Raw genomic sequence first — 57,671 nt, 5'->3', positions numbered from 1 at the left:
TCAATGCCCACATCACGAAAAAAGTAGCGGACAAACTGGACGAGATGTTCCGTAACGACCGCAAAGGTTTTGAAGAGAAATGGGAATCCATCGGCCTGTTCGTGAAATACGGCATGATGACCGATGATAAATTCATGGACAAAGCCAATAAATTCCTTGTGCTTGAAAACGTGGATGGTGGCACGTTCTATACCCGTGAAGAGTACAAAGCCGCTGCTGAAGCACTGCAAACCAATAAGGAAGGCAAACTGGTGATCCTCTATGCTACCAATCCGGTACAACAGGACAGCTACGTGCAGGCCGCCAAAAACAAAGGCTTTATAGTGGTGAAAATGGAAACATTGGTGGATGCCGCTTTCATCAGCAACATCGAAGCTAAATGGGAAAACGTACAGTTCACCCGCGTAGATGCTGATATCGCTGACAACCTGATCGACAAGGACGAAAACAATAATACTGTTCTGACTGCCGACCAGGAAGGCAAACTGAAAGAAATCTTCACCGCACAGATAACACAGCCTAATATCAAGGTTGAACTGAAAGGCCTGACCGCAGATGCCCAGCCGGTAATCGTTACCCGCCCTGAATTCATGCGCCGTATGAAAGACATGGCCAGCATGGGCGGCGGCGGTATGAGCTGGTACGCTGCCATGCCGGACGAAATCAACATGACTGTCAACGCCAATCACCCGGTTTACCTGAACATCCTGGATGAAAAAGACAATGCATTACAGGAGAAACAAGTGAAGAACCTGGCCGACCTGGCACTGCTGTCCCAAAACCTGCTGACAGGCGCCGATCTTACTGCTTTTGTTAACAGAAGCGTGGAATTGATGGCTAACGCAAAGAAATAATATATTATACTTATAAAGCGGTCCCCTGGCATGATTGCCAGGGGACTTTTAGTAAACTAAAATCCCCGGAGCAAACTGCCCCGGGGATTTTTACTATAAGCTCTTCAGACTTTAATTCGAAGCTCTGATATCAATGACTTTCAATTGCAGACTGGTTTGGCCGTTCCATTCGTTTTCATCGATATTGAACACCATATCGAACGGTTTTTTGCTGCTGACGATCGGAAATTTGTCGGCCATATAAAATCCGATGCCTGAGAGGGTAGGACCGGTGCGGCCCTGCCTCACGGAGAATTTGATATGTTCTTCCTTTACCAGTTTGGAATAGCCGGTATCAGTAATATTCCGGGCCAGAAAAACGGGGCGCAGGTTATCCGGTCCCAGTGGCTCAAATTGTTTGAGGATATTATAAAAGGCGTTGGTAATATCGTTGAAGTAAATTTCTGTGTCGATCACTATTTCCGGGACAAGCTGGTCGGGCCGGATACTGCCGGCCACCACTTCCTCAAAGCGTTGCTGGAAAGCAGGGACGTTTTCCGGTTTGAGGGTCATGCCGGCTGCATAAAAGTGGCCGCCATAGTTCACGAGCAGGTCTTTACACTGGTGGATGGCTTCATACACATTGAAGCCGGTAACGGAGCGGGCGGACCCTGCCACCACGTCATTGGACTGTGTCAGGATGATGGTGGGGCGATAGTAGTATTTATCGATCAGCCGCGAAGCCACGATGCCTACCACGCCTTTATGCCAGTGTGCCTGGTATAGCACAGTTGATTTCCTGAGACCGACAGATTCGTCGTTTTGCAGCAGGGAGACAGCTTCCTGGGTGATGGTATTGTCTATTTCCTTTCTGTCAAAGTTGTCTGCATGCAGTACAGCAGCTATAGCGGCGGCTTTTTCCTCGTCGTTTTCTATAAAAAGGTTGACGGCTTTGCGGGCGTCGTCCATCCTGCCGGCCGCATTTACGCGGGGCGCAATGACAAATACGAGATTGGAGATCGTGAGTTGTTCTTTCAGTTCGCTGAGGGTGATCAGGGCCTTAATGCCGGGCAACGGGCTGCTGTTTACCTTTTTCAGCCCGTGAAAGGCCAGTATCCTGTTTTCTCCGGTCATCGGGACAATATCCGCCGCGATGCTGGTGGCTACCAGGTCGAGGTATTGATTGGCTTCTTCGATGGGAATGCCTCTTTTCTGGGCGAAGGCGCAGATCAGCTTGTAGCCGATACCGCAGCCGCTCAGCTCCTTATAGGGATAAGGGCAATCGTATTGTTTCGGGTTCAGGATGGCCACCGCCGGAGGTACAACCGCGTCTGGCAGGTGATGGTCGCAGATGATGAAATCTATTCCCATTTCTTTGGCCGCTGCAATCAGTTCTACCGATTTGATGCCGCAGTCCAGCGCTATCACGAGGCTAAAATCGTTGTCGCGCGCGTAAGCGATGCCTTCCGTAGAGATGCCGTATCCCTCCCGGTACCGGTGTGGGATATAAAATTCTATATTATTGTAGAGTTTGTGTAGAAAAGCGTACACAGTGGCTACGGCCGTACAGCCGTCCACATCGTAATCGCCATATATTAATATTTTCTCATGGCGGAAAAATGCCAGTTCAATACGCGAAATGGCTTTGTCCATATCCTTCATCAGCCAGGGATCATGGAGATCATCGAGGGTGGGACGAAAAAACTGGCGGGCAGCCTCATAGGTATGCACATGCCGTTGTACTAACAGCCGGCACAGCAAAGGATGTATGCGAAGCGAGGATTGAAGCGCTTTTTCCTGGTTTGGTTGATATGCTTTGACTGTCCAGCGTTTTTGCATTATGTTGTCAGGTAAAAGGAACCGTTTTAAAAGTGAAAAATGTAAAATAATAATGTAAGTGGCAATGGCTGGCGGTTTCCGCAGGAGCCATTACAGCTACAGTTTACATTTATTATTTTACATTTTTGATTTTTTCTTCTAAAATGTTCTGTCGGTAGTGAACCTTACCAGCGATTCCAGGCCGTTTCGGATATCGTTCTGCGGGAACTTATGCAGGATAGCGAGGGCTTCATCGCGGTATTCCAGCATTTTCTGTTTGGTGTAATCAATTCCGCCGGAAGCTTTTACGAGCTGGATGACTTCTTCCACCCGGTCTTTTTCCGTATTGTGATTTTTAACGATGTTGATGATCCTCCGCCTCGTTTCAGGCGTGGCGTGTTCGAGGGTGTATATCAGCGGCAGGGTCATTTTCTTTTCGCGGATGTCGATACCGGTCGGTTTGCCGATTTTGGCAGAACCATAATCAAAGAGGTCGTCCTTGATCTGGAAGGCGATACCTACTTTTTCGCCGAACAGCCGCATTTGTTCCGTGGAGTGGTCGTCGTTGCTGGCGCTCCATGCGCCGGCAGCGCAGGCGGAGGCCAGGAGGGAGGCTGTTTTGCGGCGAATGATCTCAAAGTAAATATCCTCTTTGATATTCAGCTTCCTGGTTTTTTCAATCTGGAGCAGTTCCCCTTCGCTCATTTCCTTTACCGCTTCAGAGAGGATCTGGAGGGAGCGGAAGTCATTGTTGTTCAATGATAACAGAAGCCCTTTGGACAATAAATAGTCACCAACGAGGACGGCTATTTTATTTTTCCATAATGCGTTGATGGAAAACAATCCGCGGCGCTGGTTGGCGTCATCCACCACATCGTCATGCACCAGGGTAGCAGTGTGCAGTAGTTCCACGAGTGCAGCGGCCCGGTAGGTGCTTTCCCCGATTTCATTACTGAAAAGCCGGGCAGACAGCAGTACAAACATCGGCCGGATCTGTTTTCCTTTCCGCTTTACTATGTAATGCATGATCCGGTCCAGTAACGGCACGTGGCTTTTTACTGAATCTGCGAATTTGCCTTCAAAATCCTGTAATTCCTTACCTATCAGTTGCTTGATATCGTCCATGTATAAAATAAAAAGGATTGCTAAGCTAGGTTTTAAATGGGAAACTTTAACATTTTGGCCTTTAATTTGTATATGAAGTATAACATTCCTTTAACACAGGCGAAGGAATCTTTTAACAAGGGCTAAACAATACTTTAACTTAACGTAGAAATAAGGTATATAAATACTTTCAGTTAAGCTCTAATATTGAAGCACTTATCAATGAAAATAATATTGCAAGAAAAATTTGTATATTCATTTATGATATTTACCTTTGCTAGGTAAAAAACGGGTTATTAGTAAATTTTTAACAGTTTTTAAATAAAACACAATTATGGCAAGCAAAAAGTACTTATTACTGGCAGGCGCTGTGGGGTTACTAACAGCATCTACCGGTTTTGCACAGGTTCAACCAACCGGCTATGATGCACTGGATTCTTCCAAAGTGTCAGGCAAGCGGTTGGTACAACAAAATAACTTCCTGAACCATCAATCAAACTTCCCTGGTAAACCAAGGGATATGTGGGAACTGGGTCTTCACGGCGGTTTACACCTGATCAGCGGAACTGTTCCTCCTCAGCCTGGTTTCGGTGGCGGTATCTCCCTGAGAAAAGCACTGGGTCATACCTTCTCCTTGAGAGCTGAGTACATCGGTTCTATCGACAAAGGCCAGGATTACAAACTGCGTCCGACTATCGCAGCCGCTGGTAACCCTTGGGCAGCAACTGCAGCTAGAAACGGCGGTATGATCGTTCCTAACTACCGTTCTCAGAACCACCAGCTGTCTTTGGACATGATCGCTTCCCTGAGCAACATCCTGTTCTACAAAGCAGAACCTAAAGTTAACTGGTACGTTCTGGCTGGTTACTCTATCGTAATGGCTGACGTTGACGTTGACGCTCTGGACGCTAACGGTAACGGTTATGACTACTCCGGCATCAACTTCGGTGCTAAACGTAGCGACATCAGAAAACAACTGAACAACCTGAGAGATAAGAAATACGAGCAAAACGCTCCTTCTCAGGGTAACAGAATCTCTATCGGTCGTAAAGATGACAACCAGCTGCTGCGTCACGCACTGGACCTCGGTACCGGTATTGCTTTCAAAGTTTCCAAACGCTTCAACATTGGTGTAGAAGAGAAAATCACCATGCCTTTTGACGCTTACCTGGATGGTTATCCTGGTCCCGGCGGTTCTACAAAAGACTTCTACTCTTACACCAGCCTGCGTCTGAACTTCAACCTGGGTAACGCTTCTAAACGCGTACAGCCTCTCTGGTGGATCAACCCGCTGGAATACGCTTACAGCGAGCTGAGCAACCCTCGTCACATGAAACTGCCTACTCCTGTTCTGCCTGATGCTGACGGTGATGGCGTTACTGATCAGTTCGACCGCGAACCTAACACTCCTGCAGGTGCACCAGTTGATTCTCACGGTGTAGCTAAAGATACAGACGGTGACGGCGTTCCTGATTACAAAGACAAACAACTGATCACTCCTACTTACTGCCAGCCAGTTGACGCTGACGGTGTTGGTAAATGCCCGGATCCTGAGTGCTGCAAAGGTAAAGTTGCTGAAACTTCCTGCGCTTCCCTGGTTCTGCCTAGCGTTTCCTTCAAAGGTGCTTCTACTAAAGTAGGTCGTGACCAGGAAGCTATCCTCGCTTCTGTTGCTTCTACCCTGAAAGCTAACCCTTCCTGCAACGTGCTGGTTACTGGCCACGCTGGTGCAAAAGGTAAAAAAGGTGGTGTTGACCTGAGCAGCCGTCGTGTTGACTCTGTGATCGACTACCTGGCTGACAAACAAGGCATCGACCGCGGTCGCTTCATCAAACAAAACACTCCTGGTGAATCCGGTACTGTTGACTTAGCTCCTGCTAACTAATCAGTTCCATCTCACTAAGATGAATAACTAAAAAGAGCCTCTCCCAGTATATCGGGAGAGGCTTTTTTAATGCCAACCAACCCCAATCAACCTCTTCCACTGTCACCTTTTTATTGCTGGTCTCAATATTTACTCCTAATTTTGGGGGCTTTTTTAAAAAATTTTTTTTGTGGGCATAAACATTAACAGGGTTACCCTGGCAGGTTTAGTAGTAGCGCTGGGTATCATCTACGGCGACATCGGAACTTCTCCGCTCTATGTTTTTAAAGCCATTGTTGGCGGTAATCCCATCAGCGACTTGCTCGTTATCGGCGGTATCTCCTGTATCATCTGGACGCTGACCTTACAAACCACCGTTAAATACGTTATTCTTACCCTCCGGGCAGATAATAAAGGCGAAGGAGGTATCTTCTCCCTGTATGCCCTTGTCAGACGACATGCCAAATGGACGGTAATTTTTGGCATGATCGGCGGCGCTGCCCTCCTGGCAGATGGCATCATCACCCCACCTATCACCGTTACCTCTGCTATTGAAGGTCTCCGCACCCTTGAAGTATTTAAAGACCTGAGCCAGCTGACGATCGTAAAAATCGTGTTGACCATCATCACCGGCCTGTTCATCATGCAGCAGTTCGGCACCGTGTCTATCGGGCGTATGTTCGGCCCTATCATGGTATTATGGTTTTCTATGCTGGGCATCCTCGGTATCTCCCATATCACAGACGATTTGGGCATTCTCCGGGCCTTCAGCCCTCATTATGCCATCGAATTGCTGACCACCTACCCGAAAGGGTTCCTGATCCTGGGCGCCGTATTCCTCTGTACCACCGGGGCCGAAGCCCTCTATTCCGACCTGGGGCACTGCGGCCGGGGAAATATCCGTGTATCCTGGATTTTTGTGAAATCCTGCCTGATACTGAACTATCTCGGTCAGGGCGCATGGCTTCTAAGCCAGAAAGGACAAATCCTGCCTAAAGACCAGAACCCGTTCTTTATGATCATGCCGGAATGGTTTATCATCTTCGGTGTACTGATCGCTACCCTGGCCTCCATTATTGCCAGCCAGGCACTCATATCCGGGTCTTTTACCCTTATTGCGGAAGCCATGCGGCTCAACCTATGGCCTAAAATGCGGGTAAACTATCCCACTGAAATGCGCGGACAGCTCTATATCCCCGGTATCAATACCATGCTTTTTGTTGGCTGCGCGGCCATCGTTATACTCTTCCAGGAATCTTCCCACATGGAAGCGGCCTACGGCCTGTCTATCACTATCTGTATGCTGATGACCTCCTGCCTGTTCGCATTCTACCTCTATACCCGAAGGGTCTGGACAGGCTGGATACTACTATATCTTATTGTATACCTCTCTATCGAATTCTCGTTCCTGTTTGCCAACCTGGTGAAATTCATGCATGGCGGTTATGTGACCGTAGTCGTGGCAGGGGCCCTCTTCCTCGTCATGATCGTATGGTTCAAGTCCCGCAAGATCAAAAACCGTTACGTGGAATTTGTACGGCTGGAAGATTACCTGCCCATCATCCAGGAACTCAGCAACGACACGTCTATTCCCAAATATGCCACTCACCTGGTGTATATGAGCAGCGCGGACAATCCCAAGGAGATAGAACATAAAATCATCTACTCCATCCTCAATAAAAAGCCGAAAAGAGCCGATATATACTGGTTTGTACACGTTGACGTGGTAGATGAACCCTATCTCAGTGAGTACTCCGTGCAGACCATCATTCCTAACGAAGTGATCCGGGTGGAATTCAGACTGGGCTTTAAGGTGGAACAAAGAATCAACCTGATGTTCAGAATGGTGGTGGAAGATATGGTAAGAAACAAGGAAGTGAACATCACCAGCCGTTATGAATCTCTCAGTAAAAACAATGTGGTAGGAGACTTTCAGTTCATTGTTATGGAAAAATTCCTTTCCCACGATAATGATCTGCCATTATATGAAAGAATGGTCATGAAGATGTATTTCTTCCTGAAAAAAATCAGTCTCTCGGAAGAGAGAGGCTTCGGGCTGGACTCCAGTTACGTGACCATCGAGAAATACCCGCTGGTAGTGGCTCCGGTCACCAACCTGCAATTAAGGCGCATTATTCACCACTAGTTGGTCGGAAGATTTTGATAAACGGAAACCGGGATTTACTCAAAAATCCCGGTTTTTTTTATGATCTTGGGTATCATGGATTTTAAGAGAGAATTGGGCTGTAGTATGATAACCCATCTCCAAATATCAAAATCTCTAAAATTTAGTATGGTGAACAAATTTTTTGGCGTGCTGGTGTTGCTGGCATTGCAACAAAACGTATGGGCCCAAAGTGGCCCGGCCGGCGACTATCAGGAGAAACCTGATCCCAGACCGGTCAACAAAGCTTCCTGGGAAGCTGTAAAAGGTAACCAGCCTCACGTTGCCTTCGGTTCCGCAGATATCCGTTATGAAAAAAGAAATGCACCCGCGGAACAAAGCCTGGCTTCCTCCTGGAACGCTAAAGCCTGGAAAGGTGAACGGATACATACCCAGTTTCTGATCTGGACCACGCAACCGCTCAATGGTGTAAGCATTGCTACCAGCGCGCTGCAGGGCAGCAAAGGGGCCACCATCCCCGCTTCCGCGATCACCACGGGTTTTGTAAGATATGTTATGACGGACGAGCTGAATAAAGACGGCAGCGGTTGTGGTTATCGTAAGCCGGAAAACTTTGATTCTTCCCTGGTGGCTGATGGCATTGACATCCAGCGTACCAGAGACATCGCCGCCAATCAAACGCAGCCCGTGTGGCTGAGCATACAGGTTCCCGCCGGTACCGCTGCAGGCGTGTATAAAGGCACTGTAAAAATCAATGCCGGCGGCACTGTCAGCAGTCTGCCCTACGAAGTGGAAGTGCTGAATCATACACTGCCGGCGCCGAAGGACTGGAAATTCCATCTGGACCTCTGGCAGAGCCCTGACGCTATCGCCCGTATGTATGGCGTAAAACCCTGGAGTGATGCGCATTTTAAAGCCATGACACCCTATATGCAGATGCTGGCCAACGCCGGTCAGAAATGTATCACTGCCACGCTTATTTATGACCCGTGGAACAGCCAGACGGAAGACGTATATGGCAGCATGATAAAATGGACCAAAAAGAAAAACGGTACGTGGACTTACGACTATACCATCTTCGACAAATGGGTGGAATATATGATGGGACTGGGCATTAAAAAGGAAATCAACTGCTACAGCATGATTCCCTGGAACCTGAAGTTCTACTACTATGACGAAGCCAAAGGAAAAGACACGCTGCTGATCGCGAAACCTGGTTCTCCGGAATATGCCGCACACTGGCAGCCCATGTTGAATGACTTTGTTAAACACCTGAAAGCCAAAGGCTGGTTCAATATCACCACTATCGCCATGGACGAGCGTCCTATGGCAGACATGCAACAGGCGCTGACACTCATCCGCAAGGCCGATAAAGACTTTAAACTATCACTGGCAGGCAGCTATCATGCACCACTGGACAAAGATATTTATGACTTCTGCGTGGCCTCCAAAGAGCCGTTTCCGGATGAAGTATTACAGGCAAGGCTGAAGAAAGGCTGGCCTACCACTTTCTATACCTGCTGCACCGAAGGGTTCCCTAACACATTTACTTTTTCACCTCCTGCGGAAGCCGCCTTTATGGGCTGGCATGCTGCCTACAAGGGATACACCGGTTATCTGCGCTGGGCTTATAACTGCTGGGTAAAAGCACCGTTGCAGGATAGCCGTTTCCGCGCCTGGGCAGCAGGAGACACCTACTTCGTATATCCGGGGCCGCGGTCATCTATACGGTTTGAGCGGCTGGTAGAAGGGGTGCAGGACTATGAGAAAATCCGTATTCTGCGGGAAGAATTCACAAAAGCCAATAATCGCGAGGGGTTGAGCAAACTGGAAAAGATGTTGTCCCCGTTTGATATTAACGCTCCGAAAACCACGCCGGCAGGCGATTTGCTGAAGACGGCCAAAGAAACACTGAATGCTTTATAAAAGAAAAATCCTCCGGGGAACCGGAGGATTTTTTTTAACACAACTAAAAAACAATCAAATGTCCGAATGGAATATCTCTATGTTCATCAATCGGGCTTCTTCCCATCTAAAAATGTATTGATAGTATTTATCTCAGTGTGATTGTTCTGGCCAGGATCGCTCACGGTGTAGTTGGAATAGAAGTGTTCGGCGGAGCCGGCACCATTTTCCAGGGCTACGTTGCGACGCAGATAAGCCGGAACATTTTCAATTTCCGCGTTGTTGTCCATGTTTTTCACGTTGAAGCTGATGCTGCGCAGTTTAGCCACTCTTTCAGCCTGTTTACGTTTTTGCTCTTCCAGTTCTTCGTAGGAAGTGTGTTGCATGGGCACTTCCGGAGGCAGCGGATTGCCTGGTTCTTCTTCCCTGTACACCATTTTCATTTCCGGGGGCGTAGGTGTGCTGCCTGGCTCCACGTAGATGTTAGCGGGACGGTTCAGGTAACCGCCTGCCGCGCTGCCGGCCTGTGGCTGTATTATATTCACATTAGGCTGCTGAACAGGTTGTTGCACATGTTGCGGCTGCATGGGTTGTTGTACATGCTGCTGTTGTGGCGGCATGTGCTGTTGCTGCGGTGGCATGTGTTGTTGTACCGGTTGTTGCTGAACCGGCAGTTGTTGTTCCGGGGCCTGCTGCGGTTGCTGGGCAGGGACCTGTTGTACGTTGAGTACATAGTTCTGCCGTGCAGGTGCGATGGGTGCCTGTTGCTGCGGAGGGGTGTAGCCGGTGGCAGGTTCAGGATGGGACACTACAGGTTCCATCAGGCGTGGGGCCATCAGGTCCTGCGGTTCCTGGAACAGGAGACCTTGTGACTGCTGGATGTTCATTTTTTTCTCGTCCCCGTCTTTTCCCAGTTGCATCACGATTTTAGGTTCGGTACGTTCGGGAGTGGAAGGGGTCATTTTCATCTGCTGGATCGGTTTCTGTTCAAAACCGGTAGCGATGATGGTAACGCCCAGTTTGCGGTCCAGCGTCTGGTCGTAGCCCACACCGAGGATCACGTCGCAATCCTCGCCGGCCTGGCTTTGTACGTAAGCCTGGATGATATCCATTTCATCGAGGGTGTGTTCAAATTCACCTTCAGAAGAAGAGATATTGATGAGTATCCATTTGGCGCCACGGATATCGTTGTCGTTCAGCAACGGAGAAGTCAGTGCATCTTCGATAGCGCGTTGAGCACGGTTTTCACCTTCTGCGATGGAAGCACCCAGGATGGCCACGCCACCGTTACGCATAACGGTGCATACGTCGGCAAAGTCCACGTTGATCTGACCGGTGGAGTTGATCACGTCGGTGATACATTTGGCAGCGGTGGCCAGTACGTTGTCCGCTTTTTCGAACGCGGCCTTGAACTTCAGGTCGCCGAATTTCTGTCTTAATTTATCGTTGGAGATGATCAGCAGGGTATCTACATACTCCTTCAGGCGTTGAACGCCTTCATCGGCCTGCAGCATTCTCTTTTTTCCTTCATAAGAAAACGGGGTGGTAACAATACCAACGGTCAGAATACCCAGTTCCTTACATATCCGCGCGATGATGGGTGCGCCACCGGTACCGGTGCCACCGCCCATACCGGCAGTAATGAAGGCCATTTTGGTATTCACCTCCAGTATTTTTTTGATTTCTTCAAAGGATTCTTCTGTAGCCTGCTTACCAATTTCGGGATTGGCGCCGGCACCAAGGCCCTGTGTGAGGTGCGGTCCCAACTGTATTTTGTTGGGCACAGGACTGTTGGCAATAGCCTGAGCATCGGTATTGCAGATAATAAAATTCACCCCTTCAATGCGCTGGCTATACATATGATTCACCGCATTACTTCCACCGCCACCAATGCCGATGACCTTGATGATAGAAGATTTTTCCTTAGGAAGATCAAAATGTATCATGACTCTATACTTTTATGGGTTAGTACGGATAATTAATAATGAACATGTTCGGTGTTATAAGCGTGTATTCTTTGCCGTTAATATGGTTCATTTGTCCTATCATTATTAATTATCGTTCTTTGTTCTTATATAATAAACGTTTGCAGTTCACAACAATTGCGCCATTTCACATTTACAGTTTTGCATCTTCTTCTTCTGTAAACATGTCAATGATCTTCGTTTTCATTTTATCCAGGAAATTCTTCAGCGAAGCGTTCCTTTCTTTGGCTTTTCTGTCCTGTATTTCCTGTGTGGTGGGGGCTTCTTCCTCCCATTCTTCCTGTTGGGCTACCGACTGGGCGGCTTGTTCTTTCGCGAGGTAACTGGTATTAATTTTTATATAATTTTCTTCCAGTGATTTACGGTCATTTTCAAAATCATTGTAGCCTTTGAGGATCAAGCCTACGCAGGTGGCGTACATGGGTTTGGTCAGTTCTTCGTCGAACAGGCCGCTGGCCAGATGTTCGTTGGGGAAACCGATGCGTGCGCTGGCGCCGGTAGTATATTCCGTCAGCTGGATCAGGTGTTTCAGCTGGGAACCGCCACCGGTGAGGATAATACCACCATTCAGCATTTTATTGTCCATCCCGATTTGTTTGAGGTGATATACTACGAAATCGAGTATTTCACTCATACGGGCCTGGATAATATGTGCCAGGTTTTTAACGGATATTTCTTTGGGGCTTTGTCCGCGTAAACCAGGAATGGTAATATAAGCGTTGCTTTTAGCTTCATCGGCCAGTGCATAACCGAATTGTACTTTCATCTGTTCGGCCTGTGTTTTCAACACACCCAGACCATTTTTGATATCGTTGGTAATATTTTCGCCACCATAGGGAATAACGGCAGTATGTTTCAGGATGCCTTCGTAGAACACCGCCAGGTCGGTGGTGCCACCACCAATGTCTACGATAGCCACGCCTGCTTCAAAGTCCATATCGCACATCACGGCTGCGGCAGATGCCAGCGGCTGCAGCACGAGATCGCGGATTTTGAGGCCGGATTTTTCCACGCTGCGGTTAATGTTGCGGATGGCGTTTTTGTCGCCGGTGATGATATGGAAGTTAGCGCCCACCTTCACACCGGACATACCGATAGGATAGGTGATGTTCTGCAGACTGTCCACAATATATTGCTGTGGGATCACATCAATGATCTGATCACTCGCGGGAATGACTGTTTTATACTGATCGTTGATCAGCTGGTCAATATCTTTCTGGGATATTTCCGCGTCAACATCATTGCGGACAATATCACCACGGGTTTGCAAACTTTTGATATGATGACCGGCGATACCGACATATACTTCATTGATTTCCAGATGGGGGCTGGATGCATAACAGTTTTCCAGGGCTTGCCTGATGGCTTTGATGGTCTGGTCAATGTTCAGCACCATACCGTGCTGCACACCAAACGATGTAGCTTTACCGAATCCCAGGATTTCCAGTTTCCCGTATTCATTCTTCCGTCCTGCTATGGCAGCAATCTTCGTAGTTCCGATATCGAGACCTACAATGATGGGAGCTTCCTGATTCATGGCGTTGTTTGTTTTTTTGATGTGTTAACAGATTTATTCCCTGGCTTATACACTGCTTTAGGTTGTTGCTTGGGCGCCGCTTTCTCTGGTTTTGCTTTCTTCTCTGGCGCTTTTGCCGTTGTTTTGTTGTGGGCAGCTGCGGGTTTAGCCGCTGGTTTCGCTGCCGGTTTGACGACCGGTTTGGCAGTCACCGGTGCATGTTCTGGTGGTTTGGCTGCCGTTGTTTTTTCTGCGCTGTCTTCGCTTTCAGCGATAGGCGCTTCGTCAGGCACAAACTGTTTGACCGTGTCTTTGGGTATCACCGGTTGTAACGGTGCTACACCATCCTTACGCGTACATACGACTTCATTCTCAAAAGCGATGTTGATCCGCGAATAATTATTCCAACCTACCTTATTCAGTCCTTCCTTGTAAAAAGCCAGCAGTTTGGTGAATTTTTTTTCAATGTCGGCACCGTCGCCGAAAACGATCACCTGATCGCCCAGTTTGGGTATGAACTCAAACTTTCTGTCAGGCGTCACGATCAGCTGTTCTACCTGTGCCATCCAGAAAGGGTCTTTGCCGATAAAACGGCCCATGTCCACTATCTGGGCTGCCAGCAGGCTGTCTGTCCGTTGCAGTTTGTCCGCGTCTGTAGGGAAACCGGTAAATACCGGCACCCTGGCGGCGTAGCGGGATGATACCGGTATACGCTCTGCTGCTTCGTCGAGATAAAAGCTGTTGCCCGAAAAGGTGAACACCCTTGCTACCGGTTCCCGCTGCGTTACTTTGATATGCAGTTCCTGTTTGCTGTTGAAATAGATCTCTGCATTTTTAACCCATGGGTCCTGGTCCACTACTGCTTCCAGTGTTCGGATGTTGATGTCCCGGATCGGTTTGCCTACCGGGTTCAGTGCCTTGTCTTTTGTTAACAACGACCGGATATCTTTGGCTTCAATGAAAAAGTTATCGTCCTTCCCTTCAAACTTTACCAGAATACCTTTGCAGATACCGGATTCCTTGTCGTTATTAGCCGCCACCAGGAGGATAATAAAACCGGTCACAGCCAGCACCCAAAGGAGCAGCGCGCCCAGCCTTTTTAATATCGTCGTGGTTTTAGCCAAAGTTTTTCTTTTAGTGAAGCAGTTGACTGATCGGTCCTTTTAACTGGTCAATGTCGCCTGCTCCGGCTGTTATTAATAACGGGACGGGTGTTTTTTTCAGCCAGTCCAGTACTTCTTCTTTTTGCATGATCTGCACCGGTACGGTGATCTTTTTAGCCAGAATCTCGCTGGTAACGCCTTCGATCGGCAGTTCCCTCGCAGGATAAATAGGCAGGAGGACCACTTCGTCCGCCAGTGACAGGCTTTCTGCGAAACCATCCGCCAGGTCACGGGTACGGGTGAACAGGTGCGGCTGGAAGATCACGGTGCAACGTCTGCCGGGGAACAATGCTTTCGCACTGGTGATCAGCGCGCGCAGCTCTTCCGGGTGATGGGCGTAATCATCGATATACACCTGATGATCGTTCTTGATCACATATTCAAAGCGTCTTTTGATGCCTTTAAAGCTTTCCACTGCTGCCCTGATCTTGTCGGCGCTGATGCCCAGCAAATGTGCTACCGTAATGGCTGCAACAGCGTTTTCAACATTGTGCATGCCCCCGATGTGCAACCGGATGTTGTCAATCATCCAGTCCTGCTGCATTACATCAAACTCATACCCACCGTTGATCATCCGTATGTTGGCAGCGTATGCGTTGGCTGCGTTGTTCTGTAAACTGTACAGCAGTTTGTTGTCTGCTTTCAGTTCATTTCCGCGATGCAGGCCGAACTTAGCAATCAGCGTGCCATTGGGCTTTATATTGTGCGTATAAGTGATAAATGCTTCCTCCATGGCTTCCGGCGTGCCGTAAATGTCCAGGTGGTCTGCATCCATGGCAGTCAGTATCGCGATATCCGGACTTAATTTCAGAAAGGAGCGGTCATACTCGTCTGCTTCAATCACGGCTACTGCCTTTTCGCTGCTCCAGAAATTTTTATCATAGTTGACGCTGATTCCGCCCAGGAAAGCATTACAACCATATCCGCTGTCTGTGAGCAGGTGCGCGATCATGGTGGAGACGGTGGTCTTGCCATGGGTGCCTGCAACGGTGATGGCGAACAGTGACCGGGTGATTTCCTGTAACACATCGCTGCGTTTCACTACTTCAAAGCCATGGTCCCGGTACCACTTCAGTTCTTCATGGGTGGCGGGGATAGCCGGCGTATATACGACCAGGTTAGTCTGTTGGTCCAGTGCGTTGATATCGTCGGTATAATGGATCTGCATACCCTCTGCCTCCAGCTGCTTGGTGAGCGCTGTTGGGGTACGGTCATAACCGCTTACTGCCACTCCTTTCTCATTGAAGAAGCGGGCGATGGCGCTCATGCCGATACCGCCGATGCCGATGAAATAAACCCGTTGTATGTTGTTCAAATCCATATGAATCCTAAATCCCTAAATATCAAAATCAAAAAATGTTTATCACTTCTCTGGCGATTACCATATCTGCGTTGGAATTGCCCAGTTCGCCGATATTTTTCTCCAGTTGTTCCATTAGCGCCCTGTTTTGCAGAAGGCTGAACAGTACATTGGACAGCTGTGCATCTACCTCGTCGTTTTTAATCATCAGCCCCGCCTTTTTATTCACCAGGTTCATAGCGTTGGAAGTCTGATGGTCTTCCGCTGCAAAAGGGTACGGCACAAAGATGACCGGTTTTTTCACGACACAAAGCTCAGCGATGGTCAGTGCGCCTGCGCGGGACAGTACCACATCTGCTGCTTTGTAGGCAAAGTCCATCACGTTGATGAACTCATGCACTTTAATATGGCTGCTATAGGGTGCTGCCGCAGCTTTGGCGGTTTCATAGAACGGCTTGCCGGTTTGCCAGATCAGTTGCAGGTCTTTCTGCACCAGCGTGGGCAGCAACGGCTGCAACGCTTCGTTGATTGATTTGGCGCCCAGGCTGCCGCCTACGGCGAAGATGGTTTGTTTCTGACTGCTCAGTCCAAAGTGTTGCAGGGCATCTTCTCTGGTGACGGCGGATTGGGTGATGTTGTTCCTGACAGGATTGCCGGTGAAAACGATCTTGTCTGCCGGGAAAAATTTGTCCATGCCATCATAGGCCACGCAGATCTTCCTTGCTTGTTTCCCCAGTATCTTGTTGGTTTTGCCTGCAAAAGAATTCTGTTCCTGTATGAGCGTCGGAATACCATTTTTTTGTGCCCTTCTCAGCATGGGGAAGCTGGCATAGCCGCCAACGCCCACTACTGCATCCGGTTTAAATTCCGCCAGGATGTTTTTGGCCTGCCGGAGGCTTTTCCAGATTTTGAAAGGCAGCAGTATGTTTTTAAAAATATTGCTGCGGTTAAAGCCTGCTATTTCCAGTCCTTTGATGGGATAACCTGCCTGCGGTACTTTTTCCATTTCCATTTTACCGATGGCGCCCACAAAAAGGATGTCGATATCCGGCTGGATTTTCTTCAACGCATTGGCAATCGCTATTGCCGGGAAGATATGTCCTCCCGTGCCTCCACCTGCTATGATCACTTTGCGTTGCATGTTCTTCAGTTACGATTGATAGTCTGTTCTGTTTATATAAATACGTTTTAGGCTACTGCAGCGTTTTCTGCGTTGGCAGCCATCACGCGTTCAAGTCTCTCTTTTTCTGCCTGTTTGCCTTCCATTTCTTCCACATTGCGGGCCACGCTCAGGATAATACCGATGGCCATACTGGTGAAGAGCACAGATGATCCTCCCATACTGACCAGCGGTAGCGGCAACCCTGTTACGGGGAACAGCTGTACATTTACCGCCATGTTGGTCAGCGCCTGTATGACCAGTGTTACGCTCAGTCCCAGTGCCAGGAAGGCGCCGAAGGCATACGGGCATTTTTTGTAAATCCGGATGCAGCGTAACAGCAACAGCATATAAGCCGCCAATATCAGGAAGGCGCCCACCATTCCGTATTCTTCGATGATGGTAGCATAGATATAGTCGGAGTAGGCGTGTGGCAAAAAGTTACGTTGTGTACTGTTGCCGGGGCCTTTCCCGAGTACGCCGCCGCCGGCGATGGCAATATTGGCCTGTTGTACCTGATAGGGCACTTCGGTATGGTCGTCATTCATGAAGCTGTCCAACCGCTTTTCCCAGGTTTTGGTACGCATCTCCATTCCGGAGATTTTAGCGATGGCAAACATCAGTACGATAGCCAATGCGCCTGCGGCCACCATTCCTGCGAGGAACCTCACCGGTACCCTGCCAATGAAACAGAGCAGCATACAGCTGGCCATTAACAGCAAAGCCGTGCTCATATTGGCCGGCATGATAAGTACGCAGATAACGCCAACTGGTATGATGATGGGCAGAAACCCTTTCTTAAAATCGTTGATCACATGCTGCCTTCTGGACAACTGCCGGCTGACATACATGAAGATGGCCAGTTTGGCGACGTCCGATGTCTGGAAGGTCAGGTTGATGATCGGTAGCCGTATCCACCTGCTGGCGTCGTTGATATGTGAACCGAATGCCAGTGTGTAAATCAGCAGTGGTATCGATATCAGGAAGCCTACCTGCGCCACCCTTGAGTAAATAGTGTAGTTCACCCGGTGAGCAAAGTAGATGATCGCCAGTCCCATTCCCAGCACAATGAGCTGCTTCAGGAGGTAATACTCCGTATGGCCGCCCCGTTCGCGGTAAGCAAGCGAGCCGGTTGCGCTATATACGGCCAGCAGGCTCACCAGCGATAGAAAAATTACTATCGTCCAGATGACCTTATCGCCTTTTGTTCTATAGAGCAATCCGTTCATATTGTTAATACTTTCGTTTTGTCGTTTCCGTTATTCAACCCTTTTTACCATCCCAGGGCTGAAGCCCTGTGCTACGATTCAACCCTGGTGCTTAGAGTGCTTTCACCGCTTCCTTGAATTTCCGGCCTCTGTCTTCGTAGTTTTTAAACAGGTCGAAGCTGGCGCAGGCAGGGGAAAGCATGACCACATCGCCTTTGGTGGCTTGTGCAAAAGCTTCGCGTACCGCATCCATCATGCCGGAGGTGCTGATCATAACGGGCGTATCTTTTGATAACGCATCAATGATCGGTGTGTTGTCCACGCCCATGCAAATAATGGCTTTTACTTTTTCTTTCACCAGGTCGCGGATAGCGGAGTAATCGTTGCCTTTGTCCACACCGCCCATGATCAGTACAATGGGTTTTTCGATGCTTTCGAGGGCAAACCATACGGAATTCACATTGGTAGCTTTGCTATCATTGATAAAATCCACGCCTTTTACCGTTGTCACATATTCCATCCGGTGTTCCAGGCTTTTGAAGGAAGCCAGGCTTTCGCGGATTTTTTCCTTTCTAATATCCATGGTTCTGCCTGCAATTGCTGCTGCCATCGAATTATACAGATTGTGTTTCCCTTTTAGCGCCAGGTCATACATGGACATGATGACCGGCTCTCCGTCAACCAGTATTTGCAACTGCTCGTTGGCGATAGAACCGCCTTCTTTCAGTGGTTTCATGATGGTAAAAGGTATTAATGTTGAATAAATGGGTTGCTGCGCCAAATGCTGCATGATCTCCGGATCATCCATACAATAGATGAAATAGTCTTCTTTTGTCTGGTTCATCGCGATCCTGAACTTGGAGGCTACATAGTTTTCCATTTTGTAGTCGTACCGGTCCAGGTGATCAGGCGTAATGTTGAGCAGGATAGCAACGTTGGGTTTGAATTCCACGATGTCATCCAGCTGAAAGCTGCTGATTTCAATCACATAATACTCCGCTGGTGCGGTTGCCACCTGTCTGGCATAGCTTACGCCAATGTTGCCGACCATGGCCACGTCGAGTCCTGCCGTTTTGAAAATATGGTAGGTGAGGGCGGTGGTGGTGCTTTTGCCGTTGCTGCCAGTGATGGCAATAATCTTTTTACCTTTTGAAAAACGGTAGGCCAGTTCAATTTCGGAGATGACAGGTACGCCTTTTTCGCGTACTTTTTTCATCAGTTCTGTTTTTTCAGGGATACCCGGACTTTTGACGATTTCGTCTGCGCCGAGTATCACGTCCCAGGAGTGATGACCTTCTTCGAAAGGAATATGGTTTACCGCCAGTTCCTGTTTATAGTTGTCCTTAATAGTGCCGCCTTCAGACACAAAAACCTCATACCCTTGCTGTTTTCCCAGCAAAGCCGCTCCGATCCCGCTTTCTCCTGCTCCTAATATGATGAGTTTATGCGCCATTTTCGTATATACTTCTTTGTTAGTTTTTTGTTTTTTTTTTGATTATCTCATTTTCAGTGTCGCGATTGTAAATACCACGCACATGATGGTGATGATCCAGAAGCGTACGGATATTTTACTTTCGTGATAACCGAGTTTCTGGTAGTGGTGATGGAGGGGCGACATTTTCAGTATGCGCCGGCCTTCACCGTATTTTTTCTTGGTGTATTTGAAGTAAGACACCTGCAGCATCACTGACAGGAGCTCTACGAGGAATACGCCGCAGAAGATGGGGATCAGCAGTTCTTTACGCACAATAAACGCCAGTGCCGCGATGATACCTCCCAGTGCCAGGCTACCGGTATCGCCCATGAAAACCTGTGCCGGGTAAGCGTTGTACCAGAGGAAGCCCACACAGGCGCCTACGAACGCCGCAATGAAGATGGACAGTTCACCCAGGTTGGGGATGTACATGATATTGAGGTACTCCGCAAACTGAATGTTACCCGATACATAAGCAAAAATGCCGAGACATATTCCTATGATACCCGACACCCCTGTGGCTAGCCCATCTAATCCGTCCGTTATGTTTGCGCCGTTGGATACGGCGGTGATGATAAAGATGACGATCAGGATGTAGACGATGAAGGTGTATTTTTCTGCGCCGGGAATCCAGGAAATCAGCTTGGCGTAGTTGAATTCATGGTTCTTGACGAACGGGATGGTGGTGATGGGTGTTTTCACGTCCACAAACCGTTGTCCGTCGCGGGTCACCCTTTCAGGGTGGTTGGTAAGGCGTCTTTCATAGGGCGCCAGTTTTTCTGCGCCCATCAGCTCGCGGGATACCACTACGTCATTATTGAAATACAGGGTAGTGCCCACGATGAGGCCCAGTCCTATTTGTCCGAGTATTTTAAAACGGCCTGCCAGCCCTTCCTTGTTCTTTTTGAATACTTTGATATAGTCGTCCACAAAACCGATGAGGCCTAACCATACAGTACAGAGCAGTACCAGCCAGATGTACACGTTGGCTACCTGGGCAAACAATAAGGTGGGGATGATGATGGCCGCGAGGATGATGAGGCCGCCCATAGTAGGGGTGCCCTTCTTGGTGTTTTCACCCTGAAGGCCCAGCTCACGGATTGTTTCACCGATTTGTTTGCGCTGCAGCAATCTGATGATACGTTTACCCAACAACAGGGAGATGACCAGCGACAGCAACAGGGCCATCGTCACACGGAAGGTGATAAACTGGAACATACCACCACCGATGATGCTGATCTTAAATTCTGTTTTCAGGTAATTTAAAAAATAATATAACATATGTTTTAGTCGGAGCCTTCCCGTCCGCCTCATTCGGATGGGGGGCTTTTAAGTCATTGAGTTATTAAGTTAGTTTCGTTCCGTTATAATTATTTGTCGAGCAGCCTCATTACTTCTTCCAGCACTTCTTTATCGTCGAAGGGATGTTTCACCCCTTTGATTTCCTGGTATTTTTCGTGTCCTTTTCCGGCCACGAGGATGATATCTTCTTTTCCGGCGAGGGTTACTGCTGTTTTAATAGCTTCCCTGCGATCGGTAATGGAGATCACCCGTTTTTTCAGGTGTACAGGCACGCCTGCTTCCATTTCGCGGATAATCGCTTCCGGATCTTCGGAGCGGGGATTATCGGAAGTGAAGATCACCCGGTCGCTGTTGTCTGTTGCCACTGCAGCCATGACAGGCCTTTTAGCTGTATCGCGGTCGCCGCCGCAGCCTACCACGGTGATCACCTGTTCGTGTCCTTTGCGCAGGTTTTTGATGGTGGCCAGTACGTTTTTCAGGGCATCAGGTGTATGGGCGTAGTCCACAATAGCGATGATCTGGTCGTGCGCGGACACGATATATTCAAAGCGTCCTTCCGCGCCCTGTATATTGCTGAGGGCGCGCAGCACGGTGGCTTTGTCCTGTCCCAGCAATACAGCCGCACCATATACTGCCAGCAGGTTGTAGGCATTAAACTCACCGATCAGGCGGAAGTGTACTTCCGTATCGCCTACCTGCATGATCAGGCCGGTGAGATTGTTTTCCAGGATTTTTCCTTTGAAATCGGCCAGGGTCCGCAGGCTGTAAGTGGCCTTGCGGGCTTTGGTGTTTTGCAGCATCACCATGCCTCTTTTGTCATCGAGATTGGTGAGGGCGAAAGCCGTAGCTGGCAGGTTATCAAAGAATGATTTTTTGACCCGGATGTATTCATCGAATGTTTTGTGATAATCCAGGTGGTCATGGGTGATATTACTGAAGATGCCTCCGGCGAATTTCAGTCCTGCCACTCTTTGTTGATGGATAGCGTGGGAGCTGACTTCCATGAAGGCATACAGGCATCCTTCCTCCACCATCCGGGCCAGCAGCGCGTTGAGGCTGATGGGGTCAGGGGTGGTGTGGGTAGATGGTATCACGGTGTCGCCTATCTGGTTTTGCACGGTGGACAGTAGTCCGCAGTGGTAGCCCAGCTGGGAGAACAGGCGGAACAGGATGGTGGCGATGGTTGTTTTTCCATTGGTACCGGTAACGCCTACCAGCTGCAGTTTGTGGGAAGGGTTGTCATAGAAGTTGCCCGCTATGATACCGCTTGCCAGTGCGCTGTTCTCCACCTGTACATAGGTGACGGTGTCCAGCAGTACTTCCGGCATTGTTTCGCAGATGATGGCCGCTGCTCCCTGTGCGATGGCTTTATCGATATATTGATGGCCATCAGTATGTACTCCTTTCACGGCAATGAAGGCGTCGCCGGGTCCTACAGACCTGGAATCAATGGCAGGGGCGTTCACGGAGATGTCGGTGTTACCGTGTACGGCCCTGATGCCTGCATTGTATAATATGTCGCGCAGCGTCTTCATCTAGCTCAGTTCTATTACGATCGTTTGTTCGTTTCCTATTTTGGTGCCGCCGGGGAGTGATTGTGTTTTCACTTTGCCGGCGCCTTTTACAACAACGCGCAGTCCTGCGTTTTCGAGCAGGTACAGCGCATCTTTGAGCCCCATTCCCGTAACGTTGGGCACGGCGCCTTTCGCCTGGGTGAGCTGTTGGAAGTTGACTTTCCGGTTGCTCACGCTGGGGCTTACCCAGCTGTTGTTGGCGATGGTGCCGTTGACGGGCATTTGCAGGGTTTTAAGTATCTGTTTCCATTCGCCGCCTTTACCGTTTTTCAGGGCCAGGAGGGTGTCCAGTTGTACGTTTGCCTGCATTGGTTTCTGTTTTTCCACGGCGATGGCATACAGTTTATCAGCCACTTCGCGGAACACAGGTCCTGCCACGTTAGCGCCATAAAAGCGCAGGGCATGCGGTTTATTTCTGATCACCACCACACAGGTGTACTGTGGGTCATTAGCGGGAAAATACCCGGCAAATGAGGACTGGTAGATCTTGTCGGCATAACCGCGGTTGCCGTTGGCCACCAGGGCGGTACCGGTTTTAGCTGCGAAGTTGTAATAGGGGTTGGCCAGTTTTCTGGCGGTGCCGTCTATTGCCACTCCTTCGAGCATGGACTGTACCTGCTTCAGGGTACTGTTGGTGCAGATGCTGTCCAGCAGTACGGTAGGCTCAAACTGTTTAACTACCTGGCCATATTCCTGTATGGAATTGACGAGGTAGGGTTTCATCATTTTACCGTTGTTGGCCACTGCATTGTACAGCATACATGTTTGCAGCGGGCTTATCAGCACTTCATACCCGAAAGCCATCCAGGGAAGTGAAGTGTTGCTCCATGTTTTGGAGCTGGTGGTTTTAATCACCGGATGGCCTTCCCCCACCAGGTCGATGCCCGTGCTCTGGTCCAGCCTGAGTTTTTTCAGGTTTGCCACGAACTTGTTGGGCTGTCTGCCATAATGTTGGACGGCCAGTTTAGCCATTGCCACATTGGAGCTGAGCTCAAATGCGTGTTTGATGGTCACGTTCTGCGGGCCGGGATGCGGTTCGGAGTCGAATACCGTTCTGCGTCCTACCTGCCAGCGTCCGCCGTCCATGTTGACCATCGTGTTCATGGTGGCGTATTTATCTTCCAGCACAGAGATGACGGTGGCCAGTTTAAAGGTGGAACCTGGCTCACCTACCTGCAGTGCGTAGTTCATATCTTCCCAGTAGCTGCCATCTGGTTGTCTGCCCAGATTGGCGATAGCCTTGATTTTTCCTGTTTTCACCTCCATCAGGATACAGGTGCCGTGGACGGCTTCATTTTGCACCATCATGTTCATGAGGGCTGTTTCTACGATATCCTGCATGTTTACGTCGAGGGTGGTCACCACATCGCGGCCGTTTTCCGGTTCGATGTCATATCCTTCCACGGGGACGTAGGTGCCACCGGCGATGCGGCGCATGAGCCTTTTACCGGTCACCCCTTTCAGGTATTCGTTATAGGTCCTTTCCAGGCCTACGCTTTGCGAGTTTTCGCGGGGCAGGCCGATGGTCCTGTTGGCCAGCAGTTTAAAGGGGTTGATGCGTTTGCTTTTGCTTTCCGCGATCATGCCGCCTTTGTTTTTGCCGAGCCGGAACATTGGGAAGGCGCGCATTTGCTGGTACTGGTTAAAGGGTACGTTTCTTTTCAGGAGAAAATAGCGGTCCTTTGTTTTGTAACCTTCCTGCAGCATTTGTGCGTAGCCTGCTTTGCTGCGGTCGCCGAACATCTGGGAGAGGCAGAGGGAGAGGGAATCGAGATTTTCCCGGAACACTTTCCCTTTTTTGTCCCGCAGGCCGTCGGCAGCGAAGTCTATCCGTATATCAAAATACGGGATGGAGGTAGACAGCATTCTGCCTTCCTCCGAATAGATGGTGCCTCTTTCCGCGTCGAGGGCAACGTAGCCGGTATGCAGACTATCGGCCATATTGCGCCAGTAGCTGCCTTTCACGTTCTGGATGTAAAAGACCTTGGCCAGGATGGCGACACCGAAGAGCGCCATGCCGATCAGGCAGAGATACACACGCCACAATATGTCTTTTTTTACGTCCACGTTCCGGCTGTTTAGCTTTAAGCTTTTAGCGGATAACTTCCAGGGTTTTAGTTGCCGGGAAAGCGACTAAGGCTAAAAGCTAAAGGCTAAGCGCTATAAAAAAATACCTGACGCTGGCTGCGATTTATATGAGATGCTTGCCATTTTTTACCAGCATCCCCGTCCTGTAAAAATTTCAGGCGGGCAGCATCAGGTACCAGTATTGATTGTTATTGTTCATTTTCCTTTTTCAACACTATTTTCTGCGGAGGGGAACTGAGTTGTTTGAGGCCCAGTTGCTCTACAGATTTGCTGACTTCACTCATTTTGCTGCGAAACATGAGCTCACTCTTCACGTTGATGTATTCCCACTTGAGCTCTTTTATTTCTTTGCCAAGCTGATTAATGCGGCGTATTTTTTTTTCAGCGAGGTGGCTGTTAGCGATATAGATCAGTGCCAGGACAGCGAGAAAGCCGATATAGGGCAGGTTTTGCACCAACGCTCTGTAGTTGATACGCAACCGCCATTCCCTTTTCGGAGCTTTCACCGGTGAACTTTCGGTACCGGTAGGTTCTTCCTGGTTTGTTTCTATAACTTCTTCCTGCAACACGCGTTATGCCTTTTTAATAAATTGACAATATAAAATTGAAAGCAAATCACAACAGATGTGTATAGGATATAGGATAGGAGCTGGATGATACGATGTAAGCGGTATCATGCTGTTTTTTCGGCCACCCGCAGTTTTGCGCTTCTCGATCTGCCGTTGAGCTTTAATTCTGCATCGCTGGCGGTCACCGGTTTTTTTGTGATTAATCTGAACAATTTAGGGGGTGTTTCCTTTCCAAACGGATCTTCCGGTGCTTCCTCGAAACTGCCTGTCTTCATAAAGTTCTTTACCAGCCTGTCTTCCAGAGAATGGAAGGTGATGATGGCCACTCTTCCTCCCGGTTTTAACACATTGGCGCACTGCGTCAGTAAGTCTTTTAAGGCGCCCAGTTCATCGTTGACAGCTATTCTTAATGCCTGAAACACCTGTGCGAGGTATTTCTGCGGGTTGCCTTTTACGATGGGCTGGATCACGGATTTAAATTCCGCGATGGTGCGCATGGGGTGTGTTTTTCTTTGCCGTACAATGGTTTGCGCCAGGGTTTTGGCGTTGGTCACTTCTCCGTATTCCTGGAACATGAGTTGCAACCGGGCTTCGCCCCAGGTGGCCAGAATCTGGGCCGCAGTGAGGGTGGTCCGGGTGTCCATTCGCATGTCCAGATCGCCGTTAAAGCGGATGCTGAACCCTCTTTCGGCGGTATCGAACTGGTGTGAAGACACGCCCAGGTCTGCCAGTATGCCGTCTACCTGTTCCGCTTTATGTAGTTTCAGAAAACGTTGCAGGTGTCTGAAATTTTGTTGTACAAATGTTACACGGTCATCGATGATTCGGTTACGGTATGCATCCTCGTCCTGATCAAATACGATCAGTCGTCCTTTTTCGCCCAGTTTCTCCAGTATGGCCCGGGAATGTCCTCCGCCTCCAAACGTTGCGTCCACATAGGTCCCTTCCGGGTTAATGTGCAACAGCTCCGTTGTCTCCTGCAGCAGAACGGGTAGGTGATATTGTTGTTCGCCCATATTGCTCCAGTTTAAATTGATATGTTGTTGTCTCCTCCTCCCATTACCTGTTGAGCCAGATCACTGAAGGCCCCTGGTGAGAAATTTTCAAAGAACTCCTGGTATTTACCTTTATCCCAGATCTCGATTTTATTGGATGCTGCTGCCAGCACAATGTCTTTTTCCATGTTTGCGTACGACAGCAGGTTTTTCGGTACCAGCAGTCTTCCCGCGCTGTCCAGTTCCAGAATGGTCGCCCCATTGAGGAAGTAGCGCCTAAATTCCCGCACTTTCGGGTCAAAATCGTTCAGCTTGCTGATACGTTCGAAAATGGGCTGCCACTCGTTCATGGGATACAATGACAGACATTTTTCAAAGCCTCTGTTGATGACAAACTGTCCCCCGGCGGCTTCTGACAACTGCTTTTTGAATCCGGCAGGTAACAGAAAACGTCCTTTTGCGTCCAGCGTAGCCTCATATTCGCCTAGAAAACCTGTCATACCATGGGGCAAAGTACTTGAAAAACCATTTTCTAACACAAAATAACACTTTTTCCCACTTTTTAACGAAAAAATACTTTATAAATTTTTTCCACAGGAGGACAATCCCCATTGTAAAGGGTTTGGAGTGCCTTTATGCACCTTTTCCGCGCGGCGGGCGCCAGTTGTTGTGGATAATGTGTGAATATGTGTTAATATCGTGTGTGTAACCTGTGAAAACGCGTCAGGACTGCTATTGCATCAGGTAAAATGACTGCACTGTTTTTTCAGCTTTTCCCCTGAGCCCGTTTTTATAAATAGGATTAAATTATAATTCGAAGCCCCGGCCGGGATATTTTTTTGACAATATCCAATGATTTTTTATTTTCAGCAGGTAAGCGGCAAAAGGAATCATTTCTTCGGTAAAATGGCCTGATCCGGCGATTTAACAGCCTCTTTTGCAAAATTTTAACAGCAATGAAAATCTCTTCGCCTTACATTTACATTTAATTCTTAATTTTGCCACTCTTTTATGCGGAAATTTTTATTGTATAGCAGTCTCCTTGCGCTGATCGTGGTCGCTTCTTCCTGTAATAACGAACTGAGAAGGATCGAAAAAAGCAACAACTTCGAGAAGAAGCTGGCGTATGCTGACAAATTGTACTCGAAGAAAAAATACAATACAGCGCAGACACTGTATCAGGACCTCCTGCAGGTGTATAAAGGCACCGAGAAGTTTGAAGGCCTGTATTATAACTACGCATACTGTTCCTACTACGTGAAGGACTATGTTCAGGCAGCTTTCCATTTCAAAAACTACCTCGACGTATTCCCCAACAGCCCCAGAGCGGTGGAAATTGACTACATGCAGGCATACTGCTATTACAAGCAGTCGCCCAAAGTATCACTGGACCAGACCAACACCATGAAGGCCATCGCCCAGATGCAAACCTTCATCAACAACTACCCGCAGGCGGAAAAAGTGCCGGAAGCCAACCTGGTGATCGAACTTTGCCGCAGAAAGCTGGAACTCAAAGAGTTCAACAGCGCCGAACTGTACTATAACCTGGGCTTTTACAAAGCGGCCGGTATCGCCTTCAAAAACCTGATGCGCAACTACCCCGACTCCGATAAAAGCGACAGCTACAAGATAATGGCCATCCGCGCCTATTACAACTATGCCAAAAACAGCATAGAGGAAAGACAGAAAGAACGCTACGAGACAGTTGTCAGCGAATACATGGACTTCGCAGACCACTATCCCAACAGCAAATTGAAGGCGGATGCCGAAAAATTTTATACCTTAGCGCAAAACAACATTAAATCACTGGAAAATGAGCAAAATAAAGAGAAGTCTAACCAGTAGTCTTAATCCCTGGGTAGAAACCAAAAATACTACCGATATTAAGAACCGGACCGGTAATTTATATGAGTCTATTGCCGTGATAGCCAAACGCGCCAATCAGATCAATATTTCCGTGAAAGAGGAGCTCCATTCCAAGCTGGAAGAGTTTGCCAGTCATACTGACAACCTCGAAGAAGTACACGAAAACAAGGAGCAGATCGAGATTTCCCGCTTTTATGAAAGGCTGGCAAATCCTGCTATCCAGGCTACGCAGGAATTCCTGGACAATAAAATTTATTTCCGCAAGAACGACGACGACCTGTTCAGCTAATCCGCCACACATTATTTTGTGAGGTGCGTGATTGCGAAAAATAAAAATATTAATTTCATGGCGGCAGATTCAAATCTGCCGCTTTTTTTATATCTATGGACGATATCAAAATACTACAAGGAAAGAAAATCCTCCTGGGCGTGTCCGGCAGCATCGCTGCCTATAAAGCCGCCACCCTCATCCGGCTGCTCGTGAAGGAAGGCGCCCTCGTAAAGGTGGTCATGACACCGGCGGCGGCTGACTTCATCACGCCGCTCACCCTCGCCACCCTCTCCAAAAACGAAGTACCACTCCATATCAGCGACCATAACAGCTGGAACAACCACGTCATGCTGGGCCGCTGGGCCGACGTGATGCTGATAGCTCCCGCTTCTGCCAATACCATCGCCAAAATGGCCAACGGCCTGTGCGACAACCTCCTGATGGCCACCTACCTCTCAGCCACTTGCCCGGTACTGTATGCACCGGCCATGGACGAAGACATGTGGAAACATCCGGCCACCCGCGCCAATGTGGCCCGCCTCCGCGAATACGGCCATACCCAGATACCGGTGGCTGCCGGTGAACTGGCCAGCGGCCTTGTCGGCGAAGGAAGGATGGCGGAACCGGAAAATATCGTCGCCCTGCTGCGCCGCCACTTCAGTCAGGCCGCCGGCGCCCGCAAACCGCTCGACGGCAAAATAGCTGTCGTAACGGCCGGCCCTACTATCGAACATATTGACCCGGTAAGATATATCAGCAACCACTCCAGCGGTAAAATGGGCATCGCCATCGCGGAAGCCCTCGCCGACGCCGGCGCCCAGGTGAAACTGGTGCTGGGCCCCACTAACCAGACTACCCACCACAACGGTATCGATATCATCCCGGTACAGTCAGCAGACGATATGTTCCGCAGCGTGATAGCGGTATACCCCCTGTCTGATATCGTAGTGGCCGCGGCAGCCGTGGCAGACTACCGCCCGGCACAGGTGGCGGATAAAAAAATCAAGAAAGGAGAGGACAAATTCAGCATCGCCCTGGAAAAAACACACGATATCCTCCGGACACTGGGCAACAATAAAGGCCCGCAGCAACTACTGGTAGGCTTCTCCCTGGAAACAAACAACGAAAGGGAGTATGCACTGAAAAAGCTGCGCGACAAAAACCTGGATATGATCGTGATGAACTCCCTCGCCGATCCGGGCGCCGGATTCAACTACGATACCAATAAAGTGACCCTGTTCGACAACAGGGGAAAAGAACGTGACATCCCCCTCAAATCCAAACAGGAAGTAGCCAGGGATATTGTTTCCGCTATAATAGAACTGCAACATGCGTAACCACTTCCCCTTCGCCCTGCTGCTGGCAGGTATGCTTGTTTTCACGGTCAACTGCCTGCAGGCGCAGGAGATCAGGGCCAATGTGACCGTAGTGGCCAACCAGGTCCAGGGTGTTGACCGGAAAGTGTTTACCACGCTGCAAACAGCCCTCAGGGAATTTCTGAACAACCGCCACTGGACAGATGATGCCTTTACACCGGCAGAAAGAATTGAATGTAACTTCCTGTTGAACGTAACAGGCGTCACAGGAGAAAACATGTACAAGGCTTCACTCACCATACAGGCTACCCGCCCGGTGTTTAACAGCAGCTATGTGACCAGCCTGCTGAATACCCAGGACAACAATGTGGCCTTCCGTTATGTGGAATTCCAGCAGCTGGAATTCAGCGATAACCGCGTAGTGGGCAACGATCCCATGGCTTCCAATCTCACGGCCATCATGGCGTACTATGTGAACATTATCCTCGGGCTGGACTATGATTCGTTCTCCCCCCGCGGTGGCGATGCCTATTTTAAGAAAGCGCTGAATATTGTGAACAATGCGCCGGACGGGAAAGATATCTCCGGATGGAAAGCTTTTGAGGGTACCCGTAACCGTTACTGGTTGCAGGACAACCTCCTGAACGCCAAATTCCTCAACTTCCATGATGTGATGTACCAGTACCACCGCAACGGGTTGGACGTGATGTATGAAGATGTGAACAGAGGCCGTGCGGCCATTATGAACTGCCTCAACCTGTTGTATGCCATTCATCAGGACATACCCAACTCCATGTTGATGCAGACATTCTACTCCGCAAAAGCCGATGAACTGCAGAAGATATTTTCCAAGGCCATGCCACAGGAGAAAATGAGGGCCGCTGAACTGCTGGCCCAGATGGACGTGCCCAATGCACAGAAATATCAGCAGATGAAATAACAGCCGGTGACTATCTCCGGACACAACAATTTTTTAGAAAAGAATGAATAATCGTTTTAAAGCGCTCGTAACAGGATTTGTATTATTGATGGCAGCTTGTGGTGATCCGGGCAATGTTCCCAAGGAGTATATCCAGAAGGATAAGATGAGCAGGATCCTGGTGGACATGACCCTGGCAGACGCCTATAGCAACGAAGTGAGCGCCCTGACTACGCCCCTGCCTGATTCTGTCAGACAGGAGAAAATAAAAGTTTACTACAAACAGATACTGGACCTGCATAAGGTGTCCGTTAAAGATTTCATGGCCAGCTATAACTGGTATGAAAGTCACCCGGACCGCATGAAAGACGTGTTTGAAAAAGTGCAGGCCGATATCGCCGCCAGGAAAAATAAACTGGGCAACCCTGCAGAAGAAAACGCACCTGTCAGGTTCCGTCTGAAAAGCTTTTTCCCCAATGCAGAAAAGGCTTTCCTGTTACCCGCTTCCGATACGGTACGCCCCTTTATCAAGCGACAGCCATAAGATCAATATAAAACACCAAAACATGAACAAAGTAGTAGCTAATGCAGACGAAGCCATACAGGACATCCGGGATGGCGCGGTGATAATGCTGGGGGGATTTGGTTTGTGTGGTATTCCGGAAAACTGTATCGCAGCGCTGGTCAGAAAGGGCGTAAAAGAACTGACCTGTATTTCCAACAATGCCGGCGTAGATGATTTCGGATTGGGCCTGTTGTTGAAAACCCGCCAGATCCGCAAGATGATGTCTTCCTATGTGGGCGAAAACGCAGAATTTGAAAGACAACTGCTGGCCGGCGAACTGGAAGTGGACCTGATCCCGCAAGGTACCCTCGCCACCCGTATTCAAATGGCCGGTATGGGCATTCCCGCCTTTTTCACCCCCGCCGGTTATGGCACCGAAGTGGCCGCCGGTAAAGAAACCCGCGAATTCGACGGCAAAAACTATCTCATGGAGATGGCGCTGCATGCAGATTTTGCCATTGTGAAAGCCTGGAAAGGAGATACCATGGGCAACCTGGTATTCCGTAAAACTACCCGCAATTTCAGCACTTCTATGGCCAAAGCCGGTAATATTACCATCGCTGAGGTGGAGCAACTGGTGCAGCCGGGCGAACTGGACCCCGACCAGATCCATGTGCCGGGTATCTACGTGCACCGCATCTTTGCAGGCACCGAATATGAAAAACGGATAGAGCGAAGGACCGTGCAGATGTAACGGTAACGACTATACGTTATTATTCCACTTCCCAAAATCAGTATGTTATGCCTCTCGATAAATTTGGTATCGCCAAAAGAATAGCAAAGGAGTTAAAAGATGGTATGTATGTTAATCTGGGTATCGGCATTCCCACGCTGGTAGCCAATTACATCCCTGCCGGCATTTCCATTATGCTGCAGTCTGAAAACGGTATGCTCGGCATGGGCCCGTATCCGTCTGCCGATGATATAGACCCGGACCTGATCAACGCCGGCAAGGAAACAGTGACACTACTGCCAGGCGGCAGCTTCTTCGATTCTGCGGAAAGCTTCGGCATGATCCGCGCCGGAAAAGTGGACCTTACCGTATTGGGCGCTATGGAAGTAGCGGACAACGGCGATATCGCCAACTGGAAAATTCCTGGTAAAATGGTGAAAGGCATGGGCGGCGCCATGGACCTGGTAGCTTCCGCCAAAAATATTATTGTGGCCATGATGCATACCAATCCTAAAGGAGAAAGCAAATTGTTGTCTGCCTGTACGCTGCCACTGACCGGTGTTAACTGTGTTAAAAAAATAGTGACGGATCTCGCTGTGCTGGAAGTGACCGCCGACGGGTTCCGCCTGCTGGAACGTGCACCCGATGTGAGTGTGGAGGAGATCAAAGCCAAAACCGCCGGCCGGTTGATCGTGGAAGGAGATATTCCTGTGGTAACCATTTAAATAATTGAATTAAAAAACAGCCCCGCCAGATGATTTTCCGGCGGGGCTGTTTTTTAATTCATATGTCTAATTAAAAGGCTATGTTACTGCATGGCTATATGCATATTTTTTTCGCCTCCGCCCTGTGTAAATTTAACGTTTCCTTTTTGTATGGCGGCCGCTATGGTTGCGGCGAATGCCCGAAAAGAGGCTGCTGAAATGACAAAATAATTGGGTAACTTACAACTTGCTAAACACAGTACGAGGTGCAAGTTGGTTTTCTTTGTTATAATGGTAAGTTTTACTCTTCCGGTGACCCGATTTTTACGGCAGACAACCGTTCTTTCCGTTATGGAGACGGCTGCTTTGAAACCATGCGGGTACATCAGGGGCAAGTGGTATTGAGCGATTTACATTTTGAACGCCTGTTCGCCAGCCTGAACCTGCTGCACTTCGATATCCCTGCCCATTTCACCAAAGCATTTTTCCTCCGGCAGATAACTGACCTGTGCCATAAAAATAACCTGCTGCACCTGGCGCGGGTGAGGTTAACAGTATTCCGCGCTGATGGCGGATTATATGAGCCGGTCAATAATATTCCCTCTTATCTGGTCCAGGCGTGGGAACTGAGCAGTACCGTATTGGAACTGAATGAAAACGGGCTCGTACTCGATATCTTTTCCGATGCCAGGAAGACCAGCGACAAGTATTCTTTCATTAAATCCAATAACTGTCTCCCCTATGTGATGGGGGCTATGTACAGCAAACAACACGGTTTTAATGAAGTGTTGTTGCTAAATCAATATGGCCGGGTGGCAGACAGCACCATGGCCAACGTTTTTGTGGTACGTCATAAAACCATCTACACGCCGCCGCTGTCCGAAGGTTGTGTTTGTGGCGTGATGCGCAAACACTTGCTGAAATCAGAACTGCCTTTTAAAACAGAGGAGAAACCACTCACCATCGAGGACCTCGAAAATGCGGATGAAATATTCCTGACGAATGCAATACAAGGCGTGCGCTGGGTAGGCCTTTTCCGCGACAGCAGCTATGGCAACGCCACTGCTGCTATTTTACATGAAGTATTATTTGATGGCAAAGTCTAGTATGAAGAAACCTGCTGTAAATCTTTGCTGGCTTCGCCGCGACCTGCGGCTGAACGACCAGGCCGCTTTATATCATGCTTTGAAAGATGATCGCCCGGTAGTGCCGGTATTTGTGTTTGATACGCAAATACTAAACGACCTGGAAGAGAAAGCAGACCTCCGCGTGAATTTTATTCACCAGACCCTGGAAACGCTGCAGGAACAACTGACTGCCGCAGGCGCCACGCTGGATGTTTTTTACGGAACACCGGAAGCGGCATTTACCCACTGGACCACACAGTATGATGTTCAGAAAGTATTTACCAATAACGACTATGAACCGTATGCCCGTCAGCGTGACACCGCTGTTGCCGGTCTGCTGAAGGAGAAAAACATTTCTTTTCACAGTTATAAAGACCAGGTCATCTTTGAAAGAAATGAAGTGTTGAAGGATAACGGTGACCCATATACGATATTCACACCTTACAGTAAAAGATGGCTGGCCACACTGACGCCATTTTATTACAAACCGTATCCGGTGGAGAAGTACACCGGCAATTGGTACCGGCAGGCGCCGCTGAAAATACCTTCGCTGAAAACGATGGGATTTAAGGCCGTCGAAACAGATTTCCCGTCAGCAGATATCCCGGAAAAAATTATCACCCATTATGATAAAACCCGTGATATTCCTGCTGTACAAGGTACTTCGCGTTTAGGGCTGCATTTACGCTTTGGTACGATCAGTATCCGGGAGCTGGTAAAAAAAGCCCTGGATGATAATGAAACGTATTTGAAGGAACTGATCTGGCGCGAATTTTTTCAGATGATACTGTGGCACTTTCCGGAAGTGCAGCATACTTCGTTTAAAAAAGAATATGACCGTATTCCGTGGCGGAACAATGAAAAGGAATTTGAGCGCTGGTGCCAGGGACAGACCGGCTATCCTATTGTGGACGCGGGGATGCGTGAACTGAATGCCACGGGCTTCATGCATAACCGGGTAAGGATGATCACCGCCAGTTTTCTGACCAAACACTTGTTGATCGACTGGCGTTGGGGAGAAGCTTATTTTGCCACGAAGCTGCTGGATTATGACCTGGCTTCCAACAATGGAAACTGGCAGTGGGCGGCAGGCTGCGGCTGTGATGCGGCGCCTTATTTCAGGGTGTTCAACCCGACTTTGCAGACACAGAAGTTTGATAAAGACCTGCGTTATGTCCGGCAATGGGTGCCGGAACTGGACGAGCTCTCTTACCCGCTGCCTGTGGTGGAGCATGACGTTGCCAGGAAACGCGCGCTGGAGGTGTATGGGAAGGCGTTAAAACGATAGTCGTTTAGCGACAAAAAAAGCGAAGGTCATGGAGGTGATCTTCGCTTTTTTTATGTTGATATTTTGCTGAGGCCTATGCCTGCCGGCGTGCCACAACGTCTTCGGCTGCTGTCATCAGCGCGTCTACGGCCGCGTGGCCTTCTTCGCCAAGATCGAGGCTGAAGTCGTTGACATACAGATCAATATGCTGGCGCATCACCTGCTCGTCCATTTCCTGTGCGTGGGACTTGATATAGTCAGACAGCTGGGGGTATTCACTGTAGGCATGTTGCAGGCTTTGGTGAATGAGTGTGTCTACCTGTGCCCGTGTTTCAGCGGGGATGTCTTTGCGGATGAAGATACCTCCCAGCGGGATGGGATTACCGGTGGTAGATTCCCAGTATTCGCCCATGTCCATGAGTTTTACGAGGCCTTTGAGCTGGTAGGTAAAGCGGTTTTCGTGTATGATCACGCCTGCGTCCACCTCTCCGTTAAGCACGGCATTTTCGATTTCGGAAAACAGCATCACCTTTTTGTTGGTCGCTTCCGGGAAAGCGATGGAAAAGAGGAGATTGGCCGTGGTGTTTTCGCCGGGGATGGCTATTGCCAGGTTTTTGATTTCTTCGCGGGGAATATCTTTTTTAGCGATGAGCAATGGTCCGCAGCCGCGGCCGAGGGCACTGCCGCTGTTGAGCAGGTCATATTTGTCCCTTACTTTCAGGTATACGGCAAAACTCAGCTTGGTGACGGGCAGTTTTCCTTCGAGGGCCCAGCGGTTGAGCGTCTCCACATCTTCCAGCTGCGTATCAAATGTCAGTCCTTGCGTATCGATCTTGTTGTTGACCATGGCATCGAAGATAAAAGTATCGTTCGGGCAGGGTGAGAAACCTAATGATAAGTGCATATACTTAGAAAATTTTATTTGTTAAGATAAGCCGGCCAGCGACTTGACAATTGAAACCAGTTCATCATTCAGTTGTTTGACGGCCAGGGGGATATTCCATTTGCTTTTATCGCGTATTTCCACATAGTTGGAGATACTGCGGACCTGCAGGAAGGGAGTATTTTCCGAGAGGCAGGCGTAGTGGAATGCTGCGCCTTCCATGCTTTCCACATCGGGCATGTATTTGCTTTCCAGCCGGGTGATGGTGGGCGTGCTGCCGCTGACCATATTCACGCTGACGCCGGTGGCCGTGGGCAGGTTGGGCCGGTAGGGCAGGCTGGTGAAGGTATTCACAAGCGCGTTGCCGGTAAAAGGAGGCTGGGAGGCCTGCCAGAGGTGTATATCAAATAAATCCTTGAACTGGTCATTATCTTCCGCGCCGAGGTCGGCAAGGTATTCCCGGTCCACCATCACCACGGTGCCGAGGGCCCATTCACGGCGGAAAGAGCCGGCGATACCGGCCTGCAGGGCCATGTCCGGGCGGTTGGTGGCGAGGTAACGGCCAAGGCTGTATGCGTAATGCATCATGCCAATACCAGCGATCAGTACCTGAATGTCACAGTTGGCCAGGCGGTATTGGTGGGCGGATACTTTTTGGCTTTCATGGTCCAGGAATTGCAAAAAAGGCTGGACTTCCAGTGTGGTCGCAGCGGTAACCAATAATTTCATGCGGTAAAAGTACGGCAAAAATGATCGCTGGCAGTGTAAAACAATTGACAGGAATAAGGATAAACTTGGGACTACTCATAGAATAGTGGTATTTTTGCGAAAATTTTTTGCAATAATGATTTATTTAACGCGAGTAGAGAACTTTAATGCAGCGCATAAGTTGTCTAACCCGGCATGGAGCAAAGAAAAGAACGAGGAAGTATTCGGAAAATGTGCCAATGACAACTGGCATGGTCATAACTACGAATTGCATGTAACCATAAAAGGTAATCCTGATCCGGAAACCGGCTTTGTATTCAATGCCAAGACTTTAGGTGTGATTATCCGGGATGCTGTTATTGAAAAGGTAGACCATCGGAACCTCAATCTGGATGTGGATTTTATGGCAGGTAAGTTTACCTCTGCCGAAAATCTTGCCATTGCCATCTGGGACCAGTTGACCCCGCATTTACCTGCGGAAGTGCAGCTGCACTGCATCAAGCTGTACGAAACTCCCCGTATATACGTAGAATATTACGGCGGTAAATAATATTACCCACGCCTCATAATGTGACTTTGTGCAGTATTAGCAGGTGCGGGACAGCATTTGGAATTTGAATAAAATCATATAAGAATGGCGTATAATAAGGTTGAAAGTTACGACGAAAAGATCACGTCCGGTCTTGTAAAGAACTATAAAGAATGCCTGGAACTGCTCGGCGAAGATGCCGAACGGGAAGGGCTCCTGAAAACCCCTGAAAGGATGGCCAAGGCCATGCAGTTCCTGACACAGGGGTATCAGCTGGACGCAAGGGAAATTCTGAACGGCGCTAAGTTCACGGAAGCGTATAGTGAAATGGTGATCGTAAAAGATATAGAACTGTATTCCATGTGTGAACACCATATGCTGCCTTTCTTCGGTAAGGCACATGTGGCTTACATTCCCAATGGTTATATCACCGGACTGAGCAAGCTGGCCCGCGTAGTGGACGTATATGCCCGCCGGCTCCAGGTGCAGGAAAGGATGACACACCAGATCCTGGACGCTATCCAGGAAACACTGCAGCCGCAGGGCGTGGCAGTGGTCATCGAAGCGCAGCACCTCTGCATGATGATGCGTGGCGTGTCTAAACAGAACTCTGTTACCACCACCTCCGCTTTCAGCGGCCAGTTCCAGGATGGTACCACCAGAAGTGAGTTCATGAAACTAATTGGCAGATAATCCCCTATGGACACATGAAAAAATGGTTTAACCAGCTACTGGTTAAACCATTTTTTGTTTTAATGCTTTTTTGATGCAGTTTTGCAGCATCCGCAATAATTCTTTATTAAATTCTAATTGATTGTATATTTGAATTATTTTTTATTTGATATAAACACTACAATATAAGCAACCATGAAGCATGCATATGTATTTCCCGGGCAGGCATCACAATTTCCGGGTATGGGCAAAAACCTGTACGAGACCAATGCTAACGCAAAGGAACTGTTTGAGAAAGCCAACGAAATCCTGGGATTCCGCATCTCCGATGTAATGTTTACCGGCACTGAAGAAGACCTGAAACAGACCAAAGTAACGCAGCCTGCGGTATTCCTGCATGCTGTCATCGCTTTCCTGACAACAGAACATTCACAGCCGGAAATGGTGGCTGGTCACTCCCTGGGAGAATTTTCAGCACTGGTAGCCAACGGGGTGCTGTCTTTTGAAGAAGCCCTGCGCCTGGTAGCCATCAGAGCAAATGCCATGCAGAAAGCATGTGAACAGCAACCATCCACCATGGCCGTTATCCTCGGTATGGAAGATGCCAAAGTAGAAGAAATTTGTGCCAAAGTAGCCGCTGAAACCAATGAAGTGGTAGTACCGGCCAATTATAACAGTCCGGGCCAACTGGTGATCTCCGGTACGCTGAAAGCGGTGGAGACTGCCTGCGCTGAATTGAAAGCTGCCGGCGCTAAAAGAGCCATGATACTGCCGGTAGGCGGAGCCTTCCACTCTCCACTGATGGAATCTGCCCGCGAAGAGCTGAAAGCTGCTATCGAAAAAGCAGTGTTCAACACGCCCAGCTGCCCTGTTTATCAGAACGTAGTAGCTGCAGCGGTAACGGAACCTGCCCAGATCAAACAAAACCTGATTGACCAGCTCACCGGTCCGGTAAAATGGAGCCAGTCCGTACTGGCCATGGTAGCCGATGGTGCTACTGAATTTACTGAAGTGGGCCCTGGTAAAGTGTTACAGGGACTGGTGCAGAAAATTGCCAAGGAAGTAGCGGTAAACGGCATTAGTTAATTTATTATTTTGATATTTATTAAATGCAGCGGAGATCAATTTTTATTGATCTCCGCTGCATTTAAAATATCTAAATAACCAAATGCTTAAATTTCTATCGCCATTTCGTACTGAGACAGAAAACGCTGAAGTCCTGCTTTCTCGAGGAAAGCGCTGATCTCCGGATTTTTTTCGTCTATGTTGATAATGCTCATGGGGCCATTCAATGCGGCGGCTACGTGTTGCAGCAGGGTGCTGCCAATGCCGCGCCGGCGGAAACCCGGATGTACGGCGATGTTACGAATACGCCTGCTCTCTTTGTGTACACTGATGAAGCCGGCAACCTGTCCGTCTATGATCGCTTCAAAGGTGGCGGTAGCGGGATATTCCCGTTGTATGCCGGGCACACTGTTGCTCCAGGCCGGCGTCATGTCCATAAAGGTGCTTAATACGGGCCATTCCGGCTGATCCGTTTCCCGGATAGTAACGCCTGGCGTTGTGGTATGAACGGTTATGGTTCCTTTGTGGCAGTGGAACATGCGCAGCTTGTGAAAGCCGCTGTTCGTATAGGCTTTAATGGCAGGAAGATTGGAACTGATGACTTCCAGTATTATTTTGCGGATGCCTGCCTCTTTATAACGCGGAATAAATTGCTGATACATTTTTTGTATCAGGTGCTGGCCACGATAGGCGGGTGTTACACCGGTGCCGCCATTGTACAGTATTGTGGGACGGGTATCGTGGTCTGTTCCGTGCAGAATAAATGCCCCGAGGTCATTTCCGTGGAAAGCGCCGATAGACCATTCCCGGCGAAGGTTTTCAGCTTTCATCTTTTGTTCAAGAATAGATGGGGTGAGGTGCATCGGTACGATATAATCGCTGAATGCTTCGTTGAACGTATGGCTGAGGGTTTCGGTGGATTCTCCCCGCAGGTCTCTGAAATCGTGAAGAAAAATCATGATAAAAAAGTATGTCATCAATATTAACGATGATTGATGACATACCGGATGAGAATATTATAAACGGGAAGTTTATGATAACTCGATGCTTACATTGATCCACTCCGGATCAAACTTAGCAGCGTATTTTTTATAGAAGTTGATGGCTGGCTCGTTCCAGTCCAGTACCTGCCAGAGAACGCCGCTGTATTGTCTTTCTTTGGCTTCTTCAATGATGCGGTCCAGCAGCAGTTTGCCAATGCCCTTGCCGCGCCATTGTTCTGTCACCACCAGGTCTTCCATGTACAGGCGGCAACCTTTCCAGGTTGAATACCGGATGTAAAACAGGGCAAAACCTACAATCAATTCTTTACCGTCCGCATCGGCGGCAGTGGCTACAAAGGCCTTCCATACCGGATTAGCGCCAAAGCCTGCCTCTTCGAAGTGAGCAAGGCTTACGGTTACTTCCTGTGGTGCTTTTTCAAATTCCGCCAGCTCGCGGATAAGTTCCATCAACCGGGGACAATCTTCTTTTCGTGCAATCCTTAACGTTATATCTGCCATGTGGTGTGTATTTACGTAAGTGAGTCGGCTATTTGTTTCAGCGCTTCGGGCCACCAGTCTATCTGCCCCCATTTTTTACCAAAACGTACAATGACGGCCTGTTTCCGGGGAGAGATATAAATCAGCTGGCCTTTTACGCCCAGCGCAAAATAATCAAAATTATGGGGATCTGTTTGGTATCCCCACCAGAGGTATTTGTAGTAGCCGTGAGGACTGCCGGCCCATTTGCAAAGCGGGGGCGTCATGCGTGACAGGTAGGTTGTTGTGTCAGCAGTATGCACAGGCCTGCTGGTAGATTCCTGCATCCAGTCTGCCGGAATAATGGAGCGGCCGTTGAGCTGACCGTTTTGCAGGCATAACTGTCCAAACCGGGCAAAGTCGATGGCCAGTGCATTGAAGCCGCTTTCCATTTTGGCGAAGCCGGAGCGGCGGCTGTCCATGCTCCAGGAGGCGCTGGCTTCGGCGCCCATAGGCTGCCAGATTTTTTCGCTGAAATAGGCAGGTACCTGCTGACCGGTTGTTTTCTCCAGGACCATGCCCAGTAGCAGGAGGTTGTAGTTGTTGTAGTGGTACACCGTGCCGGGTTCTTCTTTCAGCCTGGCTTTCAGGGCCTGGTCGCGCAGCCGGAGGCCGTAGTACACACGGGCATCGTCTGTCCACGGAAACACGCCTTCCCGGTAGTCCAGCCCGGAGCACATCTGCAGGAGGTGGGAGAGGGTGATCTGGCGAAACCCCTGCTGGTCGAAAGCCGGCAGGTAGCGGGCCACAGGATCATCTACCGAATGAATGGCCCCTTCGGCAATAGCGATGCCAACAAGGGCGGACGTCATGGATTTGGCTACAGAAAAGGAGGTGTTGACAGATGTCCGCTGATAGCCGTTGAAATATGCTTCATAACGGACCTGGCCATGCTGCAGCACGATGCAGGCGGTAGTGCCGGTTTGGGCCAGCAGATCGGGCAGCGGGGCCTGTTTCGGCTGGCCTCTGAACTTCCAGGAGATAGTGGGCAGCAGCATTTTTTCCGGGGCCGCTTCCAGCGGGAAAATGGTACTTCCATTGGCAATAGGGGCATTGGCAAAACGTTTGTAGTCGTCGATCTTCGGGATGTTCCAGCACACACAGCGACAAAGGTAAGTGAGCGTATCCATCATATTTCAGGTTAGGGATGGCAAAGATCGCAAGTAAATTGACAAACAATATTGTAATTTGTTGAAGAATCATTAGGATTTGAAAAAATAACCTTTTGTCCATGAAAGAAATCCTGGTGCGGCTTGCATCATATAACCACCGGGCCAATCAGCAGCTGGTGGCGGTCATGTTGAAACTGAATGCAGAACAGGTCATGCAGGACCTTGGAGGTAGTTTCTCTTCCCTGTTTAATACGGTCTGTCATGTGTGGTGCCGGGAGAGTATCTGGTACCAGCGGTTACAGCTGACGGAGCAGCCGGTAGACCCCACGGCGGCTTTCAGCGGCACTTTTGCGGAGGCTTGCCAGGCCTGGCTGCGGCAGTCGCTCCAGTTGCAGGAGTGGGTACAAAGGGCCACTGAGGCGAGATTGAGCCATACCATTGCGTTTACGCCCCGTAAAGGTGAACAGGTAAAGTTGCCCGTACAGGATGCAGTGATCGATACCTGCAACCACAGCACTTTTCATCGCGGGCAGCTGGTACATATGTTGCGCCAGCTGGGCGTTAACCGTATTCCTGCTACAGACTACCACCGTTTTAAGCCTAAAAAGTAGGCGATTTATATTATTTTTACCTCATATACGCAGGAAAAAATTCCGTTTTATGAATGCTGCTTCTTTTTATGCTCAAGCCCCGAAACACCTGGTGGCAGTAGATTGTATCATCTTTGGTTTTGACGAAGGTAAGCTGAAGTTACTGGTGATGAAGCGAAAAGTGGCTCCCATGGAGGGCGAATGGTCGCTTGTAGGTGGTTTTGTGCAGGCGGAAGAAAGTACCGACGACGCTGCGGCACGGGTGCTCAAACATACTACCGGCCTGGAAAATATCTATATGGACCAGCTGCACTGTTATGGTGATGTAACGCGTGATACCGGCGCCCGGGTTATATCTGTGGCGTATTATGCGCTTATCCGCATCAGGGACCATGACCGGCCGCTGGCACAGGAACATGGCGCCCACTGGCTGGAACTGCATGAAATCCCGGCGTTGATATTTGACCATAACCGCATGATCAACGACGCGCTGGTACAACTGCGTAACAACGCCCATTTCCACCCCATCGGATTTGAACTGCTGCCGGAGAAGTTTACCTTGTCACAACTCAGAAGCCTGTACGAAGAGATATACCAAAAGACACTTGATAAGCGTAACTTCCGGAAGAAAATATTGTCATTGGACGTGATGGAGAAGCTGGAGGAAAAAGATAAAACCTCTTCCAAAAAAGGCGCACACCTCTATCGTTTCGACCCCGCACGGTATGAAGCACTGATGCGTAAAGGACTGGTGTTTGAGATATAGTCAGTGCCGGATGAAAATGAACAAAATGAACAGCCATGGGTGGCACCCTGTTCGCTGTATTATTTTTACTTTTCCGGTTGAATTATGATGATCCTCAGACGATATATGCTGTTGCATATGTGCTGGTTGTTGTTTGTTTTCCCGAGATTGCTGCATGCGCAGCATAAAGAGATCGGCAGGATCAAATCACAACTGCCGCATATAAGTGACAGCGTAACTTATGTAGATGCTCTCAACAGACTGGCGGCGGTGTACCAGGCCTGCCAGCTGGACAGCTGTGGGCGTTATGCGTCCATGGCGAGGGATATGGCCGTCCGCATCGGTTACCCTTCCGGCAAAGCCCGGGCGCTGCGTAACCTGGGTAACTACTACACCCTTCGTCCCCACCGTTACCTCTCTTACCTGTTTTATAACGATGCCCTGGAAGAAAGCCGCAAGGCCGGCGATTCGGTCAACGTGTCACAGGTGCTGATGAACATCGGCATCTATCACTATTTTACCGGGAAATATGCATCTGCCAATGATTACGTGGCCCAGTCACTGAAGCTTACCCGTCAACTGAAAGAAGACTCGCTGCATGCCCTCGGGCTGGGCAACTATTACGCTATCAATTATACCGACAGCAGTGCCCGCGATGCTGCTGCCCGGGCGTTACAGGAAGCCATCACCCTGGCCGAGCGGTACCACGATATCCGTGAACTGCTTTATATCCGGCTGCTGCTGGCCAATGAAGACTATGTGGCGGAACGGTTTGATGCCGCCAAACAACGGGTACGGCAGGTGCTCGACACAGCTATAAGAGACGGGTTCGAATATTATGCCATGCGTGCCTCTATGGAACTGTCAGAGTACAAGAGCCGGCTCGGTGAGCCCGACTCGCTGGTCTATCTCCAGGATGCTGTAACGCATGCTGTCGCCGGCGGATATGTAGGCCTGCTGTTGCCGCAGGTGACACAACTGTACCAGTATTTCCAGCAACGGAAAGATACCTTGCAGGCGGCCCGCTATAGCCGTATAGCCCTCAATATCATGCAGCAGCAACAGGATGATATGCAACAGGGGGAAATGGACTATATCGCTTATTCGCTGCAGGACCAGACACTGGACTCCCTGAAGATGCAGTCAGACCTGCAAAAGACAGCACTGCAGAAAACAAGGCTGGCACAGCGCTACTGGCAGTACCTGTTCATCTTCGTGGTGGCCATTATCATACTGCTGATGGTGCTCACCTGGTTCCTGATACGATCGTACCGCTCCTCCCGCCTGCGTTCTGTGAGGCTTACCCGCGTGAAAACCGAGATCGCCGCCGCCAATGAAGTGCTGAAAAAAAACGATGACTTCAAAAACAAACTTATCTCCCTGATAGCGCACGATTTCAGAACACCGTTATACAACATTATCGATATCACCGGTTTTGTGAATGAAGATATCCTTACCCCTGAAGATGCTACCAGCATGGTGATGGAAGTGGAACAAACCGCCACCGCCACGCTGACTGTTTTTGAGGAAATACTGAGTTGGATGCGGACGCAATTGACAGGTTTTGTGTACCGGCCGCATTCCTATGTGCTGACCGATATGCTGGAGGTGTCTGCCCGTAATGTGCAACATCTGCTGCGTGAAAAAAATATCCGCATGGAACTGGTTGTCCCGTCAGGACTGACAGTGCAGGGCGACTTTGAAATGCTACAGTTTGTACATCGTAATTTTTTGCATAATGCCATTAAATTTTCACCGGAGAAAGGCGTAATAACGATCATGGCCCTACGTAAAAACGGCTATGTGGAAGTTTTTTTCCGGGACCAGGGACCAGGCATAGATCCGGTAGTGTTGCCGGGACTTTTCACTTACAACAGTGAAAGCTATGCCCATAAGCGGTCCGGCAAAGGGGCAGGACTGGCGCTGATCATATGCCGGGACTTTATTGATAAAATGAATGGTGATGTAGGAGCCGTTAATAATGACCAGGGCGGAAGCACCTTCTTTTACCGTGTGCCGGAAATTGATGTTTAAAAGGATACAGCAAGCATGATAAAAGCGTTTGTGCGTCAACGTTATATAGCCATAGTCATGACAGTTGCCTGGCTGCTGTTACTGCCGGTGCTGCAAAGCAGGGGGCAGGCGGCCGTATTGCCACGTTTGCAGCGTGATCTGGCACAGCAGCGTGACAGCGCCGGCTACGTGTCCGTATTGGGCAAAATCGGCGCATTATACGCCAGCATCAACCTGGACAGTTCATTTTATTACGCACGCCAGGTGCTGGAGATAGCCAGCCGTCAGAAAAACCTCAAAGGCCTGGCTGACGCCAATAATATGCTGGGATGGTATTACACGGCCAAAACAGATTATAACGTTGGCATACAGTATGCCTATAAAGCATTGTTACTCAACGAGCAGCTGGGTGATTCCGCGCAGATGGTGCGCTCGTTGAACATCATCTACGGCTGTTATAAAAATTCCGGTCACCCGGCAGAAGCCAACAATTATTTCTACCGTGCTTTTCATATAGCCAACCGGCTGCCGCCGGATAAAGACTCCATAACAGCTACCATGCTGGTCAACTATGCCTGGCGTTTTTTTAATGACAGTACCAGAACAGATTCCGTTCGCCTGGTATTGCAGCGGGCGGCGGCTATCCTGAAGAAATATCCCGACAGCAGGGCCGGTTTTTATGTGGCGGCTTTTGAAGCCGATCTCCTGGTACGGGCCGGCAAAGGGAAAGCGGCGGAAGAGCGGATATACACCCTCGCCGATCTGGCGCAACAGAAAGGAATGCCCTATGTGGCCATGGACATGTACGGACGGCTATACGATTATCAGCGCCTTGGCTACTTTGCAGACTCCACCCGTTACCAGGAGCAGGCATACGAAGTGGCCCGGCAATCGGCCAGCATGGAACTGAACCTGTACTGGCTGGGAAGGCTGTATGATTATCACCGCAGTCATCAACAACCGGACAAAGTAGTGTACTATGGGAATGAAATCATGCGGCTGGCAGCGATGGACCGCTATCATAACAATCACCACGAAGCGGCTTACATTGATTTCTTCCTGAAAGAAAAAGCCTTGCAGGCTTTATCACTTGCTACCAGGATACAGCAACAGGAGCTGGAAAAAGAGCTGGCAGAGAAAAAGAACCGCGCGCTTATCGTCAAAGGACTGCTGATGATCATCATCCTGCTGATATCCCTGTTTGGCAGCCGGTACCTGCATTACCGCCGCTGGAAACAACAGGAAAACGCACTGGAGCTCAGTTATGTGCAGCTGGCCAAAAACAATGCAGCCCTTACAGAGAACGATGTTTTTAAAAACAGGTTGATCAGCATGCTGGCAACTGATTTCAGGACGCCATTGCACCATATCATTGCTGTGGCTGACCAGTTAAAGACCGGCACGCTCACACAGCCAGAGGTAGTAAGCCTGTTGAAACAGATTGGCAACGCCTCCCGCAAAACGCTGGACGCGTTTAATAATATCCTGAAGTGGCTGAGGCTGCAGCTGTCGGGGTTTGTATACCAGCCCGTCACCACGGAGCTGCTGCCGGTAATCGTGGAAGCGCTGGAGCCGTTGCAGGAAGAAATCCGGGATAAACGGCTGACCATCGTGAACCGTGTTGGCCCCAGGATTACCGTTATTGCGGATAAGGAGATACTGCAACTGGTAAACGTGCAGTTGTTGCAGGTGGCCGTCAGCACGGCGAGGCCGGGCACCTTGCTGCTGATCTCTACCTACGGTGAAAAAGGAAAAGTGACAGTGCGGTTTATGGTTGATGGCGGGGCCGCTACCGGTAAACTGCTGGAAGAACTGAAAGACAAGGAACACAATATTTTTGCGTTAGGTATTATTATCAGCCGGGACTTTATGCACAAGATGAAGGGAGGCCTGGTGGTGGAAGAGGAAGACAACGGGTTTCTCATGATGGAGTATACGATTTGATCCTGTAGTTATCCTTTCAACGTATATGCGTCAGTGTTGTATTACCGCTTTAGCATGCCTGCTATGCTGGCAGCTGACAGCGCAGGTGCCGCAAATGCCGGAACTGCGCCGTGAGTTGTTGCAGCAGCGTGACAGTGCCGGTTATCTGGCAGTGCTGGGGAAGATCAGTGCGTTGTATTCCGTGATAGACGTGGACAGCAGTTTTCAGTACGCACTTAAAGTCCGCGATATGGCAGCCCGGCTGCACAATGCCAAAGGCCTGGCCGATGCCAACGATCTGATAAGCTGGTGTTATGCCCTGAAAACAGATTTCGGCGCGGCAGGTATCTACGCCTACAAAGCCCTGAAAATACATGAACAGCTGGGCGATTCCGCGCGGATCGCCAAAACGCTCAGTAATATCTATGTGTACTATCGCAATATGGGACGGCGCGAGGACGCCAATGATTATTTCTATCAGGCATTTAAAATGGCCAGCCGCCTGCCTCCCGACAACGACTCCGTATATGGTATCCTGTTAGTCAACTATGTTATGCGTTTTTACAGGGACAGTACCCACGCGGACTCTGTTCATTGGGCATTAAAGCGTGCGCGGCGGGTGATTCAAAAGTATCCGCGTTCCAAAATCAGTTTTTATGTAGACGCTTATTCGCTGAACGACCTGGTGGAGAAGGGGCAGGGCCGTCGGGCGGAAGAAATGATTTATCAGCTGGCAGACAAGGCCCTGCGCAGTGGGATGCCTTATGTAGCGATGGACATGTACGGGCGGCTGGATGATTTTCCCCGCATGGGTTATCATCCCGATACCGTACGGTACCAGGAGAAAGCGTACCAGTTAGGAGTGCAAACCGGCAGTATAGAACTGAACCTTTACTGGCTGGCACGGCTATACGATTATTACACGCAGAAAAAAGATGCCGCGCGCGTAGTGCAGTATGGCCGGGAAATTATGCGGCTGGCGGCAGAAAAACGTTATCAGCCCAATGCCCATTCATTTGACTATATCAACATTTTCCTGAAAGAAAAGGCGGTGACAGATTTACGGCGGCAGAACCGGCAGAGGCAACAGTTACTGACGGCGGAGCTGACAGAATCGGCCAATAACCAATTGATCGTAGTGGGCATACTGATCGTGGTGGTATTGTTCCTGGCCTTTTACCTGGGACGGTACTGGCATTATCTGCGATTAAAGCAGCAGGACGAAGCCCTGCTGCGGGGATATCGCGAAATGGCGGCCGCCAATCAGGCATTAACAGAGACAGATGCGTTTAAAAATAAGCTGATCAGCATACTGGCACGGGATTTTAGGGGGCCATTGGTGCATTTGACCGAAGTGGCGGCGCGGTTTAAATCGGGCAACCTGTCGAAGGCGGAAATGGCTTCTTTTTTAAAGCATATCAGTGTCACTTCGGGTAAAGTGCTGGAAGTTTTTGACAAAATTTTAAAATGGCTGCGGCTGCAATTGTCCGGTTATCGTTATGAGCCGGTACGTTGTTTACTGCTGCCGCTGATGCAGAGCGCACTGGAGCCGCTGGAGGCGGAGCTGGCGCGGAAGCGGCTCATCGTCAAAAATTATATTCCCGCAAGTGCTTCCGCATTGACAGACGAGGAGATGTTGAAACTGGTGAACATACAACTGCTGCAGATAGCTGTGGCCGTGGCATTGGCCGGCAGTATGCTGGAAATATCCGTTGACCGGACAATGGCGCAAACAGAAGTATATATCAGGGTGAAGACAGGAGAGGATGCCCGGTTTGTGCTGGAAGGACTGGAAAACTGGCAGGACAACGGCCTGGCATTGGGGCTGGTGATCAGCCGTGACTTGATGAAGATGATGAACGGCTATATTATAGCAGAAGGCCAGGAACATTCGTACCTGGCCTTCGGGTATATTTTACCGTGAAAAATTACTTACCGAATTTTTCGCCGTCGTAAGCCCATTTAATATAGCTGGCGCCCCAGGTGAAACCACCGCCGAATGCGGCCATAATGATGTTATCACCTTTTTTCAATTGTTTTTCGTAGTCCCACAGGCACAAAGGAATAGTGCCGGCAGTGGTGTTGCCATAGCGGTGAATGTTCATCATGACCTTTTCTTCCGGCAGATTGATATACTGCGCGGTGGCCGCGATGATGCGTTTGTTGGCCTGGTGCGGAACAAGCCATGCGATATTTTCTGCATTGAGGTTGTTACGTTGCAGGATACCATTGGCTGCTTCGGCCATGTTGGAAACAGCGTATTTGAACACCATTTTACCTTCCTGGTATACGAAGTGTTCGCGGTTCTGTACTGTTTCGATGGTGGCTGGTTTTACGGAGCCGCCGGCTTTCATGTGCAGGTATTCGCGGCCATGGCCGTCGCTTTTCAGGATGCTGTCCATCAGGCCGTATCCTTCGGTGTTAGGCTCCAGCAGTACGCCACCGCCGCCATCACCGAAAATGATGCAGGTAGTTCTGTCTGTATAGTCAATGATAGCGCTCATTTTGTCGGCGCCAATCACCATTACTTTCTGATAACGGCCACTTTCAATGAACCGGGCGCCGGTGTCCAGTGCGTACAGGAAACCGGAGCAGGCAGCACTGATGTCGAAACCGAATGCGTTTTTAGCACCGATTTTATCTGTTACAACATTGGCTGTGGCGGGGAAGGTCATGTCAGGGGTTACAGTAGCTACGATCAGCAGGTCGATGTCTTCAGGGGTAATACCTCTTTTCTTGCAGATTTCCAGGGCGATAGGTACACATATGTCGGAAGTGCCTTTCCCTTCTCCTTTGAGAATTCTTCTCTCAGAAATGCCTGTTCTGGTCAAAATCCACTCATCTGTTGTGTCTACCAGTTTTTCCAGTTCCTGATTGGTCAGCACGTAATCAGGAACATATCCACCCACCGCTGTGATAGCGGCCGTAATTTTATTCATATAAACTAAATATGTGTTTAAATCGAGGCGTAAAAATACGATATAAACGAATATTTCCTAAAAAAGTCGCATATGAACACGTTAAAGGCTTGTCAATCCGTTAAAAGTTAGCATCTTTGTCGTTTATTGACACAGGGGGTAATTATTCCTCTTTTTTCGTAAGTTTAAGTAAATTATCGAACCTTTACCTTCTATGATCGCTTATTTGGATGGAAAATTGACTTATAAGTCACCAGCTCTTGTTCATATGGATGTGCACGGAATAGGATATGAAGTTCAGATCAGTCTGAACACCTATTCAAGGATACAGGGCCTGGACAGCTGTAAATTGTTAACCTTCCTGCAGATCAAAGAGGATGCGCACACGCTGTTTGGTTTTTTCGAGGAAGCAGAAAAAAACCTGTTCCTCTTATTGATCAGCGTATCGGGAGTAGGCGCCAGTACGGCGAGAATGATGTTGTCTTCTCTTCAACCGGAAGACATCCAGCGGGCCATCATGATGGAAAATGAAAAAATGCTGGAAGGAGTAAAAGGCATAGGGGCCAAAACAGCCAAAAGAATTATTCTGGAACTGAAAGACAAGGTAAAAAAACAAAAGGATACCGTCGGATTACAATTATCTGCTACCGTAAACAATACAATGCATGAAGACGCGTTAAATGCTCTGGTAACTCTTGGCATAGCCCGGAACATGGCGGATACGGCAATCCAGAGAGTTATGAAGAACGAACCACTATTGCAAAACTTGGAAGAGCTGATCAAAAAGGCCCTGAAAAGTTTATAATTTATATCAAGACCTCTATAAAAACCTATTTTTCTTGGCAAGAAAGACTTATTATGGCGCTTTTGCAGTAATAGGAATTGTATCTTTTATCATTGTTGACACCGCCGCAAGGGAACGATCCGGGAATTTTCATTTTTTGAGCAGAACGAGTTGGAAGTCGGATACCACAATTACTGGTAATACCAAAATCGATACTACCGGGAAGAAAGATACCTTGAAATATCCCCTGAAGGACAGGCGCGGCCCCAGTATAGCTGATCCGGCGTCCAGGAATGCTATAGACCTGAACGATCCGGCCAACATCAACAAAACAGTAGAATACGATCCCGTTACCAAGCAATACACCGTTACGGAGAAAATCGGTAATCAGAATTACCGTAACCCCACTTATATGAACTTCGATGAGTTCTATAAGCTCCAGTCAGCGCAAAGTGAAAGAAATTACTGGCAGAAAAGAGCCAGCGCCCTGGGTAACCTGAACCAACGGGGCAACGGCCCGCAGCTGTATAACGGCAGCAACCTCTTTGACCGCATCTTTGGCGGCAGTAAAGTGGATATCCGTCCCCAGGGTAGCCTGGACCTCACTTTCGGCTATCAGGGCCAGAACATCAAAAACCCGGTACTGGTGGAACAAGCCCGGAAAAACGGAGGGTTCAACTTCGATATGGGCATCAACATGAACGTGACCGGCCGCATCGGGGATAAACTGAAACTGATCACCAATTATAACACCCAGTCCACCTTCGATTTTGAAAACCAGGTGAAACTGGAATATACCGGCTATAACGATGAAATTATCAAGAAAATAGAAGCCGGTAACGTAAGTTTTCCCCTGCGTAGCTCCCTCATATCCGGGATACAATCGCTCTTCGGGGTGAAAACCCAACTGCAGTTCGGCCGCCTCACCGTCACCAGCGTACTGTCCAACCAGAAATCGCAGAAGCAGAACCTCATGCTCAAAGGCGGCACCATGGTGCAGGACTATAACATCCGGGCCGACGAATACGAGGACAACAGGCACTTCCTGCTGGCACAGTTCTACCGCGATACCTTCAACTATGCAATGTCTAACCTCCCCATTATCCGCTCCCTGTCCAATATCACCAGGATCGAGGTGTGGGTGACGAATAAAACAGGGGCCACCACTCAAACCCGCGACATCGTGGGCCTGATGGACCTCGGGGAATATAAACCCTATAATCCGGGGATCAGGGTAAACACCAGCTCGCATCTGCCAGACAGGGCCACCAACAACCTGTATGAAAGCCTGATCAGCGACCCCTCCAGCCGTAATACCAGCATCGTCGTAAGCCGGTTGCTGGCTTTGGGGCTTAAACCGGTATCGGAATTTGAAAAGACATTCGCCCGTAAACTGGATTCCACAGAGTATACGGTCAACAAACAACTGGGCTTCATCTCCCTTAACCAACAGCTGCAGCCGGACGAAGTACTGGCGGTGGCTTATCAATATACTTACAATGGCCGTACCTACCAGGTGGGTGAATTCTCACAGGACGTACCGCCAGACCAGAACAACAGCGCCAACTCCCCGGTACTGTTCCTGAAACTGCTCAAAGCCACATCTGCCCGTCCGGCACTGCCTATCTGGAAGCTGATGATGAAAAACGTCTATGCTACCGGCGCCTTCCAGGTAAACAAGGAAGACTTTAAAATGGACGTGTTCTATAAAGACCCCGGCGCAGATGGCAGGCCTCCGAGCGATAAACGCTACCTCCCCGACGCCAAAGGCGATTACGCCGGCGCTCCGATCATCACAGTACTAAACCTGGACCGCCTCAATAACCAGCTGGACCCTCAGCCGGACGGTGTGTTTGATTACGTGGAAGGATATACGATCAACTCCCTGACCGGCAAGATCATGTTCCCCATGCTGGAACCTTTTGCTGACGGCCTCAAGAAAGCATTCGGCGGCGATGGCACCCTCGAAAAACAATACCTGTACCGCGTACTGTACGACTCCATTAAGGTAGTGGCACAACAGTTCCCGCAACTGAACCGCTACGTGATCCGTGGGTCCTATAAATCAGCCAACTCATCGGAAATCAACCTGGGCGGCGGTATCACCATCCCCCCCGGCTCCGTGACAGTTACCGCCGGTGGCCAGCTGCTGCGGGAAAACGTGGATTACATCATCGACTATAACCTCGGCAGGCTCAAAATCATCAACGGCGGGGTGCTCAATTCCGGCGTACCGATCAACGTGCAGTTTGAAAACAACGCGCTGTTCGGACAACAGGTGCGGAACTACTTCGGTACCCGACTCGACTACCTCGTTAATGATAAACTCAGTATCGGCGGTACGATCGTCCGCATGACGGAAAGGCCTTACTACCAGAAAGTGAACTACGGGGAAGACCCTATCAAAAACACGATGGTAGGCCTCGATGTGAACTATGCCTCTGAATGGAAAGGCCTGACCCGCTTCCTCGATAAACTGCCCAACTACAGTACCACCGCACCTTCCAGCGTCCTGTTCACCGGTGAGGTGGCCCGCCTCTTCCCCGGTCACAGTAAACTGATCAACCAGGCCGGCAGCAAACAGGGTACCGCTTATATCGATGACTTTGAAGGCGTGAAAAGCGGATATGACCTGAAGTTCCCGGCCACCAGCTGGGCGTTGGCCTCCACGCCGAAAGGCGCCACCAACGCGGCAGGCACCATATTATTCCCCGAAGCGGAAGTAAGCAACGTATTGGAATACGGTAAAAACAGGGCTAAACTGGCCTGGTATATCCTGGAGCCTACCCTTCAGTTACCGAAATCACCCAACCTGCCGGCAGGCATCACGGTGGACGACCAGTCAGATCCCCGCGTGAGGCTCGTTTACCAGAAAGAAGTGTTCCGTAACCGGTCTACCGACTTCGGCCAAAGCCAGCTCAGTACCCTTGACCTGGCCTACTATCCGACAGAAAGAGGCCCGTACAACTTCACCAGCAGCCCCACGGCCATGGACCGCGATGGTAAACTGGCCCGCCCGAAAACAAGATGGGGCGGTATCATGCGCGCCATCGACAACAGCGACTTTGAAACAGCCAATATCGAATATATCGAGTTCTGGATCCAGGACCCCTTCATTAAAACACCCGGTAGCAACGGAGGTTCCCTCTACTTCAACCTGGGTAACGTTTCTGAAGACATCCTCAAAGACTCGAAGAAATTCTTTGAAAACGGTATGCCCGACCCCCGGCAGGACCCGAATAAAATCGATTCCTCCAACTGGGGCCGTCAGCCTAAGTTCCAGCAACAGATCACACAGGCCTTCGACAACGACCCCAACATCCGCTCCTACCAGGACGTGGGGTATGACGGTCTGAAATCTTCTGACGAAGCAGCTTTCTTCAGAAAGTATATGGACACGATGGCGATGAACTTCGGCGGTTCTCCGGTATTTCAACAGGCGCAGAGAGACCCGGCCAACGACGACTATAAGCATTACCGCAACGCCGATTACGACGCTGCCCGCGCCGGTATCCTGGAGCGCTATAAAAATTACAGCAATCCGGAAGGCAACTCACCAGTGTCTGACCCGAAATCCACTTTCTCTACCGCAGCCACCAATATCCCTGAATCAGAAGACCTGAACAGGGACAACACCATGAATGAAACGGAAGAATACTTCCAGTACCGCGTAGACCTCAAACCGGGTATGACCGTAGGTACCAATTACATCGTGGATAAAATTGACGCGCCGGTAGATCTGCCCAACGGTCAGAAAACTACCGAAACATGGTACCAGTTCAAAGTACCACTGAATCAGTTCAATTCAAAAGTGGGCAACATTCCCGACTTCAAGTCCATCCGCTTCATGCGTATGTTCCTCACTGATTTTGCTGATCCGGTGGTTGTGCGTTTCGCCAAACTGGAACTGGTACGCAGCCAGTGGCGCCGTTATATGTACGAACTGAAACCCGGTGATCCTATACCGCTGGACCAGACCACTACTTTTAACTCTTCTGCCGTTAATATTGAAGAAAACTCTTCCCGCAGCCCTATTCCTTACGTGCTGCCGCCGGGAGTGGTTAGACAGAATACTATCAGCACCAATAACACTACGCTGCAGCTGAATGAACAGTCTTTGTCTGTTCAGGTAGGCAACCTGCAGGACGGCGAAACCCGCGCGTTGTATAAAACGCTCAACATGGACCTGCGCCAGTACAAGAAAATGGAAATGTATGTCCACGCAGAAGCCGTAGGTTCCGCCACCGCGTTGAAAGACGGACAGATGCAGGCCGTGATCCGTATCGGTAGCGACTTTGTGAGCAACTATTACGAGTACCGCATTCCGCTGAAAGTAACTGCCTGGAATTCCAAATCACCTATTGAAATCTGGCCCGACGGCAATAATATGCAGCTCATTATGGAGCGCCTCAGCCAGCTGAAACAGAAAAGGAACATGTGCGATTCCTGCTCTCCGCTGTTGCCCTATCCGATGACGCCGGTGGCCGACGAATTCGGCAACTTCATGTCTGTAGTAGGTAACCCCAGCCTGGGAGACGCGCGCACCATGATGATCGGTGTGACGAACCCGAAAGACGACGGCATGCCGCATTCCGCGGAAGTATGGTTCGATGAACTGCGCCTTTCTGATTTCGATGAAAAAGGTGGTTATGCCGCCCTGGGCAGACTGGACCTGCAACTGGCCGACCTTGGCACCCTCTCGCTGTCCGGAAACATGCACACGGCCGGTTTCGGTAATATCGACCAGCGGGTGAACGAACGTTTCCGTGACAACTTCCTGCAATACGATGCTGCGGCCAACCTCGATCTGGGTAAACTGCTGCCGAAGAAAACAGGTATGTCTATCCCGGTATATGCCGGTTATTCACAGTCAGTCAGCAATCCGGAATATGACCCTTATGACCTTGATATTAAACTGAAAGACAAGCTTGCGCTGGCGAGGTCCAGATGGGAGCGTGACTCCATCCGCAAAAATGCGCAGGACTTTACCTCTATCACGAGCCTGAACTTTACCAACGTCCGGAAGCTCAATATGCGGCAGGGCAAGCGTCACCTGTGGGATATCGAGAACTTTGACGTCAGTTACTCGTTCTCGCAGATCAACCGTCATAACCCGCTTATCCAGAGTGATCTGCTGACCAAGCACCGCGGCGGTATCGGGTACAACTTCGCTGGTCAGCCGAAATATATCGAGCCGTTCAAAAAACTGATCAAAACAAAAACACACTGGCTGGACCTCATACGCGATTTTAACGTCAACTATGTACCGTCTATTATCAGTTTCCGCGCAGACATCATTCGTCAGTTCGGTGCTTCCCGTATCCGTAACGTAGGGGGCGACGTGAAATACCAGTTGCCCGAAACATATGACAAGTACTTCACTTTTGACCGTTACTATACCCTGAAGTGGGACCTGACCCGCAGCCTTAATATAGAGTTCAACGCGGTGAGCAATAACCGTGTAGATGAACCGGCAGGCAGGATCAATACCGGGGCTAAACAGGATACCATCTGGCGTAACTTCTTTAAAGGTGGCCGTTCCGTGAACTATATGCATAATGCCAACTTCACGTATACGTTGCCTACTGCCAAGTTCCCGGCCCTGAGCTGGACCAACGTGGCCATCGGTTACAGTACGGAGTACCGCTGGACAGGCGCGTCAAGACTGGCGCTTTACCTGGGCAATGCCATTGAGAACAGCATGCAGAAAACGATGACTGCTGAGTTTAAGTTTGTGGAACTGTACAACAAATCCAAATTCCTCAGACAGATCAACACCCGCAAGCCTGTTTCCAATAACAATAATAATCAACAGAACAAAAACAACAATCAACAGAAAGATCAGCAAAATAATAACCCGTCATCTTCCGATGAGATCAACCCATGGGTGAAAGGGGTACTGAAAGCGCTGATGGCACTGAAGAGAGTTGGGTTCAACTATAACGAAAACGCCGGTACGCGTCTGCCTGGTTACCTTGACAGCACCAAGGTGCTGGGCATGAACTGGCAGTCCATGGCGCCGGGTATTGGTTTTGTGCTGGGTAAGCAACCGGACAAAAAATGGCTGGATGATTTTGCGAAGAAAGGCCTCATCACCCGTGACCCTTCGTTGAACATACAGTTCCAGCAGCAGTACACCCAACGTTGGGATTTACAGGCGCAACTGGAGCCTTTCAACGATCTGCGTATCGATCTGAGCATGACCAAATCGTTTACCAAAACACATACAGAGCTGTATAAAAACCTGGTGGACTCTAACGGTGTTGATATGGGCTTCCAGCATCTGAGCCCTTATGATGCCGGTGGTTTTGAAATCTCCTACATCGCTATTCAAACGATGTTTGGTAAGATCAATACGGCCAATGGCGTATCAGAAACGTTCCGCAATTTTGAAGCCTACCGGAATATTATTTCCAAACGTCTTGGTGCTGCAAACCCGTACAATAAGGACCCGGGTGTGCCGTCAGGTGATCCTAAAGATCCTACTTACGCGTACGGCTATACGAGATATGCACAGGACGTGCTGATCCCTGCGTTCCTTGCGGCTTACACCGGCAAGTCGCCAGACAAGATCGGTCTGTTGGAAGGACCGGGTAATACCGTGAAGTCCAATCCGTTCAGGAACTATGTGCCAAGGCCCAACTGGCGTATCACGTATAATGGTCTGACCAAGCTGGAACCTTTCCGCAGCTTCCTGACCAACTTTACGCTTACACACGGATATATCGGTTCGTTGTCGATGAACTCCTATAATACCTCCATGTATTATGAAGATCCAAGACTGGCGGGTTATCCGGCGTTCAGAGATACGATATCCGGCAACTACTATCCGTACTTCCTGGTGCCCAACCTGACGCTGACAGAGCAGTTCTCTCCGTTGCTGGGCGTGGACCTCACCTTTACCAACAGCCTCAATGCGCGGGTGGAATTCCGGAAAAGCCGTTCACTCAGCCTCAGCCTTATCGATTACCAGTTGACCGAATTACGTTCCAGCGAAATTGTGATCGGGGCCGGTTACCGTGTAAGAGGATTACAATTGCCTTTTGCCGTAGGTAAAAATGGCGGCAAGCGTCTGCAGAATGATCTTAACTTCCGGCTGGACCTGAGCTTCCGGGATGATAAAACGGCCAATAACCGCCTGGATGCCGACCTGGTAATTCCTACCAGTGGTCAGAAGGTGGTAGGCATTGCGCCGTCTATCGATTATGTGGTGAATAACCGGCTGAACCTGCGTTTCTTCTACGACCGCAGGCAGACGATCCCGGTTATTTCCACTGCTTATCCGATTACGAATACCAGGGGAGGTATTACCTTCCGCTTCGTATTGTCGCAATAGTTTAATTAACAGATACGGCTATAATAGTGTGTCCCCGGGGTTTTGCCCCGGGGATTTTTTTGCCCTTCGGGCGATGTGGAACAAAAAGGCTGACGATGCTTAACAGTCGCCTTGATAAAAATCATGAGCTCTTTAACATTTCTTTTATAAGTTTGTGTCGTGAAATATTTCCTCATCATATGC

The 57,671-nt window shown here is 49.4% G+C and carries 45 protein-coding genes (2 of these 45 running past the window's edge); 24 read left to right on the top strand and 21 right to left on the bottom strand.

Features of this window, described 5'->3' with window-relative positions:
• A protein-coding gene (gene htpG / locus HGH92_RS07180; RefSeq protein WP_168870045.1) for a molecular chaperone HtpG crosses the window boundary here: on the top strand, positions 1 to 854 show its 3' end. Its footprint begins 979 nt before the window's first position; 854 of the gene's 1,833 nt are visible here — the last part of the coding sequence; its start codon lies off the left edge, out of view; the stop codon is at positions 852 to 854.
• Between the two features lie 111 nt (positions 855 to 965).
• Here the strand turns inward: htpG and recJ are convergent, their stop codons facing one another.
• Both recJ and HGH92_RS07170 read right to left on the bottom strand, forming a co-directional pair.
• Complete coding sequence (recJ, locus tag HGH92_RS07175; protein ID WP_168870044.1) at positions 966 to 2,672, bottom strand: single-stranded-DNA-specific exonuclease RecJ; 1,707 nt, start codon at positions 2,670 to 2,672, stop codon at positions 966 to 968.
• A 138-nt stretch (positions 2,673 to 2,810) separates the two neighbouring features.
• Positions 2,811 to 3,776 carry a polyprenyl synthetase family protein gene (locus tag HGH92_RS07170; protein ID WP_168870043.1) on the bottom strand — a complete coding sequence of 322 codons (966 nt, stop codon included), beginning with the start codon at positions 3,774 to 3,776 and terminating at the stop codon, positions 2,811 to 2,813.
• Between the two features lie 313 nt (positions 3,777 to 4,089).
• On the opposite strand from HGH92_RS07170, the gene HGH92_RS07165 reads away from it, so the two are divergent.
• From HGH92_RS07165 to HGH92_RS07155, 3 genes are all read left to right on the top strand, one after another.
• Positions 4,090 to 5,640, top strand: a complete 1,551-nt coding sequence (locus HGH92_RS07165) for an OmpA family protein (protein ID WP_168870042.1) — start codon at positions 4,090 to 4,092, stop codon at positions 5,638 to 5,640.
• A gap of 169 nt (positions 5,641 to 5,809) precedes the next feature.
• Positions 5,810 to 7,765 (top strand): KUP/HAK/KT family potassium transporter, encoded by a 1,956-nt coding sequence (locus HGH92_RS07160; RefSeq protein WP_168870041.1) that lies wholly within the window; start codon positions 5,810 to 5,812, stop codon positions 7,763 to 7,765.
• Between the two features lie 147 nt (positions 7,766 to 7,912).
• A complete protein-coding gene (locus HGH92_RS07155; RefSeq protein WP_168870040.1) occupies positions 7,913 to 9,670 on the top strand; it encodes a DUF4091 domain-containing protein in 1,758 nt (585 codons plus the stop codon).
• 86 nt (positions 9,671 to 9,756) lie between these two features.
• Here HGH92_RS07155 and ftsZ read toward each other — a convergent pair whose 3' ends face one another.
• The 13 genes from ftsZ to mraZ all read right to left on the bottom strand — a co-directional run bounded on the left by ftsZ (position 9,757) and on the right by mraZ (position 26,482).
• The gene (gene ftsZ, locus HGH92_RS07150; RefSeq protein ID WP_168870039.1) at positions 9,757 to 11,595 is read right to left on the bottom strand and encodes a cell division protein FtsZ; all 1,839 of its coding nucleotides are present in this window, start codon (positions 11,593 to 11,595) and stop codon (positions 9,757 to 9,759) included.
• A 172-nt stretch (positions 11,596 to 11,767) separates the two neighbouring features.
• Complete coding sequence (ftsA, locus tag HGH92_RS07145; protein WP_168870038.1) at positions 11,768 to 13,171, bottom strand: cell division protein FtsA; 1,404 nt, start codon at positions 13,169 to 13,171, stop codon at positions 11,768 to 11,770.
• A complete protein-coding gene (locus tag HGH92_RS33545) occupies positions 13,168 to 14,274 on the bottom strand; it encodes a hypothetical protein (RefSeq protein ID WP_211092552.1) in 1,107 nt (368 codons plus the stop codon). Before HGH92_RS33545 ends, ftsA begins: the two co-directional genes overlap by 4 nt.
• Positions 14,275 to 14,284: 10 nt before the next feature.
• Complete coding sequence (gene murC, locus HGH92_RS07135) at positions 14,285 to 15,634, bottom strand: UDP-N-acetylmuramate--L-alanine ligase (RefSeq protein WP_168870037.1); 1,350 nt, start codon at positions 15,632 to 15,634, stop codon at positions 14,285 to 14,287.
• A gap of 28 nt (positions 15,635 to 15,662) precedes the next feature.
• A complete protein-coding gene (gene murG, locus HGH92_RS07130) occupies positions 15,663 to 16,754 on the bottom strand; it encodes an undecaprenyldiphospho-muramoylpentapeptide beta-N-acetylglucosaminyltransferase (RefSeq protein ID WP_168870036.1) in 1,092 nt (363 codons plus the stop codon).
• Between the two features lie 47 nt (positions 16,755 to 16,801).
• Entirely contained in the window at positions 16,802 to 18,001 is a 1,200-nt protein-coding gene (locus HGH92_RS07125) for an FtsW/RodA/SpoVE family cell cycle protein (protein ID WP_168870035.1), read from the bottom strand.
• A gap of 91 nt (positions 18,002 to 18,092) precedes the next feature.
• Complete coding sequence (gene murD, locus HGH92_RS07120; RefSeq protein ID WP_168870034.1) at positions 18,093 to 19,433, bottom strand: UDP-N-acetylmuramoyl-L-alanine--D-glutamate ligase; 1,341 nt, start codon at positions 19,431 to 19,433, stop codon at positions 18,093 to 18,095.
• 42 nt (positions 19,434 to 19,475) lie between these two features.
• Entirely contained in the window at positions 19,476 to 20,735 is a 1,260-nt protein-coding gene (mraY, locus tag HGH92_RS07115; protein ID WP_168870033.1) for a phospho-N-acetylmuramoyl-pentapeptide-transferase, read from the bottom strand.
• Between the two features lie 89 nt (positions 20,736 to 20,824).
• Positions 20,825 to 22,291, bottom strand: a complete 1,467-nt coding sequence (locus HGH92_RS07110) for a UDP-N-acetylmuramoyl-L-alanyl-D-glutamate--2,6-diaminopimelate ligase (RefSeq protein ID WP_168870032.1) — start codon at positions 22,289 to 22,291, stop codon at positions 20,825 to 20,827.
• On the bottom strand, positions 22,292 to 24,397 hold the full coding sequence (locus HGH92_RS07105) for a penicillin-binding protein (RefSeq protein ID WP_168870031.1): 2,106 nt from the start codon (positions 24,395 to 24,397) through the stop codon (positions 22,292 to 22,294).
• Positions 24,398 to 24,606: 209 nt separating this feature from the next.
• Positions 24,607 to 24,987, bottom strand: a complete 381-nt coding sequence (locus HGH92_RS07100) for an FtsL-like putative cell division protein (protein WP_317166380.1) — start codon at positions 24,985 to 24,987, stop codon at positions 24,607 to 24,609.
• Positions 24,988 to 25,091: 104 nt separating this feature from the next.
• A complete protein-coding gene (rsmH, locus tag HGH92_RS07095) occupies positions 25,092 to 26,003 on the bottom strand; it encodes a 16S rRNA (cytosine(1402)-N(4))-methyltransferase RsmH (RefSeq protein ID WP_168870030.1) in 912 nt (303 codons plus the stop codon).
• Positions 26,004 to 26,014: 11 nt separating this feature from the next.
• Entirely contained in the window at positions 26,015 to 26,482 is a 468-nt protein-coding gene (mraZ, locus tag HGH92_RS07090) for a division/cell wall cluster transcriptional repressor MraZ (RefSeq protein WP_168870029.1), read from the bottom strand.
• Positions 26,483 to 26,993: 511 nt separating this feature from the next.
• On the opposite strand from mraZ, the gene HGH92_RS07085 reads away from it, so the two are divergent.
• The 9 genes from HGH92_RS07085 (at position 26,994) to HGH92_RS07045 (ending at position 34,711) form a co-directional block, all read left to right on the top strand.
• Positions 26,994 to 27,827 (top strand): outer membrane protein assembly factor BamD, encoded by an 834-nt coding sequence (locus HGH92_RS07085; protein WP_168870028.1) that lies wholly within the window; start codon positions 26,994 to 26,996, stop codon positions 27,825 to 27,827.
• Positions 27,796 to 28,137 (top strand): DNA-directed RNA polymerase subunit omega, encoded by a 342-nt coding sequence (locus HGH92_RS07080; RefSeq protein WP_078668842.1) that lies wholly within the window; start codon positions 27,796 to 27,798, stop codon positions 28,135 to 28,137. The genes HGH92_RS07085 and HGH92_RS07080 overlap by 32 nt, the downstream gene beginning before the upstream one ends.
• Before the next feature lie 95 nt (positions 28,138 to 28,232).
• Positions 28,233 to 29,456: a bifunctional phosphopantothenoylcysteine decarboxylase/phosphopantothenate--cysteine ligase CoaBC gene (gene coaBC, locus HGH92_RS07075; RefSeq protein WP_211092551.1), complete on the top strand. Its 1,224-nt coding sequence runs from the start codon at positions 28,233 to 28,235 to the stop codon at positions 29,454 to 29,456.
• Complete coding sequence (locus tag HGH92_RS07070; RefSeq protein WP_168870027.1) at positions 29,449 to 30,375, top strand: DUF4835 family protein; 927 nt, start codon at positions 29,449 to 29,451, stop codon at positions 30,373 to 30,375. The genes coaBC and HGH92_RS07070 overlap by 8 nt, the downstream gene beginning before the upstream one ends.
• A gap of 43 nt (positions 30,376 to 30,418) precedes the next feature.
• Entirely contained in the window at positions 30,419 to 30,898 is a 480-nt protein-coding gene (locus HGH92_RS07065; RefSeq protein WP_168870026.1) for a DUF4296 domain-containing protein, read from the top strand.
• A 22-nt stretch (positions 30,899 to 30,920) separates the two neighbouring features.
• Entirely contained in the window at positions 30,921 to 31,613 is a 693-nt protein-coding gene (locus tag HGH92_RS07060; protein ID WP_168870025.1) for a CoA transferase subunit A, read from the top strand.
• 47 nt (positions 31,614 to 31,660) lie between these two features.
• Entirely contained in the window at positions 31,661 to 32,317 is a 657-nt protein-coding gene (locus HGH92_RS07055) for a 3-oxoacid CoA-transferase subunit B (protein ID WP_168870024.1), read from the top strand.
• Positions 32,318 to 32,562: 245 nt separating this feature from the next.
• Entirely contained in the window at positions 32,563 to 33,402 is an 840-nt protein-coding gene (locus HGH92_RS07050) for an aminotransferase class IV (RefSeq protein ID WP_168870023.1), read from the top strand.
• Between the two features lies 1 nt (position 33,403).
• Positions 33,404 to 34,711: a cryptochrome/photolyase family protein gene (locus tag HGH92_RS07045; protein WP_168870022.1), complete on the top strand. Its 1,308-nt coding sequence runs from the start codon at positions 33,404 to 33,406 to the stop codon at positions 34,709 to 34,711.
• 73 nt (positions 34,712 to 34,784) lie between these two features.
• Here the strand turns inward: HGH92_RS07045 and HGH92_RS07040 are convergent, their stop codons facing one another.
• The gene (locus HGH92_RS07040; RefSeq protein ID WP_168870021.1) at positions 34,785 to 35,594 is read right to left on the bottom strand and encodes a 1,4-dihydroxy-6-naphthoate synthase; all 810 of its coding nucleotides are present in this window, start codon (positions 35,592 to 35,594) and stop codon (positions 34,785 to 34,787) included.
• Between the two features lie 21 nt (positions 35,595 to 35,615).
• Positions 35,616 to 36,302, bottom strand: a complete 687-nt coding sequence (gene mqnB / locus HGH92_RS07035) for a futalosine hydrolase (RefSeq protein ID WP_168870020.1) — start codon at positions 36,300 to 36,302, stop codon at positions 35,616 to 35,618.
• A 115-nt stretch (positions 36,303 to 36,417) separates the two neighbouring features.
• On the opposite strand from mqnB, the gene HGH92_RS07030 reads away from it, so the two are divergent.
• From HGH92_RS07030 to fabD, 3 genes are all read left to right on the top strand, one after another.
• Positions 36,418 to 36,831, top strand: coding sequence for a 6-pyruvoyl trahydropterin synthase family protein (locus HGH92_RS07030; RefSeq protein ID WP_168870019.1), 414 nt, complete (start codon positions 36,418 to 36,420; stop codon positions 36,829 to 36,831).
• An 84-nt stretch (positions 36,832 to 36,915) separates the two neighbouring features.
• Positions 36,916 to 37,503: a GTP cyclohydrolase I FolE gene (folE, locus tag HGH92_RS07025; protein ID WP_168870018.1), complete on the top strand. Its 588-nt coding sequence runs from the start codon at positions 36,916 to 36,918 to the stop codon at positions 37,501 to 37,503.
• 174 nt (positions 37,504 to 37,677) lie between these two features.
• The gene (gene fabD, locus HGH92_RS07020) at positions 37,678 to 38,568 is read left to right on the top strand and encodes an ACP S-malonyltransferase (RefSeq protein ID WP_168870017.1); all 891 of its coding nucleotides are present in this window, start codon (positions 37,678 to 37,680) and stop codon (positions 38,566 to 38,568) included.
• 86 nt (positions 38,569 to 38,654) lie between these two features.
• Here the strand turns inward: fabD and HGH92_RS07015 are convergent, their stop codons facing one another.
• From HGH92_RS07015 to HGH92_RS07005, 3 genes are all read right to left on the bottom strand, one after another.
• On the bottom strand, positions 38,655 to 39,506 hold the full coding sequence (locus HGH92_RS07015; RefSeq protein WP_168870016.1) for a GNAT family N-acetyltransferase: 852 nt from the start codon (positions 39,504 to 39,506) through the stop codon (positions 38,655 to 38,657).
• A 72-nt stretch (positions 39,507 to 39,578) separates the two neighbouring features.
• The gene (locus tag HGH92_RS07010; RefSeq protein ID WP_168870015.1) at positions 39,579 to 40,049 is read right to left on the bottom strand and encodes a GNAT family N-acetyltransferase; all 471 of its coding nucleotides are present in this window, start codon (positions 40,047 to 40,049) and stop codon (positions 39,579 to 39,581) included.
• Between the two features lie 11 nt (positions 40,050 to 40,060).
• Positions 40,061 to 41,200, bottom strand: a complete 1,140-nt coding sequence (locus HGH92_RS07005) for a serine hydrolase domain-containing protein (protein ID WP_168870014.1) — start codon at positions 41,198 to 41,200, stop codon at positions 40,061 to 40,063.
• 98 nt (positions 41,201 to 41,298) lie between these two features.
• Between HGH92_RS07005 and HGH92_RS07000 the strand changes: the two genes are divergently transcribed.
• The 5 genes from HGH92_RS07000 to HGH92_RS06980 all read left to right on the top strand — a co-directional run bounded on the left by HGH92_RS07000 (position 41,299) and on the right by HGH92_RS06980 (position 48,374).
• Positions 41,299 to 41,790: a DinB family protein gene (locus tag HGH92_RS07000; protein WP_168870013.1), complete on the top strand. Its 492-nt coding sequence runs from the start codon at positions 41,299 to 41,301 to the stop codon at positions 41,788 to 41,790.
• A gap of 49 nt (positions 41,791 to 41,839) precedes the next feature.
• The gene (locus HGH92_RS06995; RefSeq protein WP_168870012.1) at positions 41,840 to 42,535 is read left to right on the top strand and encodes an NUDIX hydrolase; all 696 of its coding nucleotides are present in this window, start codon (positions 41,840 to 41,842) and stop codon (positions 42,533 to 42,535) included.
• An 84-nt stretch (positions 42,536 to 42,619) separates the two neighbouring features.
• On the top strand, positions 42,620 to 44,548 hold the full coding sequence (locus HGH92_RS06990; RefSeq protein WP_168870011.1) for a tetratricopeptide repeat-containing sensor histidine kinase: 1,929 nt from the start codon (positions 42,620 to 42,622) through the stop codon (positions 44,546 to 44,548).
• Positions 44,549 to 44,563: 15 nt separating this feature from the next.
• On the top strand, positions 44,564 to 46,471 hold the full coding sequence (locus HGH92_RS06985; RefSeq protein WP_168870010.1) for a sensor histidine kinase: 1,908 nt from the start codon (positions 44,564 to 44,566) through the stop codon (positions 46,469 to 46,471).
• Positions 46,472 to 46,496: 25 nt separating this feature from the next.
• Complete coding sequence (locus tag HGH92_RS06980; protein WP_168870009.1) at positions 46,497 to 48,374, top strand: sensor histidine kinase; 1,878 nt, start codon at positions 46,497 to 46,499, stop codon at positions 48,372 to 48,374.
• 4 nt (positions 48,375 to 48,378) lie between these two features.
• On the opposite strand, the gene HGH92_RS06975 is transcribed toward HGH92_RS06980, so the two are convergent.
• Positions 48,379 to 49,389 carry a beta-ketoacyl-ACP synthase III gene (locus HGH92_RS06975; protein ID WP_168870008.1) on the bottom strand — a complete coding sequence of 337 codons (1,011 nt, stop codon included), beginning with the start codon at positions 49,387 to 49,389 and terminating at the stop codon, positions 48,379 to 48,381.
• Between the two features lie 193 nt (positions 49,390 to 49,582).
• On the opposite strand from HGH92_RS06975, the gene ruvA reads away from it, so the two are divergent.
• The 3 genes from ruvA to HGH92_RS06960 all read left to right on the top strand — a co-directional run.
• Entirely contained in the window at positions 49,583 to 50,173 is a 591-nt protein-coding gene (gene ruvA, locus HGH92_RS06970) for a Holliday junction branch migration protein RuvA (protein ID WP_168870007.1), read from the top strand.
• Between the two features lie 136 nt (positions 50,174 to 50,309).
• Entirely contained in the window at positions 50,310 to 57,488 is a 7,179-nt protein-coding gene (gene sprA / locus HGH92_RS06965) for a cell surface protein SprA (RefSeq protein ID WP_247654840.1), read from the top strand.
• A 159-nt stretch (positions 57,489 to 57,647) separates the two neighbouring features.
• Positions 57,648 to 57,671 carry the start of a hypothetical protein gene (locus HGH92_RS06960; protein ID WP_168870005.1) on the top strand. Its footprint extends 345 nt past the window's final position, so 24 of the gene's 369 nt are visible here — the first part of the coding sequence; the start codon lies at positions 57,648 to 57,650; its stop codon lies off the right edge, out of view.

The organism is Chitinophaga varians (assembly GCF_012641275.1).
In the GTDB taxonomy this organism is placed as follows: domain Bacteria; phylum Bacteroidota; class Bacteroidia; order Chitinophagales; family Chitinophagaceae; genus Chitinophaga; species Chitinophaga varians_A.
Note: the sequence above shows the minus strand (reverse complement) of the source record. Positions and strands in the feature narration are given on the sequence as shown.

Excerpts from the sequence above, each read along its gene's own strand:
- HGH92_RS06990 (WP_168870011.1), top strand. The coding sequence starts at position 42,620 with ATGATGATCCTCAGACGATATATGCTGTTGCATATGTGCTGGTTGTTG.
- HGH92_RS07055 (WP_168870024.1), top strand. The coding sequence starts at position 31,661 with ATGCCTCTCGATAAATTTGGTATCGCCAAAAGAATAGCAAAGGAGTTA.
- HGH92_RS07040 (WP_168870021.1), bottom strand. The coding sequence starts at position 35,594 with ATGCACTTATCATTAGGTTTCTCACCCTGCCCGAACGATACTTTTATC.
- HGH92_RS07155 (WP_168870040.1), top strand. The coding sequence starts at position 7,913 with ATGGTGAACAAATTTTTTGGCGTGCTGGTGTTGCTGGCATTGCAACAA.
- rsmH (WP_168870030.1), bottom strand. The coding sequence starts at position 26,003 with ATGGGCGAACAACAATATCACCTACCCGTTCTGCTGCAGGAGACAACG.
- murD (WP_168870034.1), bottom strand. The coding sequence starts at position 19,433 with ATGGCGCATAAACTCATCATATTAGGAGCAGGAGAAAGCGGGATCGGA.
- HGH92_RS07125 (WP_168870035.1), bottom strand. The coding sequence starts at position 18,001 with ATGAACGGATTGCTCTATAGAACAAAAGGCGATAAGGTCATCTGGACG.
- folE (WP_168870018.1), top strand. The coding sequence starts at position 36,916 with ATGGCGTATAATAAGGTTGAAAGTTACGACGAAAAGATCACGTCCGGT.
- HGH92_RS07165 (WP_168870042.1), top strand. The coding sequence starts at position 4,090 with ATGGCAAGCAAAAAGTACTTATTACTGGCAGGCGCTGTGGGGTTACTA.
- HGH92_RS07060 (WP_168870025.1), top strand. The coding sequence starts at position 30,921 with ATGAACAAAGTAGTAGCTAATGCAGACGAAGCCATACAGGACATCCGG.
- mqnB (WP_168870020.1), bottom strand. The coding sequence starts at position 36,302 with ATGAAATTATTGGTTACCGCTGCGACCACACTGGAAGTCCAGCCTTTT.
- HGH92_RS07005 (WP_168870014.1), bottom strand. The coding sequence starts at position 41,200 with ATGATGGATACGCTCACTTACCTTTGTCGCTGTGTGTGCTGGAACATC.
- murC (WP_168870037.1), bottom strand. The coding sequence starts at position 15,634 with ATGGATTTGAACAACATACAACGGGTTTATTTCATCGGCATCGGCGGT.
- HGH92_RS07070 (WP_168870027.1), top strand. The coding sequence starts at position 29,449 with ATGCGTAACCACTTCCCCTTCGCCCTGCTGCTGGCAGGTATGCTTGTT.
- HGH92_RS06980 (WP_168870009.1), top strand. The coding sequence starts at position 46,497 with ATGCGTCAGTGTTGTATTACCGCTTTAGCATGCCTGCTATGCTGGCAG.
- murG (WP_168870036.1), bottom strand. The coding sequence starts at position 16,754 with ATGCAACGCAAAGTGATCATAGCAGGTGGAGGCACGGGAGGACATATC.
- HGH92_RS07010 (WP_168870015.1), bottom strand. The coding sequence starts at position 40,049 with ATGGCAGATATAACGTTAAGGATTGCACGAAAAGAAGATTGTCCCCGG.
- HGH92_RS07080 (WP_078668842.1), top strand. The coding sequence starts at position 27,796 with ATGAGCAAAATAAAGAGAAGTCTAACCAGTAGTCTTAATCCCTGGGTA.
- HGH92_RS07000 (WP_168870013.1), top strand. The coding sequence starts at position 41,299 with ATGAAAGAAATCCTGGTGCGGCTTGCATCATATAACCACCGGGCCAAT.
- HGH92_RS07015 (WP_168870016.1), bottom strand. The coding sequence starts at position 39,506 with ATGATTTTTCTTCACGATTTCAGAGACCTGCGGGGAGAATCCACCGAA.
- mraY (WP_168870033.1), bottom strand. The coding sequence starts at position 20,735 with ATGTTATATTATTTTTTAAATTACCTGAAAACAGAATTTAAGATCAGC.
- HGH92_RS06985 (WP_168870010.1), top strand. The coding sequence starts at position 44,564 with ATGATAAAAGCGTTTGTGCGTCAACGTTATATAGCCATAGTCATGACA.
- recJ (WP_168870044.1), bottom strand. The coding sequence starts at position 2,672 with ATGCAAAAACGCTGGACAGTCAAAGCATATCAACCAAACCAGGAAAAA.
- mraZ (WP_168870029.1), bottom strand. The coding sequence starts at position 26,482 with ATGACAGGTTTTCTAGGCGAATATGAGGCTACGCTGGACGCAAAAGGA.
- HGH92_RS07170 (WP_168870043.1), bottom strand. The coding sequence starts at position 3,776 with ATGGACGATATCAAGCAACTGATAGGTAAGGAATTACAGGATTTTGAA.
- HGH92_RS06975 (WP_168870008.1), bottom strand. The coding sequence starts at position 49,389 with ATGAATAAAATTACGGCCGCTATCACAGCGGTGGGTGGATATGTTCCT.
- ftsZ (WP_168870039.1), bottom strand. The coding sequence starts at position 11,595 with ATGATACATTTTGATCTTCCTAAGGAAAAATCTTCTATCATCAAGGTC.
- ftsA (WP_168870038.1), bottom strand. The coding sequence starts at position 13,171 with ATGAATCAGGAAGCTCCCATCATTGTAGGTCTCGATATCGGAACTACG.
- fabD (WP_168870017.1), top strand. The coding sequence starts at position 37,678 with ATGAAGCATGCATATGTATTTCCCGGGCAGGCATCACAATTTCCGGGT.
- coaBC (WP_211092551.1), top strand. The coding sequence starts at position 28,233 with ATGGACGATATCAAAATACTACAAGGAAAGAAAATCCTCCTGGGCGTG.
- HGH92_RS07030 (WP_168870019.1), top strand. The coding sequence starts at position 36,418 with ATGATTTATTTAACGCGAGTAGAGAACTTTAATGCAGCGCATAAGTTG.
- HGH92_RS07065 (WP_168870026.1), top strand. The coding sequence starts at position 30,419 with ATGAATAATCGTTTTAAAGCGCTCGTAACAGGATTTGTATTATTGATG.
- HGH92_RS07085 (WP_168870028.1), top strand. The coding sequence starts at position 26,994 with ATGCGGAAATTTTTATTGTATAGCAGTCTCCTTGCGCTGATCGTGGTC.
- ruvA (WP_168870007.1), top strand. The coding sequence starts at position 49,583 with ATGATCGCTTATTTGGATGGAAAATTGACTTATAAGTCACCAGCTCTT.
- HGH92_RS07110 (WP_168870032.1), bottom strand. The coding sequence starts at position 22,291 with ATGAAGACGCTGCGCGACATATTATACAATGCAGGCATCAGGGCCGTA.
- HGH92_RS06995 (WP_168870012.1), top strand. The coding sequence starts at position 41,840 with ATGAATGCTGCTTCTTTTTATGCTCAAGCCCCGAAACACCTGGTGGCA.
- HGH92_RS07045 (WP_168870022.1), top strand. The coding sequence starts at position 33,404 with ATGAAGAAACCTGCTGTAAATCTTTGCTGGCTTCGCCGCGACCTGCGG.